This window comes from Wolbachia endosymbiont (group A) of Melieria omissa (assembly GCF_964031125.1).
Taxonomy (GTDB): Bacteria; Pseudomonadota; Alphaproteobacteria; order Rickettsiales; family Anaplasmataceae; genus Wolbachia; species Wolbachia pipientis.
Genome location: NZ_OZ035007.1, coordinates 749,727 through 807,397 on the forward strand (window position 1 = coordinate 749,727; position 57,671 = coordinate 807,397).

At 34.9% G+C, this 57,671-nt stretch carries 47 protein-coding genes, 1 tRNA gene, 1 other RNA gene and 9 pseudogenes (1 of these 58 only partly in view); 29 read left to right on the plus strand and 29 right to left on the minus strand.

Going from position 1 to position 57,671, the window contains the following annotated elements; translation table 11 throughout:
* The 3 genes from ACQH2Q_RS03415 to ACQH2Q_RS03425 form a co-directional block, all read left to right on the plus strand.
* On the plus strand, positions 1 to 289 hold the 3' end of the coding sequence (locus tag ACQH2Q_RS03415) for a ribonuclease D (RefSeq protein WP_264339586.1). Its footprint begins 890 nt before the window's first position; 289 of the gene's 1,179 nt are visible here — the last part of the coding sequence; the start codon falls outside the window, past its left edge; it ends in the stop codon at positions 287 to 289.
* A 295-nt stretch (positions 290 to 584) separates the two neighbouring features.
* Positions 585 to 1,172, plus strand: coding sequence for a dephospho-CoA kinase (gene coaE / locus ACQH2Q_RS03420; protein WP_264329792.1), 588 nt, complete (start codon positions 585 to 587; stop codon positions 1,170 to 1,172).
* A gap of 349 nt (positions 1,173 to 1,521) precedes the next feature.
* On the plus strand, positions 1,522 to 2,925 hold the full coding sequence (locus tag ACQH2Q_RS03425; RefSeq protein WP_338481432.1) for an NAD(P)H-dependent flavin oxidoreductase: 1,404 nt from the start codon (positions 1,522 to 1,524) through the stop codon (positions 2,923 to 2,925).
* Positions 2,926 to 2,973: 48 nt separating this feature from the next.
* On the opposite strand, the pseudogene ACQH2Q_RS03430 reads toward ACQH2Q_RS03425, so the two are convergent.
* A pseudogene (locus ACQH2Q_RS03430) lies at positions 2,974 to 3,756 on the minus strand (IS3 family transposase); the annotation flags it as partial.
* A 63-nt stretch (positions 3,757 to 3,819) separates the two neighbouring features.
* Here ACQH2Q_RS03430 and ACQH2Q_RS03435 point away from each other — a divergent pair.
* A protein-coding gene (locus tag ACQH2Q_RS03435) for an IS630 family transposase (RefSeq protein WP_264705388.1) occupies positions 3,820 to 4,679 on the plus strand; the annotation gives its coding sequence in 2 pieces (ribosomal slippage) (positions 3,820 to 4,144 and positions 4,144 to 4,679; 861 coding nt in all).
* 30 nt (positions 4,680 to 4,709) lie between these two features.
* On the opposite strand, the gene ACQH2Q_RS03440 is transcribed toward ACQH2Q_RS03435, so the two are convergent.
* The 3 genes from ACQH2Q_RS03440 to ACQH2Q_RS03450 all read right to left on the minus strand — a co-directional run bounded on the left by ACQH2Q_RS03440 (position 4,710) and on the right by ACQH2Q_RS03450 (position 7,328).
* A complete protein-coding gene (locus ACQH2Q_RS03440; RefSeq protein WP_007548709.1) occupies positions 4,710 to 5,003 on the minus strand; it encodes a transposase in 294 nt (97 codons plus the stop codon).
* A 170-nt stretch (positions 5,004 to 5,173) separates the two neighbouring features.
* Positions 5,174 to 6,346 (minus strand): porin, encoded by a 1,173-nt coding sequence (locus ACQH2Q_RS03445; protein ID WP_425383617.1) that lies wholly within the window; start codon positions 6,344 to 6,346, stop codon positions 5,174 to 5,176.
* A 262-nt stretch (positions 6,347 to 6,608) separates the two neighbouring features.
* Positions 6,609 to 7,328, minus strand: a complete 720-nt coding sequence (locus tag ACQH2Q_RS03450) for a hypothetical protein (RefSeq protein WP_264339304.1) — start codon at positions 7,326 to 7,328, stop codon at positions 6,609 to 6,611.
* A 233-nt stretch (positions 7,329 to 7,561) separates the two neighbouring features.
* Between ACQH2Q_RS03450 and ACQH2Q_RS03455 the strand changes: the two genes are divergently transcribed.
* Positions 7,562 to 8,347, plus strand: coding sequence for an enoyl-ACP reductase FabI (locus tag ACQH2Q_RS03455; protein WP_182309896.1), 786 nt, complete (start codon positions 7,562 to 7,564; stop codon positions 8,345 to 8,347).
* 16 nt (positions 8,348 to 8,363) lie between these two features.
* Here ACQH2Q_RS03455 and secD read toward each other — a convergent pair whose 3' ends face one another.
* From secD to rsmA, 4 genes and pseudogenes are all read right to left on the minus strand, one after another.
* Positions 8,364 to 9,869, minus strand: a complete 1,506-nt coding sequence (gene secD / locus ACQH2Q_RS03460; RefSeq protein WP_264373868.1) for a protein translocase subunit SecD — start codon at positions 9,867 to 9,869, stop codon at positions 8,364 to 8,366.
* Between the two features lie 164 nt (positions 9,870 to 10,033).
* A pseudogene (locus ACQH2Q_RS03465) lies at positions 10,034 to 11,014 on the minus strand (IS3 family transposase).
* Positions 11,015 to 11,077: 63 nt separating this feature from the next.
* Entirely contained in the window at positions 11,078 to 12,571 is a 1,494-nt protein-coding gene (guaB, locus tag ACQH2Q_RS03470; protein WP_425383364.1) for an IMP dehydrogenase, read from the minus strand.
* Positions 12,572 to 12,687: 116 nt separating this feature from the next.
* Complete coding sequence (gene rsmA / locus ACQH2Q_RS03475; protein ID WP_264339302.1) at positions 12,688 to 13,500, minus strand: 16S rRNA (adenine(1518)-N(6)/adenine(1519)-N(6))-dimethyltransferase RsmA; 813 nt, start codon at positions 13,498 to 13,500, stop codon at positions 12,688 to 12,690.
* A 78-nt stretch (positions 13,501 to 13,578) separates the two neighbouring features.
* Between rsmA and ACQH2Q_RS03480 the strand changes: the two genes are divergently transcribed.
* Both ACQH2Q_RS03480 and ACQH2Q_RS03485 read left to right on the plus strand, forming a co-directional pair.
* A tRNA-Thr gene (locus tag ACQH2Q_RS03480) sits at positions 13,579 to 13,651 on the plus strand.
* Between the two features lie 24 nt (positions 13,652 to 13,675).
* On the plus strand, positions 13,676 to 14,404 hold the full coding sequence (locus ACQH2Q_RS03485) for a triosephosphate isomerase (protein ID WP_182309892.1): 729 nt from the start codon (positions 13,676 to 13,678) through the stop codon (positions 14,402 to 14,404).
* A 74-nt stretch (positions 14,405 to 14,478) separates the two neighbouring features.
* Here ACQH2Q_RS03485 and dprA read toward each other — a convergent pair whose 3' ends face one another.
* Positions 14,479 to 15,567, minus strand: coding sequence for a DNA-processing protein DprA (gene dprA, locus ACQH2Q_RS03490; protein ID WP_264339300.1), 1,089 nt, complete (start codon positions 15,565 to 15,567; stop codon positions 14,479 to 14,481).
* A 61-nt stretch (positions 15,568 to 15,628) separates the two neighbouring features.
* On the opposite strand from dprA, the gene ACQH2Q_RS03495 reads away from it, so the two are divergent.
* The 8 genes and pseudogenes from ACQH2Q_RS03495 to ACQH2Q_RS03530 all read left to right on the plus strand — a co-directional run bounded on the left by ACQH2Q_RS03495 (position 15,629) and on the right by ACQH2Q_RS03530 (position 23,377).
* Complete coding sequence (locus ACQH2Q_RS03495; RefSeq protein ID WP_010082601.1) at positions 15,629 to 16,003, plus strand: ferredoxin family protein; 375 nt, start codon at positions 15,629 to 15,631, stop codon at positions 16,001 to 16,003.
* 364 nt (positions 16,004 to 16,367) lie between these two features.
* Positions 16,368 to 17,308 (plus strand): annotated as a pseudogene (locus ACQH2Q_RS03500) (IS5 family transposase).
* A 270-nt stretch (positions 17,309 to 17,578) separates the two neighbouring features.
* Positions 17,579 to 18,524, plus strand: a pseudogene (locus ACQH2Q_RS03505) (D-alanine--D-alanine ligase).
* On the plus strand, positions 18,505 to 19,263 hold the full coding sequence (locus ACQH2Q_RS03510) for a cell division protein FtsQ/DivIB (protein ID WP_264339297.1): 759 nt from the start codon (positions 18,505 to 18,507) through the stop codon (positions 19,261 to 19,263). The pseudogene ACQH2Q_RS03505 and the gene ACQH2Q_RS03510 overlap by 20 nt, the downstream one beginning before the upstream one ends.
* An 833-nt stretch (positions 19,264 to 20,096) precedes the next feature.
* The gene (locus ACQH2Q_RS03515) at positions 20,097 to 21,203 is read left to right on the plus strand and encodes a D-alanyl-D-alanine carboxypeptidase family protein (RefSeq protein WP_010082605.1); all 1,107 of its coding nucleotides are present in this window, start codon (positions 20,097 to 20,099) and stop codon (positions 21,201 to 21,203) included.
* 99 nt (positions 21,204 to 21,302) lie between these two features.
* Positions 21,303 to 21,617 (plus strand): DMT family transporter, encoded by a 315-nt coding sequence (locus ACQH2Q_RS03520; protein ID WP_425383365.1) that lies wholly within the window; start codon positions 21,303 to 21,305, stop codon positions 21,615 to 21,617.
* 15 nt (positions 21,618 to 21,632) lie between these two features.
* Positions 21,633 to 21,977, plus strand: coding sequence for a DMT family transporter (locus ACQH2Q_RS03525; protein WP_006279756.1), 345 nt, complete (start codon positions 21,633 to 21,635; stop codon positions 21,975 to 21,977).
* Positions 21,978 to 22,243: 266 nt separating this feature from the next.
* Positions 22,244 to 23,377 (plus strand): annotated as a pseudogene (locus ACQH2Q_RS03530) (transposase).
* A 141-nt stretch (positions 23,378 to 23,518) separates the two neighbouring features.
* Here ACQH2Q_RS03530 and putA read toward each other — a convergent pair.
* The 3 genes from putA to secB all read right to left on the minus strand — a co-directional run bounded on the left by putA (position 23,519) and on the right by secB (position 29,906).
* Positions 23,519 to 26,659, minus strand: a complete 3,141-nt coding sequence (gene putA / locus ACQH2Q_RS03535) for a bifunctional proline dehydrogenase/L-glutamate gamma-semialdehyde dehydrogenase PutA (protein WP_425383366.1) — start codon at positions 26,657 to 26,659, stop codon at positions 23,519 to 23,521.
* 134 nt (positions 26,660 to 26,793) lie between these two features.
* Positions 26,794 to 29,388, minus strand: coding sequence for an aconitate hydratase AcnA (gene acnA / locus ACQH2Q_RS03540; protein WP_338482065.1), 2,595 nt, complete (start codon positions 29,386 to 29,388; stop codon positions 26,794 to 26,796).
* 14 nt (positions 29,389 to 29,402) lie between these two features.
* The gene (gene secB, locus ACQH2Q_RS03545; protein WP_006279761.1) at positions 29,403 to 29,906 is read right to left on the minus strand and encodes a protein-export chaperone SecB; all 504 of its coding nucleotides are present in this window, start codon (positions 29,904 to 29,906) and stop codon (positions 29,403 to 29,405) included.
* Positions 29,907 to 30,070: 164 nt separating this feature from the next.
* Here secB and ACQH2Q_RS03550 point away from each other — a divergent pair, with 164 nt between their 5' ends.
* The 6 genes from ACQH2Q_RS03550 (at position 30,071) to ACQH2Q_RS03575 (ending at position 36,299) form a co-directional block, all read left to right on the plus strand.
* On the plus strand, positions 30,071 to 30,721 hold the full coding sequence (locus ACQH2Q_RS03550) for a Tim44/TimA family putative adaptor protein (protein ID WP_425383367.1): 651 nt from the start codon (positions 30,071 to 30,073) through the stop codon (positions 30,719 to 30,721).
* Between the two features lie 24 nt (positions 30,722 to 30,745).
* A complete protein-coding gene (gene dnaQ / locus ACQH2Q_RS03555) occupies positions 30,746 to 31,441 on the plus strand; it encodes a DNA polymerase III subunit epsilon (protein WP_006280142.1) in 696 nt (231 codons plus the stop codon).
* A 44-nt stretch (positions 31,442 to 31,485) separates the two neighbouring features.
* Positions 31,486 to 32,094: an SCO family protein gene (locus ACQH2Q_RS03560; RefSeq protein WP_155968286.1), complete on the plus strand. Its 609-nt coding sequence runs from the start codon at positions 31,486 to 31,488 to the stop codon at positions 32,092 to 32,094.
* A gap of 808 nt (positions 32,095 to 32,902) precedes the next feature.
* Positions 32,903 to 35,290: a DNA topoisomerase (ATP-hydrolyzing) subunit B gene (gene gyrB / locus ACQH2Q_RS03565; RefSeq protein ID WP_265024254.1), complete on the plus strand. Its 2,388-nt coding sequence runs from the start codon at positions 32,903 to 32,905 to the stop codon at positions 35,288 to 35,290.
* A 93-nt stretch (positions 35,291 to 35,383) separates the two neighbouring features.
* Positions 35,384 to 35,641: a hypothetical protein gene (locus ACQH2Q_RS03570; RefSeq protein WP_010962372.1), complete on the plus strand. Its 258-nt coding sequence runs from the start codon at positions 35,384 to 35,386 to the stop codon at positions 35,639 to 35,641.
* Positions 35,642 to 35,996: 355 nt separating this feature from the next.
* Entirely contained in the window at positions 35,997 to 36,299 is a 303-nt protein-coding gene (locus ACQH2Q_RS03575; protein ID WP_151807816.1) for a transposase, read from the plus strand.
* Positions 36,300 to 36,329: 30 nt separating this feature from the next.
* Here ACQH2Q_RS03575 and ACQH2Q_RS03580 read toward each other — a convergent pair.
* Positions 36,330 to 37,189 (minus strand): IS630 family transposase gene (locus tag ACQH2Q_RS03580; RefSeq protein ID WP_264705388.1). Its coding sequence is split into 2 segments (ribosomal slippage): positions 36,330 to 36,865 and positions 36,865 to 37,189, totalling 861 coding nucleotides; the frame shifts between segments, so codons are not numbered across the junction.
* Between the two features lie 63 nt (positions 37,190 to 37,252).
* On the opposite strand from ACQH2Q_RS03580, the pseudogene ACQH2Q_RS03585 reads away from it, so the two are divergent.
* Together ACQH2Q_RS03585 and ACQH2Q_RS03590 are read left to right on the plus strand one after the other, a co-directional pair.
* Positions 37,253 to 38,029, plus strand: a pseudogene (locus tag ACQH2Q_RS03585) (IS3 family transposase); the annotation flags it as partial.
* 430 nt (positions 38,030 to 38,459) lie between these two features.
* Positions 38,460 to 39,785: an IS4 family transposase gene (locus ACQH2Q_RS03590; protein ID WP_264339118.1), complete on the plus strand. Its 1,326-nt coding sequence runs from the start codon at positions 38,460 to 38,462 to the stop codon at positions 39,783 to 39,785.
* 101 nt (positions 39,786 to 39,886) lie between these two features.
* On the opposite strand, the gene ispG is transcribed toward ACQH2Q_RS03590, so the two are convergent.
* The 5 genes from ispG to ACQH2Q_RS03615 all read right to left on the minus strand — a co-directional run bounded on the left by ispG (position 39,887) and on the right by ACQH2Q_RS03615 (position 45,095).
* Positions 39,887 to 41,167 carry a flavodoxin-dependent (E)-4-hydroxy-3-methylbut-2-enyl-diphosphate synthase gene (ispG, locus tag ACQH2Q_RS03595; protein ID WP_264339243.1) on the minus strand — a complete coding sequence of 427 codons (1,281 nt, stop codon included), beginning with the start codon at positions 41,165 to 41,167 and terminating at the stop codon, positions 39,887 to 39,889.
* 25 nt (positions 41,168 to 41,192) lie between these two features.
* Positions 41,193 to 41,813 carry a TRP75-related protein gene (locus tag ACQH2Q_RS03600; RefSeq protein WP_070356736.1) on the minus strand — a complete coding sequence of 207 codons (621 nt, stop codon included), beginning with the start codon at positions 41,811 to 41,813 and terminating at the stop codon, positions 41,193 to 41,195.
* 197 nt (positions 41,814 to 42,010) lie between these two features.
* Positions 42,011 to 42,547: a hypothetical protein gene (locus tag ACQH2Q_RS03605; protein ID WP_155968266.1), complete on the minus strand. Its 537-nt coding sequence runs from the start codon at positions 42,545 to 42,547 to the stop codon at positions 42,011 to 42,013.
* Between the two features lie 154 nt (positions 42,548 to 42,701).
* Positions 42,702 to 44,816, minus strand: a complete 2,115-nt coding sequence (locus ACQH2Q_RS03610; RefSeq protein WP_182309617.1) for an FtsK/SpoIIIE family DNA translocase — start codon at positions 44,814 to 44,816, stop codon at positions 42,702 to 42,704.
* Positions 44,817 to 45,095, minus strand: a complete 279-nt coding sequence (locus ACQH2Q_RS03615; protein WP_006279515.1) for a YggT family protein — start codon at positions 45,093 to 45,095, stop codon at positions 44,817 to 44,819.
* Positions 45,096 to 45,375: 280 nt separating this feature from the next.
* On the opposite strand from ACQH2Q_RS03615, the pseudogene ACQH2Q_RS03620 reads away from it, so the two are divergent.
* From ACQH2Q_RS03620 to ACQH2Q_RS03630, 3 genes and pseudogenes are all read left to right on the plus strand, one after another.
* Positions 45,376 to 46,070 (plus strand): annotated as a pseudogene (locus ACQH2Q_RS03620) (IS630 family transposase); the annotation flags it as partial.
* A gap of 60 nt (positions 46,071 to 46,130) precedes the next feature.
* Positions 46,131 to 47,456: an IS4 family transposase gene (locus tag ACQH2Q_RS03625; protein WP_264339118.1), complete on the plus strand. Its 1,326-nt coding sequence runs from the start codon at positions 46,131 to 46,133 to the stop codon at positions 47,454 to 47,456.
* A 14-nt stretch (positions 47,457 to 47,470) separates the two neighbouring features.
* Positions 47,471 to 47,698 (plus strand): annotated as a pseudogene (locus tag ACQH2Q_RS03630) (transposase); the annotation flags it as partial.
* Between the two features lie 25 nt (positions 47,699 to 47,723).
* Here ACQH2Q_RS03630 and ACQH2Q_RS03635 read toward each other — a convergent pair.
* From ACQH2Q_RS03635 to ACQH2Q_RS03685, 11 genes are all read right to left on the minus strand, one after another.
* Entirely contained in the window at positions 47,724 to 47,957 is a 234-nt protein-coding gene (locus tag ACQH2Q_RS03635; protein WP_182309615.1) for a type II toxin-antitoxin system RelE family toxin, read from the minus strand.
* On the minus strand, positions 47,948 to 48,169 hold the full coding sequence (locus ACQH2Q_RS03640) for a hypothetical protein (protein WP_006279415.1): 222 nt from the start codon (positions 48,167 to 48,169) through the stop codon (positions 47,948 to 47,950). Before ACQH2Q_RS03640 ends, ACQH2Q_RS03635 begins: the two co-directional genes overlap by 10 nt.
* Before the next feature lie 83 nt (positions 48,170 to 48,252).
* Positions 48,253 to 48,564: a type II toxin-antitoxin system RelE family toxin gene (locus tag ACQH2Q_RS03645; RefSeq protein ID WP_253303024.1), complete on the minus strand. Its 312-nt coding sequence runs from the start codon at positions 48,562 to 48,564 to the stop codon at positions 48,253 to 48,255.
* Positions 48,545 to 48,766: a hypothetical protein gene (locus ACQH2Q_RS03650; RefSeq protein WP_095742622.1), complete on the minus strand. Its 222-nt coding sequence runs from the start codon at positions 48,764 to 48,766 to the stop codon at positions 48,545 to 48,547. Before ACQH2Q_RS03650 ends, ACQH2Q_RS03645 begins: the two co-directional genes overlap by 20 nt.
* A gap of 102 nt (positions 48,767 to 48,868) precedes the next feature.
* Positions 48,869 to 49,162, minus strand: a complete 294-nt coding sequence (locus ACQH2Q_RS03655) for a type II toxin-antitoxin system RelE family toxin (RefSeq protein WP_306700832.1) — start codon at positions 49,160 to 49,162, stop codon at positions 48,869 to 48,871.
* Positions 49,143 to 49,373, minus strand: a complete 231-nt coding sequence (locus tag ACQH2Q_RS03660) for a hypothetical protein (protein WP_264339247.1) — start codon at positions 49,371 to 49,373, stop codon at positions 49,143 to 49,145. Before ACQH2Q_RS03660 ends, ACQH2Q_RS03655 begins: the two co-directional genes overlap by 20 nt.
* 188 nt (positions 49,374 to 49,561) lie before the next feature.
* Entirely contained in the window at positions 49,562 to 49,999 is a 438-nt protein-coding gene (locus ACQH2Q_RS03665; protein ID WP_006279412.1) for a ClpXP protease specificity-enhancing factor SspB, read from the minus strand.
* Positions 50,000 to 50,022: 23 nt separating this feature from the next.
* Positions 50,023 to 50,352, minus strand: a transfer-messenger RNA (tmRNA) gene (gene ssrA / locus ACQH2Q_RS03670).
* A gap of 124 nt (positions 50,353 to 50,476) precedes the next feature.
* Positions 50,477 to 51,067 (minus strand): CvpA family protein, encoded by a 591-nt coding sequence (locus tag ACQH2Q_RS03675; protein WP_015588828.1) that lies wholly within the window; start codon positions 51,065 to 51,067, stop codon positions 50,477 to 50,479.
* 57 nt (positions 51,068 to 51,124) lie between these two features.
* Positions 51,125 to 51,721: a riboflavin synthase gene (locus ACQH2Q_RS03680; protein WP_425383368.1), complete on the minus strand. Its 597-nt coding sequence runs from the start codon at positions 51,719 to 51,721 to the stop codon at positions 51,125 to 51,127.
* A gap of 67 nt (positions 51,722 to 51,788) precedes the next feature.
* On the minus strand, positions 51,789 to 53,489 hold the full coding sequence (locus ACQH2Q_RS03685; protein ID WP_425383369.1) for a hypothetical protein: 1,701 nt from the start codon (positions 53,487 to 53,489) through the stop codon (positions 51,789 to 51,791).
* A gap of 146 nt (positions 53,490 to 53,635) precedes the next feature.
* On the opposite strand from ACQH2Q_RS03685, the gene pheS reads away from it, so the two are divergent.
* The 3 genes and pseudogenes from pheS to ACQH2Q_RS03700 all read left to right on the plus strand — a co-directional run bounded on the left by pheS (position 53,636) and on the right by ACQH2Q_RS03700 (position 57,654).
* On the plus strand, positions 53,636 to 54,679 hold the full coding sequence (gene pheS / locus ACQH2Q_RS03690; protein WP_265024249.1) for a phenylalanine--tRNA ligase subunit alpha: 1,044 nt from the start codon (positions 53,636 to 53,638) through the stop codon (positions 54,677 to 54,679).
* On the plus strand, positions 54,680 to 55,972 hold the full coding sequence (gene glmU / locus ACQH2Q_RS03695; protein ID WP_425383370.1) for a bifunctional UDP-N-acetylglucosamine diphosphorylase/glucosamine-1-phosphate N-acetyltransferase GlmU: 1,293 nt from the start codon (positions 54,680 to 54,682) through the stop codon (positions 55,970 to 55,972).
* Between the two features lie 741 nt (positions 55,973 to 56,713).
* Positions 56,714 to 57,654 (plus strand): annotated as a pseudogene (locus ACQH2Q_RS03700) (IS5 family transposase).
* Positions 57,655 to 57,671 lie beyond the last annotated feature (17 nt).

A 57,671-nucleotide genomic window follows, 5' to 3' on the forward strand; every position in this document is an offset into this window, starting at 1 on the left:
CTTATCGAGTAATTATGACAAATCTGTACTTGATATACTCTCAATTATTTTAGATAGTAAATGTAAAGAAAGTAACATATCAAGGAAATTAGTTTCTTCAAAAGATGAGTTAACCGGGTCAATATCTGGACAGACAGATAAATTATTCAAGGGATGGAGATATGATTTTTTTGGCAGGTCAGTTGAATCATTTTTGAACACAAGCTCAAAATTTGAGATTTCAGCAGTGAAATCCGCAAATAATATAACCAAAATTCAGAGTAATTTAGTGGAGAATAACTGTTGCTAAAGTAACTTAGATTTATCGACAATCGTCATCCCGCTACGTGTTAGTGGCTAAGAGATACCGCGGCGGTATGACGGTTAAGTAGGGTGTCATCCCAGTGCCTTGACTACTTCGATCCAGGAAAATTGATTGTGCACTATACAACATAAAAGCTGGATTCCAGACTGGAATGACACCACCTACAAATTGCAATGTTCGTATAGTTATGTGCTTGACACTGGGATCTAGAAAATCTAGTTAATATATATAGAGAAACCTTAGCTATAGTTTCGAAAGAAGTCTAATGTGTTTTTGTTATATGATTATAGGTCTAACAGGCGGAATTGGGGTAGGAAAGAGCTTTGTAACTAATTGCTTTCAAGAGTTTGGTGCTGCTGTATTTGATGCTGATTCTGTTGTACACCAACTTTATAAAGTGGATAAAAGCATAATAAGTTATGCAGAGAAAAATTTTCCTGGAGTGGTAGTAAATGGTGAAATAGATAGAACAGTACTGTCTAAATATTTCTTAGCCTACGATGAAAATTGGAAACAATTTCAATCTTTGGTTCACTCTGCTGTGCTGCGTGAATTAGAATTTTTTATTGCCAAGGAAAAAAAGATCGATAGAAAACTTTTAGTTTTAGATGTGCCACTTCTATTAGAAACAAAATTTTATTTATATTGCGACCTTATTGTTTTTGTTCATGCAGATAGCGTTGTGCAAGCTCAAAGACTTAACGAACGCAACATAGATAAAGAAAAGCTTAATCTAATCTCCGATGTTCAGTTATCTATTGAGGAGAAAAGGAAGATGAGTGACTTTATTATCGATACCAGTGTAAGCAAAGAGTATGTTTTTTCTCAAGTAAAAGATATAGTGGATTCATTAAACCTAAACACGTAGCTCTACGTCATACCGCCGCGGTATCTCTAGATCCCGCTAACAAGCAGCGGGATGACGGTTGTCAGGATCCCAGCAGCCTCCCTCCCCTGTCATCCAAGTAGCCCCCTATGGTGTCATCCCAGTGCCCAGACACTGGGATCCAGGAAAATTGATTGTGCACTATAGCAACATTTTTGATCAAAAACTGGATTCCAGTGTCAAGCACTGGAATGACACCCTTCCGATGGGAACTGCTCTCAAACTACAACAGCGTGAGTAGCTATAGAAGCTTTAATGATACAAGAAAAAATAAACAGCTATCATTTTTTTAGTAATTAAGTAAAATAGAGTGAAAGATTGCGAGGAAGTTTTGAAAAATAAGATAAAAAAGATAGTAATTTCAGGAAAGGAAGTGTGGCCAATCATCGAGGGCGGCAAAGGCATTGCAGTTAGTGATGGAAGATCAAGCGGAGCATTTGCTGCAGCAGATGCTGTGGGTACATTTTCTGGTGCAAATGCTAAGCTTATTGATGATAATGGCGAGTTAGTGCCACTAATTTATAAAGGCAAAACAAGAAATGAAAAGCATAGTGAATTGATTGAGTATAGTATTGAAGCTGGAATTAGTCAGGCAAGAATAGCAAATGAAATATCAAAAGGTCATGGAAGAATACACATGAATGTACTTTGGGAGATGGGAGCAGCAGAACGCGTGCTTCATGGCATATTGGAAAGAGCAAAAGGCTTAGTTCATGGTATTACCTGCGGTGCTGGTATGCCTTATAGGCTTGGGGAAATTGCAGCTAAATATCAGGTTTATTATTACCCTATTATCTCATCAGTGCGTGCTTTTAAAGCATTATGGAAACGTACTTACCAAAAAATATCTTCCTATTTGCTTGGTGGAGTAGTGTATGAAGATCCATGGCTTGCTGGAGGGCACAATGGACTGAGTAACAGTGAAGACCCAGAGCTACCACAGGCTCCATTTGAAAGAGTTGCAGAGCTTAGATCTTTCATGAACGAGATCGGTCTTTCAGAAACACCAATTGTTATGGCAGGAGGAGTGTGGCATTTGAAAGATTGGGAACATTGGTTTGACAATCTGCAAATTGGACCAATAGCTTTTCAGTTTGGCACTCGTCCACTTTTGACGAAAGAAAGCCCAATTTCTGCAGAGTGGAAAAAGAAGCTACTCACTTTAGAAGAAGGTGATGTATTTTTAAATAAATTCAGTCCAACAGGGTTTTATTCATCTGCGGTGAGGAATAATTTTATACGTGAGTTACAGGAACGAAAATTACATCAAGTAAATTTTTCAGAAAATGCCAGCGAAGAATCCAATAGTGAATTTGCAATGGGTAGCAGAGGTAGGAAGATCTACCTTACTGCAAAAGACAAAGAACTGGCAAATACATGGACTAAAGCAGGGTACACAGAAGCAATGAAAACCCCAGATTCAACTGTTATTTTTGTGACGCCAGATAAATTTAAACAAATAAGAGAAGATCAAATCAATTGTATGGGATGTTTGAGCCATTGTTTGTTTAGCAATTGGAAAGATCATGGTGACCATTCAACAGGACGAAAGCCAGATCCGCGTAGTTTTTGCATACAAAAAACACTGCAAAACGTTATACACGATGGTGATATTGAGAACGAACTCATGTTTTCCGGGCACAATGTGTACAAATTTAAGCAAGATCCATTTTATGAGAATGGCTACGTACCGGCAGTAAAAGAACTGGTGGAAAGGATATTGACTGGGTATTGAGTCAGTGACCTTACCCAGAAAAAGTGGAGAGAAAGTTTGGAATGTTTTTTACAAAAAGAATGATGCATCAAATTGTTCTGGAATGCAATAGTTAATAGTGACGTTGTTTGTTATAAAAAATTTCTATGTATTCAAATATTGCAGTTCTAGTTTGTTGAGCAGAGTGTTGTGAAGTATCAATAAGTATTTCTCTTTTCAATGAGCTAAAGAAGCTTTCTGCAACAGAATTGTCGTAACAACAGCCTTTATTACTCATCTATATTCTTTACAGCTAAGAGATATTGATACCCTTGCGCAGTATATTGTGAACCTTGGTCACTGTGCAGCAGTAGATTTTTAACAGGTTTACGCCTATTAATGGCCATTAATAAAGAGTTCATAACCAATTGTTTATTTATTGCACTACTCATTAACTACCATACGTGAGAATTATTGCTGCCAAATATAGCCATCCCTCCTTGGTTTTGATGTAAGTAATCCCATACTTTATTTGGTTGATCAACAATAAAGTTTTGATCTAATATATTGGGAGCTACAGCTCTATTATCTGTTTGTTGTTTTTTAATTTTAAACTTTCTTCTCAGTATAGCCCTGATGTCATTTTTCTGCATAATACTTTGCACCGTTTTCAAATTGCAACTTTTACCCAAAGCCTTCAATTCAGCATGAATTTTAGGAGCTCCATATCTACATTTAGAAACTTGATATATTTTTTGAATAGCTTCGAGTAGCTCTTTATTTGCTGATTCTCTACTGCTTATTTTTCTTGTGGTCCACTTATAGTAGCCACTAGCAGAAAATCCTACATAATTCCTGTACTTTATAGCAGTTATAGCTCTTTCCATAAAAGTCCGGATGTGATAGGATAAGGGTAGATGATGATAAGGAGGTTGAATGCCAGCAGCATATAGTTATGATTTAAGAAAAAAAGCAATGGAAGCGCTAGACGAAGGAGAAAGCAGAGAAACAGTGGCAGCAAGATTTAAGATTGGAAGAACTACTTTATGGGAGTGGCAGCAAAGAAGAAAAGAAACAGGAGACTTTCAATCAAAAAAACTTGGAAATGGGGGTTACAATCACAAAATTACCGACTGGGATACCTTTGCCAAATTTGCCAGAGAACACGGAGGAAAGACTCTATCGGAAATGGCTAAACTTTGGAACAACGTTAGTATCCAAACGATCTATCGAGCCCTTAAAAAAATTGGATTTACGCGCAAAAAAAGACATATGGATACAAGGAAAGAAACGAAGAAAAACGTGCTGAATTTTTGAAAATTATAGCGACAAAAGAACCTAAAAACTTAGTGTATATAGATGAGTCTGGCATTGATAACACCGAAGACTACCCCTACGGATATTGCCAGAAAGGACAGCGGTTTTATGCCTTAAAATCTGGAAAGAAAACTCAACGAATCAGTATGGTTGCAGCCTTAAGTGGAAGAAAGATAGTTGTTCCGTTAACCTTTGAAGGCCACTGTAATATGGATGTTTTTAATGGATGGTTTGAGCAATTTTTGACACCGATCTTGGAACCTGGACAGACTGTCATTCTTGACAATGCTACTTTTCATAAGTCTGATAAGATTATCGAGCTTGCTAAAGGGGTTGGTGCAGAAATTTTGTATCTGCCGCCTTATTCTCCAGATTTCAACAAAATTGAGCATCATTGGTTTGCTATAAAAAACAGAGCCAGGAAAAACATTCCTCTATTCGAATCCTTTCGTCGTGCTGTTGATTCTGCCTTCCTATGACCTGTTCGGACTATTATGAGAAATGCTATACTATATAAAAAAATATTTTACTCTTTTTGACTGGCCAGGGCTTTTTTTTAAATGTCTCTTTCCCTTGTTACTCTTGCTTTGTAAATCAAACCTCTCTTTGTCATAAGGTGCTACATCTGGAAATGCATTTGCCGCTGACTTTTTTTCGTTATATTTCTTCATCCATTTTCCTAATACACTATCCCTTATTCCTAGATCTCTTGCTACTTTTGCAACTGGTTGACCTACCTTTCTTTGTTCATTTGCCAGTTTAACAGCTTCCAATTTGAATTCTGCTGTATATTCTCTTACCATTTCTAATCCTCCAAAATTTTATTTTACCCAAAAAAACTCTTTTCTTTCTCTCCACTTTTTCTGGGTAAGGTCAGTTTACTGGCCTCTCCATGAGTGAGATTGAAAAATTAAGTGGAAATCTGTGAACGGTTACCTTGGATGACAGAAAAGAGTGTTGGAAGGAGGCAATATTAAAAATTTAATTTCAGTCCAGCCAAGAACACATAACCAGAGTTGTTATTTTCTATTTTAGGCTCTTTTGTACTAAACTTTACAATATCGAAATAGTATGAAGTACCTAAAAAAAGAGAATTTTCAAGACTTAAAGCATATGATGTTAACTCGTTTGTACCTTCGCCTGCAATATCCCTACCACTACTAAAATATGTTAAGCTCGATTTGTAAGAATCAGAACGGTAAGCGATACCTGCATTCATATAATACGTATTATTTGTTTCAGGATTACGCTTCTCACCAGATTTACCACCATTACCATACGAAAAAATGCAATCAAGATCGAACAATTTTAGCTTCAAACCAAAATTCCAGTGTAGTAATTGATTGCGGCATTCATAATTTTTAGAAGTCCCATCTGAGCAATCAGTTAAATTTTCTCTTGCAAATTCACCAGTTAAGGCAGTAGTAAAACCTATATCATCTGACAAGCTGTTTTTATAGGAAAGGCCAGCAGCAATTAAATTGCTGTACTGTAAGTTATTTTTTCCTGGAACATAACTGAATCCGAGTTGAAAGTTATAGATTTCAGGGGAGATGTAGTTAATTGATGATTGTTTTAACCCTAGTTCGAGTTCATTATAATCGCTATAAATATTGGGCTTGACCCAGAACACCTTGTCTTGATCATATCCAGGGTCACCATCCTTTTTATGATCACCGCGCAAATTTGCATAGTTTGTCCAATGACCATTTACTCCTCCAGCAGCTGCATAAATTTTTGAAGTGTTAATTAACATGCTCTGACCAACTAAACTTCTTTTACCATATTCAATTGATCCAAGTTCCTGGTTTTTTATGATAAAATACCATTCCTCCATGTCTAACTTTTCTATGTCTAACGCTTTTAGGTTTGCAATACCAGAAACCCCTGCCTTAACATTAACCCCCATTTGAGTATTTGGATAAACTTGCTGTAAATAAAGAAAGCGCAAGTATGAATAACTTGAAGTTTTATCCTTAGGCTTAGCATTGAAAGAATCTCTGTTGAAGGCGTAGCCGAATCTCAAATCTATTTTTCCGTCTAGTTCTGCATAAAATATTTCCTTATCCAAAATTGTTTTAGAGCTAGCACTATTCTGCAAAAACAATGATGAAAGCAGTGCTACCAGGTAGTACTTTAACTTCATAAATAAACTTAAATCTTTATAAAAATTTAAGTTTAAACTCAATATAAATAAAAAACAACTTTTCAGAAGGCACCGCTGGTAGATTTTGCTGCCTGTTTTTGAGCTATATTCCCATAAATTATTGATACACTTGGTAATTTTTGCATTAATAACTGCTTATTAATGGCAGAATGTATACGATTAATTATTTTATAGCTCTTTTTACAATAATCCGAACAGACCGTAATATGCTACTGGCCTGCTATAGCCATAAACACATATCTTATCGCATTCGGACTATTATAAGAAAGGCTATAGATGTACTTTTTACATCGCAGTTAATCAAAACAAAAAGCACTTTATTCTCATCAATATACCCTAGAAAATCATCACTACGGCAATTTTTATAAAAATGTTCTATGATAACTTTCAGTGCATCATTTGTCTCGCTACAGCTACTATTTAAGCCAATTATTCCTATAGCTGCATTAATTTGATGTTGAAAGGCGAAATTCAATATAACGTATAACTCTAGAATAGTGGACTCATTGCCCGGTATATCGAATAAGTCATGGTTTTTATATTTCTTACCCATTAGATATTCATCTCTAAAGATTCCTAATTTATGGGACAAACTGATATCACGTATTAACAGCTCATAATTTATTTTATTACTGGCAAATTGTGCAGTGCGGAAAACTTTTACTTTTGTCCTGATATCTTCTCCTTTAGCATCAGTTAAGGAAAAATCTATCACTTTAGGTAATATATCAAGTAAATCGTGCCCATTTTCGGTATACTCTAAATAATTCTTCATGTCGTCAGCTGCTCTTGCACTTAAAATATTGATTAACGGCTTATTAAGTAAATTCCCTTCCTCGTATTTTAACAAATTCCTTGCGGCTTGATTGAGCCCTAAAATTAACACGTTTTTTTTCTTATTATCCTGACAAACAGATACCACAGCATCATCTTTTCTTCTTGCAGTTATGAAATCATCCATACTTTCATTCTATACAGCGTATTTATAAGTATAATAAGATTATATTAAGATTTACTTACTTATTGATATGCTTAATTAGGTATAGACAAAATGTCATACGGGATGGCTTTGTTGTAGAAGAATCAAGATTACTGTTTATAGACTTCAAGTTACTGCAAAAAATATTTTAAAACATAGTGATATCTTGACTTTACCTAGTTAATATTCCAAATTATAAAAAAACAGATAGTTCTATGACGACAAGTCTATTACAAGGCAAAAAGGGATTAATAACCGGAATAATAAATAAGAGATCAATAGCATACGGTATAGCAAAAACTCTCTCAGAGCACGGAGCAGAACTTGCAATCACCTACCAGAATGAAATAATAAAAGAAAAACTATCACCAATAGCAGATGAACTAAATGTGGAGCTAATATTACACTGCGACGTTTCAAATGAAAAAATCATAGATAACGCTTTCGAAATAATAGAGAAAAAATGGGGTACTCTTGACTTTTTGGTGCATGCAATAGCATTCTCCGATAAAAATGAGTTAGATGGTAAATATGTCAATACTTCACTGGATAACTTCCTCAATGCAATGCATATATCGTGCTATTCTTTCACTGCTTTAGCACAAAGAGCTGAAAAAATGATGTCAGGTGGTGGTAGTTTGCTTACTTTATCTTATTATGGCGCTGAAAAAGTTATGCCAAATTATAACGTTATGGGTTTATGTAAAGCAGCACTTGAAGCAAGTGTAAAATATATAGCATGTGATCTCGGGCCACAAAATATCAGAGTAAATGCAATTTCCGCTGGTCCAATCAGAACTTTAGCATCTTCTGGAATAAGCGATTTTCACTTCATATCAGAATGGAATAGAAATAATTCTCCGCTCAGACGCAATGTTACAATAGAGGATGTTGGCAAGGCAGCGCTATACTTATTAAGCGATTTAAGTAGTGGCACTACTGGAGAAATTTTGCACGTCGATTCAGGATATAACGTTGTGGGAATGAAGGTGGTTGACTGAGATCTAAATCCTTAATTCAAAGCGCTAGTTCCTTCGGGTTCATACACAACTCTATCAGGAGTTTTGTGACTGTGATTGCAGAAAACATCGAACATAAAATTCCTATTGATAAAGTGACAGAAAAGCCTCTAATTGCTCCGCTGCCAATAATGAACATTATTCCTGCAGCAATTAATGTAGTGATATTTGAATCCAGTATTGTCTTTATAGCGTTTTTAAACCCTTCTTCAATAGCACGTTCCACTCTCTTGCCAGATTTTATTTCCTCACGAATTCGCTCAAATATTAAAACATTTGCATCCACCGCCATACCGACAGTGAGTGCAATACCGGCAATTCCAGGTAAAGTTAGAGTTGCTTCAAGCAGAGTGAGAATTGATAATATAAGAACTACATTAGAAAAAAGTGCAACAGAGGCCAATACACCTAATTTGCCGTAAGTGATGATTATAAATAAAGCCACGGCTATAATAGAGATTGTTGCTGCCATTTCCCCTGCCTTTATTGATTCTTCTCCAAGACTTGGGCCAATGTTTTTTTCTTCAATTATTTTAAGTGGTGCTGGCAGTGCTCCAGATTTTAAAAGTATTGCAAGTTCGCTTGCTTGTTTTTCAGTGAAATTACCGCTAATTTCTCCCTCTCCATTTAAAATTGGCTCACGTATTGTAGGTACTGTTAAGACTGTGTTATCCAGAACAATTGCAAAAGGTTTTCCCACATTTTCTTTAGTGATTTTTGCGAATCTTTTACTCGCTATGCTGTCAAATTTAAAATGCACTGTTGGTTTACCTAAGTGACCAAATCTAACTGATGCGTTAACCAGCGAATCACCACCTATTTCAGTTTTGCGGAATATTGGATAAGAATTACCTAAAGAATCCTTGAGCATGACAGTGGTTTCATGGTCTATATCCTGCACCTTGGCTATGTTAGTGTTTGCCAAATGAAAAGCTAGCTTAGCAGTTTTGCCAAGCAGAGATTTTATCTGCTTGGTATCTTCTACTCCAGGCACCTGCACTAATATTTTATTCTGCCCTTGTTTTTGAACGCTGACTTCCTTTGTGCCAAGTTTGTCCAAACGGCGCTGGACATTGTTTATTGATTCTGCAGCTACTTCACTGATCAAAGAATTTTTATAATGGGGTTTATACGAAATGAGAATTGAAGAATCTTTTCTATTTAGCTCTAAATTTGGATTTATCGCATTAATCAACACAGATGCTTTTTTATAATCATCAATATTATTTAAAGTTATAACGCTATTTTGTACGTTAGATTCAATATTTTTTGTTAGCAATGTCTCTTTTATTTCGTTAGCTAGCATGCTTAGCTTTTCCTTAAAATAGAAGTCTAAGTCTATGTTTAAAAGCAAAGATGCCCCTCCTTTCAGGTCAAGGCCTAAGTTTATTCTTTTTTTCGAAATAAAAAGCTTATTATCAAAGAAATTTGGCAGTGTTATGTATAAAGCAAATAAACAGATGCATAATACTGAAAAAGATTTGACTATAAGTCTGTTATACATAAGTTGTAGGTTTAAAATTGTAATAATTGATTGTAAGTTAAAAATAGATTTTTGTAAAATTCTCTATTTGACCTTACCCAGAAAAAGTAGAGAGAAAGTTAAGACGTTTTTATCATGAGAATAAATTGTGCAGGAATGCAATAGTTAATAGTAGAATGTCTACGTTATTTGTTATAAAAGATTTCTATGTATTCAAATATGGCAGTTCTGGTTTGTTGAGCGAGAAGTATCAATAAGCAGCTCCCTTTTAAGTGAACTTTTCTGCAACAGAGTTATCGTAACAACAGCCCTTATGGCTCATGCTGGAAATGATGTTTTTTGTATTCAATAGAAATTGGTAATTTTGAGAGGTATACTGTGACCCTTGATCGCTATGTAACAGCAGATTTTTATCGGGTTTGCGTTTATCAACGGCCATCAATAAAGAATCTATAACTAATTATCATGTTACTCATTAACCACCATGCGTGAATATAGGTCAATTATTGCCGCCAACAACCTTCTTTAGTTTTTATGTAGGTAATCCCAAACTTTATTTGGCTGATCAGTAGTAAAATTTTGATCCAATGTGTTCGGAGCCACAACTCGGTTGCTTATTTGCTGTTTTTTATTTTTGAACCTTCGTCTAAGCTTGGCTTTAATGCCATTTTCTTGCATAACACTTTGTACTGTTTTAATTTTTGCCTAAAGCTTTTAATTCAGCGTGAATTTTAGGGGCTCCATATCTGCATTTAGAAGCTTGATGTATTTTTTGAATATCTGCTAGAAGCCCTTCTTTTGCTAATTCTTTACTGCTTTTTTCCTTAGCAACCAATACCACCAGTACAAAACCCTACATAGTTCCTGTGTTTTATAGCAATTTCTATATAAAAGAATACTTTACTCTTTTTCTTTGCCCAGGGCTTTTTTTAAAATGTCTCTTTCTCTTGTTAGTTCTTTTTTTAGATCAAATCTTTCTTTGTCATAAGGAGCCTTTGCCTGGAAATGCGTATGCTCCAGACATTTTTCCATCATATTTTCTTACTTAACATACTGCCATCTATACCTAGATCTTTTGCTATTTTTGTACTTGCTTGACCTGTTTCTTTAACCAGCTTAACAGCTTCTAATTTGAATTCTGCTGTATATTCTCTTCTATTTGTCATATTTTGAAAAAACGTTTTATTTTACTCCAAAAACGTTTTAACTTTCTCTCTACTTTTTCTGGACTACTCCGAATCGGTTGACAAATTGGACGTTTGATAAGCATAATTTGGAGCTTCTTGTGTAATGACTATATCATGAGCGTGACTCTCTCTTAATCCTGATGCAGTAATAGTAACAAATTTACAATTTTTTTTCATCTCTTCTATATTCCTATTACCAGTATACCCCATTGCAGCTTGCAATCCGCCAATCAATTGATGGATTACTCCTGAAGCTGGACCTTTGAATGGAACTCTTCCTTCCACTCCTTGTGGAACTAATTTGAGTTTTGAATCTTTATCTTGAAAATAACGGCTAGCTGAACCTCGTTTCATTGCACTAATAGATCCCATTCCTCGATAGCCTTTATATGCTCTGCCCTTATACATAATAATCTCACCTGGGCTTTCGTCAGTGCCAGCAAAAATCGAACCAATCATCACAGAGTCAGCACCAGCTGCAATAGCTTTTGCAACATCTCCTGAGTATTTTACCCCACCATCAGCAATTAGTCTGACGTTTCTTGCTCTACACGCCTCTGCAACATTCTTGATTGCAGAGAATTGTGGCACACCAACACCTGTAACTATTCTGGTTGTACAGATTGATCCTGGTCCTATTCCAACCTTCACTGCATCAACACCCGCATCAATCAACGCTTCAGCAGCCTCCTTTGTTGCAATGTTTCCGCCAATTAATTGCGTATTAGGATACATCTTTTTTATTTCCCTAATGGTATTGATAACGTTTTCGGAATGACCGTGAGCAGTATCCACAACAACTACATCAACTTCTTCTCCGATCAAAGCTTCACATCTTTCTATACCATCTTTTTTACCAGTGCCAATTGCAGCGGCAACTCTTAGCCGCCCTTTACTGTCTTTACATGAATTTGGGTATCTATTGTATTTTTCAATGTCTTTAACCGTAATTAAACCTATACAACAAGAATTTTCATCTACGACCAAAAGCTTTTCTATTCTATTTTCATGCAACAATTTCATTGCTGAGGCACTATTCACTCCCTGCTCCCGCACTGTCACTAACTTATCTTTTGTCATCACTTCGGAAACTTTTACATTCATGTTCTGGTCTTCAATAAATCTCAGATCTCGGTTAGTTAAAATTCCAACTAACTTGCGTTGATCGACTACAGGAATGCCAGAATAATTGTGCTCTCTCATTAATGAAATTGCTTCCGCAACTGTTTTATCCGGTGAAATCGTAATTGGGTTATACACGATCCAACTTTCATATTTTTTCACCCTTCTTACTTCTAAAACTTGTTCATCTATTGATAAATTCTTATGTATGCAACCTATCCCTCCATGTTGGGCAATAGCTATTGCAAAGTCCGATTCAGTAACAGTATCCATTGCAGAGGATATGAGAGGGATATTTAGTTCTATACTATTTGTTAAATAAGTTTTTGTATCTGCATCGCAAGGCAATATATTAGAATAGGCTGGCAAAAGAAGTATATCGTCAAACGAATAACAAGCTTCCATTTTTTTCATAGGCTTTATTTAAAGCTTATACGCCAATTAATTAAATTGCAATAGGCAAAATTAGCTAGGAGCCTTTAATTGTATAGCTCTAACTGTTTTTAGGAGATAGAAAAGCTATATGGTTGCTAATACATTTTATTGCAAAATAAGCATTCTACATTATTTGCCAGCAAACAAAACTGCTCAATAGTTAAGTTTTCTGGACGCTGGTTTCCGCTCAATTTAGCGTTTTCAAGGACAGTTTCAGCGTGGTTCGTTATATTTTGCAAGCTATTTCTCAGCATCTTTCTTCTTTGAGCAAAAACAGCACGTGTTAATTTTATTAAGGTTTCCAAGTTTACTACAAACTTTGGGGTAGGCAAAGGATTTACTGTAATTACTGAAGAATGTATTTTTGGTCTTGGAAAAAACTCTTTAGGTTCAATATCAAATTCCTTTTTTATATCACATAGTAACTGGCTTAGCACTGATAAGGAACCATAATCTTTAGAATTGGGTCTTGCCGTAATGCGATCTGCTACCTCTTTTTGAAACATTAATGTCAAGTTCGTAAAAAATTTTATATTATTTAACCACTTTAAAAATAACACTACCGAGATATTGTAAGGCAAGTTAGCAATAACTTTAACTGGGCGCTCTATCAGCTCTTCTTCTGTAACATGCAGTGCATCCGCTTCTATAATTCTATACTTTCCTTGATGCTCATTTAGCAGTTGGTCATGGTGTTTTACTAAATCTCTATCTTTTTCTATAGAAAGTAGAGACTTTGGATTATGCACCAATATTTCTCTTGTTAATGCACCATATCCAGGACCAATTTCAATGACATTAAAATTTTCCAGACTACCAGCTAAAGCGACGATTTTTTTTGTTATCTCACTCGATAAAATAAAATTTTGCCCTAGACTCTTTTTTGGCTTCAGTAAAAATTTTTTCATATTATTTTCATTATACAGTATTTTAAAAATTAGTTGACGAAAATTCATTGATAATTGTATATTATTAATGTGTTTAACGCCGGCTTAGCTCAATTGGTAGAGCAACTGACTTGTAATCAGTAGGTTGTCAGTTCAAGTCCGACAGCCGGCACTCTCACTCATATAAGTAAAGTTGATGTCCTTTTTAATAGTAGCAAATTGGAAAATGAATGGAATGCGTTCTTCATTTGTTGACTTTATAGGCAAACTTAACGACAAGAGCAACGAAATTACCTCTAAATTAGTAATTTGCCCTCCTTTTACGTCATTTCCAAGCAGTATAGAGTTGAACAATAATATTAATATAGGAGCACAGAATTGCCATCAGAAAAAGTCCGGTTCTTACACAGGTGAAATTAGCGCAGAAATGTTAAAAGAACTAGGGTGTACTTACGTAATACTGGGGCATTCTGAAAGGGCTAATGAAAAAGATAGTGAAATAAAACTTAAGTCCAAAACATCAATAGAATTAGGCTTACACCCAATTATCTGTGTAGGTGAAAATTCAGAAGATTATAAAAGTGGAAAAACAAATGAGGTAATAGAATATCAATGTAAAAACCGTTTGCCAACACATGGTAAATATACCGTAGCATATGAGCCAATATGGGCAATAGGTACAGGTCATATGCCAAATAATGATGCAATTACTGAGGTGATAGAGGTAATAAAATTGTGTACTGGTAAAAAACACATTATATATGGTGGTTCAGTTAGTTCAGAAAATATAGAAAATTTGTTAAATATTTCAAATTTATCAGGAGTTTTAATTGGCAGTGCAAGCTTAGATTTCGATCACTTTTATAAAATTATACAACAAGTTGAAAAAAAGTTTTCTCTTATCAATTCTAAAATCAGCAACTAAGAATCCTATGATAAATGTCATCATTCCAGTGTCAAGCATATATCTGTACGAACATCTAGTATAGCTAAAGTAATCTAGAAAATTAACGATATTTTATTCCCCGGTGAACGCTCTATTTTGTTTTCCAACTCTAGTTCCAAAAGAGCCATTAGAGCTATGTTGGTAGAAAGTCCGCTTGCTAATATAAGTTCATCTATATCAACAGGTACAGAGTTAATATGATCAACTATAACAGATTTTGCCTGTTGTAATTTTTCTTGTTTTTGGTTAACAAAATGGTGCTCAACATCAAATAGGTTTTTTTGCTGCGGAGGTAAACTAAACCTAATACTCTCTATTATGTCATCAGCGGATTCGATAAGCTTAGCACCGTTTTTAATTAAATAATTACTACCACTACAGCGTGAATCTAAAGGGAAACCAGAAACTGCAAACACCTCTCTCCCTTGATTTAAAGCAAAATCTGCTGTTATTAGAGAGCCAGAACGTTTCGATGCTTCAATCACTGCAACACCCAGCGATAGACCAGATATAATTCGATTCCTCTGAGGAAAATATTGAGGCTTTGGTTTAGTAGCAAATGGAAGCTCAGTAATTACTAACCCACCGTTCCCAGTGATTTTTTTGTATAGATCAAAATTCTCTTTTGGATACACCACATCAATTCCGCTTGCTGTAACAGCAATAGTGGGATGATTTTTGTATATTACACTGTTTGCTGCAGTATCGATTCCTTTTGCAAGTCCAGAAACAATAACAAAACCAGCTTCGCTTAAATCAAGTGCCAACTTATTGGCAAAATTTCTTCCATTCATTGAAGAGTTACGCCCACCGATTATTGCAATTATCTCACGGCTTAATAATGATATATCACCAAGCGCAGTTATTACAGGAGGACAACTAGAGATATTTCTTAAAAGATCAGGGTAATCTGGGTCACATGCGGGTATAATTTTAGCTCCAATTCTTTCTGCATTATTGATTTCTTCTCGTGCATCTTGAATGCCATACACCTTATTATTAGCCACCCTATTGAGATATTTCAACACCTCATCTAGCGATCCATGTGTTCTTAGTATACTAAAAAACTTTATTGGTCCTATAGTTCTAGCCAAGCTTAACCATACTTCTAATTCTTTGTTGTTCAATTTATTTATCTTCATAAAAGACTTGAATTTCTTATCAATTTAGTGTACCCAAGATAATACAAATATACAGTGTTTTATGACGCATTTTGTTACAGACAAATGCATAAAATGTAAATATACAGACTGCGTGGAAGTATGTCCCGTTGACTGCTTCTATGAAGGCAAAAACATGCTCGTGATTAACCCAGATGAATGTATTGATTGCGGAGTGTGCATACCTGAGTGTCCAGTAGATGCAATTGTAACTGATGATTCCATAAAAGATATTTTAGAACTAGATGAAGAGTTGCTGAGCAGCGAACAAAAAACTTTCAAGTTATTTTACGATATAAATGTAGAATACTCACAAAAGTGGCCAAATATCACAGCTAAAAAGCAACCCCTCTATACTGCAGAAGAGTATAAGGAAAAAAAGGATAAAACAGCTTATTTTGACGAAAATTTAGAGTAATATTAACAAAGAAAAAGATCAGACTCCTTGCATAATCATATGAAAAACTAGCAACTCACTCTTTTTTGTCATTCCAACGCGTGACGCACAATCGTACGAACATTGCAATTTGCAGGTGGCAGATGGTGTCATGCAAGTAGCTCTCCTTTGTCATCCGAGCCCCTATGATGTCATTCCAGTGCTCTGACTACTTGGATCCAGAAAAAAAGATGATGTCATCCAAGTAGCTGACACTGGTTCCTTTATGACGGTGTCATCCCAGTGCTTGACACTGGGATGGCTTTGTTGCATAGCAACTGAAAAAATCTGGTGGCTACTGACAAAATTCATTATAAAATAGCCATTTAACCTTGAAAGAAAAAATATGCCACAAAAAATGAGGGTCAGTAACCATAGCGAATATAACAAATTTCTAGAAAAAAGAGGAAATATTTTTCATTATATCAACGAAGCCATAGAAAAGTGGTACGAGAATGGTCCAAAAATACCAGGTGGCAACAATATTTATAGCGATAAAGTTGTAATTTTGGTGCACATAATAACTTGTTTATTTAGAATAGGCCTGAGGCAAACAGTTGGGTTTATAGCAGGATACCTTGAGCAAATTGGGAAAAATTTGCAAGTTATCAGCTATTCACAATCATCAAGAAGGTTTAAGAAACTCAATATTAAGATCAATGATTGCAGAAAATAATATGGAAGATATCGAAATTGCTATAGACAGTACAGGAATTAGTATATACAACAACACTCCTGGTCATAGCAAAGAAAATAGCGAAGATAGAAAGTATCGCAGCTATGAACAGACAAGAAAATTGCATGTAATGTTGAATACAAACAGCAAAAAAGCCATAGCTGTAAAATACAGTAACGGCTGATCACTATGGAGCTTGTGATTTGCTAAAAGAAGTCGATTTTCAGTATGTCATAAAAGTACTATATGCAGATAGGGCATATGACAGAGAAAAGCTCTATAAGCTGTGTAATCAATATGGTATAAAAACGAAAATTCCTCCGAAAAACAACGCAGCAGAGCATCCAAAGTTAGACTATATGGCTGAGAGAAATGCTGCAATTAGACTAATAAAATCATGCAGCAAAGATGGAATGAAGAGGTGGAAAAGGCAAACAAACTACGGAAAAAGATCTTATATAGAAAGTTTTTTCTCGCGACTGAAACAAACATTCGGGTTTAGTTTTAGGAATAAATCTGAGACAAATAGAGAGAAGGAACTACTTGTTAAATGCTATTTGCTCAATAAGTTCACTGATATTGGTATGGCTAAATTTGAGATAGCTTCATAAATTTATTGTGCGTTACCTACTATCCGAAGAGCGATGCAACAAAGCCCACTGGGATCCAGGAATTTTATTAAGTATAAAAGTAGCCGTTTTATGTTAAAATACAACGTTTTGATGATTATGAAAAAGCTGGATTTCAGACTGGAATGACACCACCTGCAAATTGCAATGTCTGTACAGTTGTGCATAGGATAGAGCTATAGAATTTTTCAAAGCGTTTTTTCTATTGAAGATAAGAGCATCTTTTATATATGCTATATAGTAAAACATAGAATGCCCATGATTCCAACTATAGCAATTTTAAGTGGTGGGTTTTCTTGTGAGAGAGAAGTATCGCTTATGAGTGGAAAAGCAGTAAAAAAGGCGCTTGATAGCCTTTCATATAATGCAATAGAAATAGATGTTGACAGCAACATTGCTGAAAAGCTTAAAAAAATTAATCCCCACCTTGCTTTTATCGCTCTGCATGGACCTTATGGTGAAGATGGCTGCATTCAAGGTTTACTGGAGATTTTAGGTATAAAATATACACACTCAGGAGTTATGGCTTCTGCTGTTGCTATGAATAAAGTGATGTCAAAGCATATATTTCGATCCCTTAGTATCGACACTCCAAAAGGTTATGTAATTAGCCGAGAAGATGTACTAAAAAATAATATTAAAATCGATTATCCGTACGTCTTAAAACCAATTAACGAAGGTTCAAGTATTGGAGTGCACATAATTTTCTCGCACGAGGATTACTTAGAACTGAAAGATAACAGTTCTACTATAATGGAAAAGATGATTATAGAAGAATACATTCCAGGTGTAGAGTTACATACTGCTGTATTGCTAAATGAAGCAATTGGCACTATAGAAATACGACCAAAAAATAAATTCTATGATTATGAAGCAAAGTATACAGATGGATTTGCAGAACATATATTTCCTGCTGAAATTCCTGACAATATATATAAAATGACCTTGGAACATGCACTGAAAATTCATCAATTTTTAGGATGCAAAACTATTTCCCGCTCAGATTTCCGTTATAATCCCAAAAATAACACTTTAAAAATGCTTGAGATTAATACACATCCTGGCTTTACTGAGTTATCATTAGTGCCAGAAATTGCAAAATTGGCAAAAGGAATCAATTTTAATGAATTAGTTAAAATTATTATTGAAGCAGCACAAAAATATTAGGGATTTAAGTCATGTTGAGCAATGTTACTAGAAGCCAAAGGAGTTTTTTGCGCAAGTGTGCCTTGGTTATTATCACAGCACTTTTTCTTACACTAATACTCTACAGCTCACTTGATAAAATAATAAATCGATTTAATTACTACTTTACTTGGTATAATGACTGCCTATCCAGTTTATTACTCAGTAGTGGATTTTCAATCGACGAAGTAGTTGTGAGCGGCAATAAATTTACAAACAAAAAGGATATTCTAAGTTTGACAGATAGAACGCAACCTATCCTGTATATATCACTTTCAAAACTTGCCGGTAACATACAATCCGTAAGCAGATGGATAAAATACGTAAGAGTTCACAGAATTTTACCTAATACCCTACACATTAATATAGATGAACATAAACCGTTTGCTCTCTGGAAAGACAATAACAAGACCTCGGTAATTGATTTCGAAGGCAAAGTGATCGTAGATGACTATCCAGTAGATGATCTTGTTGTAATTACAGGACAAAACTCGTTATCAAACCTAGAATTTGTTAAAGATGTGTTAGAGAGTAAAACTCAATTAAGTGACCACATTTCCTCTTTTGCTTATATAGGGAATAGAAGATGGAATATCATATTTGATAACGGTTCCACAGTGAAACTGCCTGAAGATAATCCTTATAGTGCATGGGACTATTTAAACCACTTGCAAAATACAACTGATTTTACTTTCAGCGATTGGAGTATCATTGATATGCGTATTACTGATAAAATTTTTGTGAAGAGGTGATCTGCTGTAATCCAAGTAGCCCCTTTTCCTGTCATCCCAGTGCCCAGACACTGGAATCCCGCCGCGAACCGTCATACCGCGATTCATTCGCGGTATCTCTTAACATAGATCCCTTATTTAACCGCCATACCTTAACATAGATCCCGCTAACAAGTAGCGGGATGACGAGGTTATCGTCATGTCACCGCGAACCGTCATACCGTCACGAACCGTCATACCGCGATTCATTCGCGGTATCTCAGCCGCTAACAAGAGATCCCGCTAACACGTAGCGGGATGACGATTGTCGTTTAGCCACAAATATTTAAGAAATTTACCAAACGAAAAAAAAGGCAAAAGAAGCCCCGTGGTTGGCTAATTACTTACATTATACTTTCAAGTATGGCGTTTTTTTATTCTAAACACTTAATAACCGCGATTTAGCTACTTTTTAATGCAACTAACCTTTAGTCATAAATGTTTAAGAAATTTACTAAACAGAAAAAAAGGCAAAAGAAACCCTAGGGTAGCTAGTTATTCACTATCCATTTTTTAAGTTGGCGTTTTTTTATGTTTTAAATGCTTTATAAGCGCATTTTAGCTTATATTAGGTAAAAACCTAGAAATTTTATAAAGACATAAGGTGCACATAGTGCAAAAAATTAAACATGAGACGCCAGATACGTGAGTTTTTTTGTCATTTAATCTGTACAGAGAAGATAAATAAATAGCTTCAGTTTCATGATAAGGGGGCTGGCGAGGTTTGTCAAGGAATTTTTATGCAAGAGATCTATTGAAATGCCCCTGTAAAATTATACTATTAATTAGTACACTATAAATTTAAAATTATAGATATGTTAAGCAGATTGGTAATTTTGCTATTAGTTTTTATACTTCCTTTTTCTTCATACTCATACCAGTTTAGAACCAAAGCAAAGCAAGCAGTAGTCTTAGATTTAGCTTCAGACTCATTCATTTTTGACCATAATTCTGATGAAAAAATGGCCCCATCTTCAATGAGCAAGCTAATGACTTTATATATAGCCTTCGATTATCTAAAAGCTGGAATAATACACATGGAGGATAAATTTCGAGTAAGTAGAAAAGCGTGGGAAAGGAGAGGCTCTTCTATGTTTTTGAAAGAAGGTCAATCCGTTACGGTGAGGGAATTACTTGAAGGAATTACAATAGTCTCAGGCAATGATGCCTGCATAACACTAGCCGAGGGCATTGCAGGATCAGAAGAGAATTTTGTGGCTGAAATGAATGAAGTTGCACAAAATTTGAATCTGAATGACAGTCATTTTGTCAACTCAAGCGGGTGGCCAGATGAAGATCATTTTATGAACGCAAAAGACTTGGTAATGCTGGCAAAAAGGATTTTCACCGATTTTCCTGAATATTATGATTTATTTTCCGAACAATATTTGACATATAATGAAATTGTACAAAAGAATAAAAATCTTCTACTTTTTCACGATATTGGGGTTGATGGCTTAAAAACCGGTTATACAAATGCTGGTGGTTACGGCATTGTAGCATCTGCAAAACGAAATGATAGGAGAATTTTTGCTGTCGTAAATGGTTTAAACACTGAGAAAGAGCGAATAGAAGAAGCAAAAAGATTGATACAATATTCCTTAAATCATTTTAACACTAAGAAAATATTCGTTAAAGACAGCGTAGTTGAGGAAGTAAATGTTCTCTATGGAAAAGATAGAAAAGTGCCTATTACAGTTGCAAACGATGTTACCATAACTTACAACCGCAAATTGCATGACCAAATTAAGGTGCGTATTGAATATAAAGATATGATACCTGCACCCATTAAAAAAGGTCAAGAAGTGGGCAAAGTTTTTGTAGAAATACCAGGTATTGAGCAACAAACTACACCACTTTATGCAGCAAATGACGTGCAGGAATTGAATTTCGTAGAAAAGTTTTTTAGGATGTTGTTTTAAGTTTGATATTAAAGCAATTCCGAAAGAGAGATCTATTGCACTTTAGTGTAGTTTTAACTAACAATTTCTGTTACAATACAAGATTGAAATGTTACGAAAATGTGCTGGGTATATTTGTTGCTGTCTAGTATCCTAGAGATACTGTGGGCTGTAACACTAAAGTTTAGTAACGGTTTTACTAAAGTTGTGCCTTCGATTGCAACATTGGTAATTATGATCATTAGCATTTATTTTTTATCTCTTGCAGCATGCTTTCTACCTATTAGAGTATGCTATGCAGTTTCCTCTGGAATATGCACAATTGGAATAACTATAATTGGTGCAACCACTTTCACAGAGAATATTAATTTATCTCAAGTTTTATGTATCGTTTTAATTGTAATAGGAACCATAGGGCTAAAGCTCTCTATTTAAACCTAAAGTTTATGCATGAATTGGATATATTTACTCTTATCGTCACTAATTGAAGTGTTCTGGGTCATAACACTTAAGCATAGTTATGGATTTACTCATCTCGTACCATCAATAATTAGCATACTCTCCATGGCTCTTAGTACATATTTACTTTCGCTCGCTACACGTTCTATACCTATCGGAGTATGCTATGCAATTTGGACTGGAGTGGGCGCTATAGGAGCTTCGATACTTGGAGTTTACCTATTTGATGAACCAGTTAATTTATTCGAAGTAATATGCTTTATTTTAGTTACATTCGGGATTATAGGATTAAAATTGTTTGATACTGCAAAACAAACTGTTGATAAAATGGAATAAAAGATCCCACTGGGATGAAAGAAGCAGATACTCCATATTGTCATGCAAATTGGAATCCAGACTTTTTTCTATATAGCATGGTGAAGACGGGAAACCGTAACCGTTCACACAATGGCGTCAACTTAAGGAAAAATGTCAGAGATTGTGTATAAAATTTCTCTCCAAATTTTTTATCATTAAATTATCCAAAGAGTGCAAGGGACAGCACTTTTGTTTCTGTTTTATTTCAACAAAGAAGTCTAAAATGTGTCCTTTTTAGGTGAAATATGCAAAAAGGAAAAAACCTTATTCTACAAATTAAAAATATAATATACTCGAAAACTTTTCAGAAAATCCATTGTGTTGAGTTTTACACGAACAAGCTTTTTCGACAGTATTTTCTATGATTTTAAAGTTAGTTAAAAAAAGTTTGGGAATAGAATGTGAACTTATGGAGCCATTGACATGTACCCTCAAAGCAAGCTTTTTCTAAAGCAAGGTATAAGATTTGCCATACAGGCTCAAGAATTTAAGCATCCAAACAGCCTATCAGGATGAACCTGAGTTGGAGAGGCTATAGACTTATTGCAGCAGATGGTTCTGGTATGAGATTACCCAGCTCTGGGGAAATTGTATCCGAGTTTGAACCAAATGGAACAACAGGCACCATTGGCAATTTGTTTGTTGATTTGTGTACTTCATTGATTTGCAGTGCTCGTCTTGCAGCTTGGAATATAGGTGAACAAACGTTGGCGGCAGAGCAATTACCCGAAGTTATCACTCAAATGCGTTTATTAAATCAAGAGAAATTATTATTTATCTATGATCGTCTTCAGTAAAATTCATTCAGCAGCATTATGATTTGGAAGTAGATTTTATTTTTTGCTTGCAAAAAAGAAATTATAGTAAGCTATGGGAACGCTGGCGAATTAGATTTTGATTTTATATTAGAAAATGAAAAGCTAAAAAATAAAATGAAAGGACAGAAAGTAAGAGTTATAGTGCTGACATTAGCCAACTGAGAAACAGAGTTTTTGACCGAGACTTTGGAGCAAAGCTTATGTGTTAAGGTGGCACATAGAGGAGTGCTATAAACGACTCAAAGTAGGAGCAGAGTTAGAGAATTTTTCTGGAGAGGCTGTATTACAAGAATTTTGGGCAAACTTGGTCATGTGCAATATATTATCGCTTCATATATGTGATGCACAAGGGCCTTGGAACCCAGATCAAATTACTGAGTATCGTTTAAATTTTTCAGTTTTATTTGGTGTAATGAGGCAGAAACTCTATCAGGTACTTATTGCGCCAAAAAACTTTCAAGCCCTTTTTAAGTATACGCGCTAAAGTTAAAATCCGACCGGGACAGCAGCAATAAAGTAGATAAGCCTAAACGCCATCATGTCTTTAGGAGAGTTTGCTAATGAAAGTTCTTAAGTTGACGCCATTGGCTGAACGGATACGATTTATTTCAGTGCATGAGCTGGTCCTTTTCGGATTTTAGCGCTGTGTACATAACTGCACGAACGTCTAGTTTAGGGGTAAGAAAAATTAGGGCCCGCAAATTAATCCAAACACATAAGTGTAGTGTTACCACCAAATGCTGTAGTGTTAACACTTACAACTTTTTCTGTAGAAAAGCGCTGTAAATAATGAGGACCACCAGCTTTTGGCCCAGTGCCAGATAGTCCTCTACCACCAAATGGTTGTATCCCAACTGCTGCACCTATCTGGTTACGGTTGATGTAGACATTTCCAACTGATATTTTTTTACTTATAGTGTCAATTTGACTTTGTATACGACTCTGCAAAGAAAACGTAAGCCCATATCCAGTACTATTTATATCACTTATAACTTCATTTAATTGTGACTTGTTAAAACGTATGATATGTAAAATAGGACCAAATACTTCTTGCTTTAATTGCGAAATTTTTTGTATCTCATAAATATATGGAGGAAAGAAATAACCATTATGAGAATTTGTATCCATGGGTACTTTAAATAACAGATTTGAATCTTTATCCTCTGACATTTTTTGCGTATGTTGAGTGAGCATATCGATAGATGCTTTATCAATTATTGGACCAATATCAGTACTAAGTTGTATTGGGTCACCAATCTTGAGTTCTTGCGCTGCACCGCATATCATTTTTATCTGCTTCTCTGCTATGTCCTCTTGAATAAACAGCACTCTAAGCGCAGAACAGCGTTGGCCAGCGCTGCGAAACGCAGAAAGCAAAACATCCGTAGTCACTTGCTCTAAGAGAGCAGAGCTATCAACTATCATAGCATTGAGCCCTCCTGTTTCAGCAATAAGTGGTACGATAGGACCATCCCTATTTGCAAGCATTTTATTGATTATTTGAGCAGTTTGTGTTGAGCCAGTAAAAGCTACTCCGGCAATTCTATTGTCTGGAACTAATATTTTGCCTAAATATCCACCATCCCCAGGAATGAGGTGTAACACATTCTTTGGTATCCCAGCTTCATGTAGTATCTTAACAGCTTCGTAGGCAATAATCGGCGTTTGCTCTGCCGGTTTTGCCAGCACTGCATTACCTGCTGCAAGTGCAGCTGAGACCTGCCCAATGAAGATAGCGAGCGGAAAATTCCACGGTGATATGCATAAGAAAACTCCTCTGCCTTCAAAAAAGATGAAGTTATCTTCACCTGTTGGGCCCGGCAATTTTTTCCAGTCGCTCAGTTCATTTTTTGCTATCATTGCATAATAACGCAGAAAGTCGATTGCCTCTCTTACTTCTGCTATTGCATCGGATAAAATTTTTCCTGCTTCCACAATCAGAATGTAAATTAACTCTTTCATCCTTTCCTCAAGCAAATCTGCAGCTTTTTCAAGGCATTTAGCGCGCTCTTCTGCTGAAACATTCTGCCACTTAGCAAAAGCACTATGTGCTATTTCAAGAGCGTTTAAAGCTTGATCGCTTGTTGCACTTGACACTTCTCCAATTACATTTTCCAAATGTGCAGGATTCACTACTTCGATAAATTCAGCATTATCAAATAGTGCTTTTCCATCAATTATTGGTCCAACTTGCCACTTTTTTTCACTAAAACCCTTTATATCATCTGCAAATTGTGAGACTATCACAGAATCACTAATATCCATCCCCAAGGAATTTTTTCTTTCTGGTCCCAAAATATCTTGTGGTAATGGAATGCCTGGATGAGGTTCATAATTAAAATTTATAGCTTTTTCCAGTGGATCTGAAATTAACTCATCGATTTTAACGTTAGGATCACTTATTTGATTAACAAACGAACTATTAGCTCCATTTTCAAGAAGGCGTCTTATAAGATAAGGCAACAAGTCACTATGTTCCCCAACGGGTGCGTAGACACGACAGCTAACATTTGTTACAAGCTCTGACATTGCATAATCATATAAGTCTTTTGCCATTCCATGTAAGCGTTGAAATTCAAATCCAGGGTGGTTTTTATCAGCAAGTTCCATGATAGAAGCAAAAGTATAGACGTTATGAGTTCCAAAGCATGGGTAAAAGCTGTTTGGTTTACTCAAAAGTTTCTGTGCGCACACGGGGTAAGATACGTCAGTATAGCTTTTTCTTGTAAATACTGAGTAATCATTTAATCCCAATTCTTGCGTACACTTGATTTCTGAATCCCAATATGCACCTTTTACAAGCCTCACCATAATTTTGTGCTTTGATCGAATAGCAACATCCTCTACAAAGTCAAGAACAGATAAAGCACGTTTTTGATATGCTTGTACAGCCAAGCCGAGCCCTTCCCACTCAGAAAGTGATTCATCAAGCCGTAATTGTTCAAACAAGATTAAGGAAATTTCAAGCCTTTCTGTTTCTTCTGCGTCTATGCATAGTGAAATGTTGTATTTTTTTGCCTCGCGGCAGAGCTCTAAAACCTTAGTGAATATCTCACCAGCAATTCGGCCAAATTGACTAAATTCATAACGTGGGTGTAAAGCAGAAAGTTTGATTGAAATTCCATGGGATTTAAAACAATCATTTATTTCAGTGGATTCACCTATAGCTTTTATTGAGTGCATGTATGAATTAAAATACTCTTCTGCATCCTCAGTTCTGTGAGCAGCTTCGCCAAGCATATCAAAAGAGTATAAAAACTTACTATTGTCATCTAGTTTTGCGTACCTTAAAGCTTCTTCTATGGTTTCTCCAACAACAAAATGATTACCAAGCATAGACATTGCTTGTTTTACTGCTTTGCGAATGATCGGTTCTCCTAAATTCTTAAGTAACTTAGAAATTGCGTAATAGAACTTCGAATCGCCTTCATTATCTCTCAATATACTGCTCCCTATCATTAAACTCCATGTAGAAGCATTAACAAACAATGAAGAGGAATGTCCTAAGTGCTTACTCCATTCTTGATTGGCAATTTTATCTTTGATTAGCTCGTCTATTGTATAATCATCTGGTATTCTAAGTAGTGACTCAGCAAGACACATAAGCGCTATTCCTTCATCATTGGAAAGCGAGTATTGCTGCATAAAGGAATCTACAATACTTAATTTATTGTGTTTGATTTTTTCAATAACTTGTTTTGCAATATTATAAATTCTATTTTTTGAATCAGCCGAAAGCTCTGCTTTTTCTACAAGATAACGTATATAACTCTTTTCATCAGTACGATAAAATCCTTGTAAACGTTTTCTGAGTTCATTAGGTTCTTGTATAGAGCTTATCATATATAATTATCTCCAAAAAATACTCCGACACCATATGTATGGTGAAATTATATCATAACTTTGCGCAGAGCAAATTGCTATTTACAAAGGGATCAGGGCTGGCTAAAAGAAGTCCATGCAATAACTTCACTAAATCAAAAAGATTGTGCAAGTATGTAGCTCAACACTCCACCACACATCAAGTATTTAGTCTCAGTTGCGGTTTGTACACAGCATTTGAGTTGAATTGATTGCCTTGAATTATCCTTTCTTTTGATGATACATTCTAGATTTCCACCTGGCACTATTTCACCTTTTATGCTTATTACCTTACTACCATCAAATATCTTTCTGGTTATTCCATTTTGAAATACAAGTGGAAGAACACCCATACCAACTAAGTTGGACCTATGTATACGCTCAAAGCTTTCTGCAATGACAACTTTAACCCCCAACAATAAAGTACCCTTTGCTGCCCAATCCCTACTTGAACCTGTGCCATATTCTTTTCCTGCAACAATGATTAGAGGTACATTATTTTCCTTGTAACGCATTGCTGCATCAAAAATTGACATAATTTCTTGAGAAGGAATATATTTTGTATATCCACCTTCGGTGCTAACCATTTCATTTTTTATTCTAATGTTAGCAAAAGTGCCACGCATCATTACATTGTGATTACCACGGCGAGACCCATATGAATTGAAATCCTGTGGTTCAATTCCAAGCCCTTTTAAATATAGACCGGCAGGACTACTCGAGGCAATATTTCCCGCAGGGGAAATATGATCAGTAGTTATGCTATCGCCAAACATTGCCAATATTTGTGCACCCTTTATATCGATTTTATTATTTTTAGGTGATAAGTTATCAAAATAAGGCGGATTTTGTATGTAAGTGCTGTTTGCATCCCAATTATAGATTTCACTTTTTTCACACTTTATCTTTCGCCAATGTTCATCACCAGAAAAAACATCCTTATACTTTTGTATGAACATCTCACGTGTTACCACACTTTTAACACAATCTTCGATTTCATTGTTTGTTGGCCATATATCTTTGAGATAGACATCATTTCCATTCTTATCTTTGCATATTGAATCTTTTGTCAGATCAATTTGCACAGTACCAGCAAGTGCATATGCAACAACAAGTGGCGGAGATGCCAAGTAATTAGCTTTGACTAACGGATGAATTCTTCCTTCAAAGTTACGATTGCCAGATAAAACTGCAGCAACGGTTAAGTTTTTGTTTTTAATGCCATCTTCTATATCTTTATTAAGTGGACCAGAATTCCCAATGCAAGTTGTGCAACCATATCCAACTAGATTAAAACCCAAAGCATTTAGATCTACCTGCAATCCAGACTTTTCTAAATATTCTGTTACAACTTGTGACCCTGGAGCAAGAGAAGTTTTAACCCAAGGCTTTGATTTTAATCCAAGTTTAATTGCATTACGAGCTACAAGACCTGCAGCAATCATCACACTTGGATTAGAAGTATTAGTGCAGCTTGTTATTGCTGCAATAACTACACTTCCATCTTGGAGTTTATCGCTTTCCTTTGACTCATTAACTAAAAATGATTTAGAAAAAGACTCTGCCACTTGTGAAAGAAAAACCTTATCTTGTGGTCTTTTGGGACCAGCCATTACTGGCTCCACGCTTGATAAATCAAGCTCTAGTGTGTCAAAAAATGCTAACTCGTCACTACTACGCCACAGTCCTTGCTCTTTCGCATAAGCCTCAACTAGCTTAATCAGCTTTTCTGGCCTTCCGGTTAAGCTTAAATAATCTAGCGTTTTTTGATCAATTGGAAAAAATCCACAAGTTGCGCCATACTCCGGGGCCATGTTTGCTATAGTGGCTCTATCTGCCAAAGATAAATAATCTAAACCATCACCATAAAATTCTACAAACTTACCAACAACGCCTTTTGTTCTTAGGATATTGGTAACCGTCAGCACTAAATCGGTCGCAGTTACTCCTTCCGACAATCTGCCAATTAATTTAAATCCAACTACTTCTGGAATCACCATACTAATTGGTTGACCAAGCATCACAGACTCAGCTTCTATGCCTCCAACACCCCAACCAAGAACTGATAATCCGTTAACCATTGTAGTATGGCTGTCAGTACCAACTAAAGTATCAGGATATATGACTCCATCATTATTACACACAACTTGCGCTAAATATTCAAGATTCACTTGGTGGCAAATCCCTGTGCCAGGCGGCACTACTCTAAAATTTGTGAAGGACGATTCTCCCCACTTTAAAAATTGATATCTCTCCAAATTTCTTTTTACTTCTAGCTCAACATTCTTACTGAATGCAGAAACACTTCCATAACTATCTACTTGAACAGAATGGTCAATCACAAGATCAACCGGTACAGACGGATTTATATTGCTTGGGTTTCCTCCATTTTTCTTAACATAGTCCCGCATTGAAGCTAGATCAACAACAGCAGGAACCCCTGTAAAATCTTGCATCAACACCCTTGCTGGTTTATAGCTAATTTCGTGATTAGTGTGTTTATTAACGCAGTCTGCTAGTACTCTTATGTCATCTAGCTTTACGTTTACTCCATCTTCATTGCGCAATAAATTTTCAAGCAGAACCTTAAGTGAGCAAGGCAATTTAGTCACATCTATTCCTAAAAATTCACTAGCACTACTTAGGCTAAAATAGTTGTATGACTTCCCGTCAATGTTTAAAGTCGTTTTTGCATTTAAAGAATTGTTCATCCTATCACACTATATTAGTTAAAATTGGAATTACTACCGTTACTTTTTTGTTGTTGACCTTGCTGCTCATACATAGTTTCAAAATCTATAGGATCTAGCATCAGTGGGGGAAATCCACCACTACTTGTAACTCTTGCAATTATTTCTCTTGCAAAAGGGAAAAGAAAAGTAGGTCCGCCAATAAACAAAGCTTGTCTTACTTCTTCCTCACTCAACTCTTTTAAATTTTCTATTGAAAAAATGCCACAATATTTCGTTTCACAAATGAAAGCTACGCCATCTTTTATGCCTTCATCTTTTACCGTTGCTTTGACTTCTATATGCAAAGTAATTTCATGGAAAGATTTTTCTTCATTCACTTCTTCTTTGTTTTTCGTCCCTTCTAATTTTGCTGAATTGATATTAACCATTACGTTAATATCTGGAGCTTTACTAGAAGAAAGGAATGGCGAATTCGGATTCTCAAATGATAGATCTTTAACATATTGACCGTGAATTCTCATTTTTTGTTGTGGCATTTCTTACGTCTCCTTTAATTAAGTTGAGATATTTAATACTTTCTTATATAATATATTCATTTACAAACGAATAGCAAACCTGATTATAAGTTGATATGAAAAACATATTTTCATTAATAATTAATAATGTTCGGATACTTTATATGCCAAGGAGTTGAGTTACTATGATAGAGCTTATAATATATGCTTTATTAGCGGCGTTCGTTTTTTCACGTTTGTATAATTCTTTAGGAAGGTCAGCCAACCTCAACCTAAAAAAGCTAACTAGTGTATTGGATGTAAGCCGAAGTAGAGAAGACGTAGTAGAAAACATTGAGGGTTACATTGATAGCAATGATGAAAATTCAATAAAAGTTACTTATGAACAAATATTAAAAAAAAATAAAGATTTTTCTATTTCCCACTTTATAGAAGGTTCAAGCATAGCTTTTGAATTAATAATAAAGTATTTCAATCAAGGAAATTTCTCTCAGTTAAAACCACTTCTCGATAAAGACTTATATGATAATTTTGCAGAGAAGATTAAACATCGTAAAGAGGTGCACGAGTCTATCATTGTTTCTATCGTTTCACAAAAGATTTTAGAAATAAAGCTAGTAAAAAATGTAGTGTTTATTGCAGTATATTTCCTTTCAGAGCAAATTAACTTCGTTAAGAACAATGAAGGAGATATCATATCAGGTAGTACATCCACTATTAATAAAGTTGAGGATGTATGGCAATTCAAAAAAAATGTTAATTCATCAGACCCAAGCTGGTTGCTTGTTTCTATTCACTATAAAAAGACAAGTAACGATAAGACAAATGACAAGTAAGATTAGTTTTATTTAGAGTTAACCATGGAAAGCAAGCTACGCGAACTAGTACTTGACACTGAAACGACAGGTCTTGACACTGAATCTGGTCATCGAATTATTGAAATAGGGTGTGTGGAATTAATTAATCGTATTCCAACAGGTAAAGTATTCCATCGGTACCTTAACCCAGAAAGAGATATACCTTATCACTCGTTTAAGATTCACGGTATTAGTGAAGAATTTTTAGAAGATAAACCATTATTTTCAGATGTTGCACTTGAATTTCTTGACTTTATATCTAATGATATTTTGGTAATTCACAACGCTGAATTCGATGTTAAGTTCCTTAACATGGAGCTAAGCAAGCTGAATGCTGGGTTAATTTCCTCAGATAGAGTGCTAGATACATTACCTCTTGCGAGGAAAAAATTCGCAGGATCACCTGCTTCTTTGAATGCATTATGTAAGCGTTTTGATATATCGCTAGAGAATAGAGAATTGCACGGAGCACTAGTTGATGCTCAATTGCTTGCAAAGGTATATGTTGAACTTACAGGAGGGTTACAAACCTTTCTGTTTGATAATGAATGCAATCAGGACAGTAACTCTACATTCGTTCAGCATAAAGTGCGTAATCTAACTCCCAGAGAACATTCACCAAATAGTGAAGAAATTGATGAACATAAGAAACTGTTAGACAAAATTAACAATACACTTTGGAATAAATATATTGAATAGATCAACCAATAAAGATACAATTTAATTTTACTGAGAGCACCCTAATGGTAAGGTTTATAAGATTGTTATCTAATATGCTAGTAGCATTAGCAGTTGTTTTTTTAGGTTATTGTTATTTCACTAAAAAAGGCATATTTGCCCCAGCAGCGATTCACAACGCAGAAGTTAAGATAGGCGGAGATTTTTCTTTAATTAATCAGGACGGACAGATCTTGCGCAGTAGTGATTTTAAAGATAAATACATGATGATTTTCTTTGGGTTTTCCTCATGCAAAAGAATTTGCCCTATGAACCTTGGAATAATTTCAGAAACACTTGCAAAGTTAGATGAGAAAACTAACAACAAGCTACAAACATTCTTCATCACAGTCGATCCTGAGCGCGATAGCACGGAAAGACTTAAAGAATTTCAGCAGCAATTTGACCACAGAATACAAATGTTAACTGGTGAAAGAGAAAAAATAGACGAAGTAATTGCAAAGTATAAAGTATATGCTAGCAAAGTTGGTGGAGAAGAAGAAATCAACCATTCTTCAATAATGTACCTTATTGGCCCTGGAGGAAAATATGTTACACACTTTGCAGCTGATTTAAATTCAGACGAAAGTCAATCTGATAAGATTTTGGCTGAGATAAGAAAATACGTAAACTGAATTATAGATTTTTCTGTTAATTAGTCGAGCATGCAACTGCATGAGCATTATGATTTGAGAGCAATCTCCATGGGAAGACACACACAACTGTACGAACGTTGTAGTTTGGGAGCAATTCCCACCAGTGGGGTGTCATCCCAGTGCCCAGACACTGGGATCCAGCTTCTATGCAACTTAATTAAAAACGTTTGTTTTAGCGTAAGACAACTACCTTTAGCTCATCAGCTCAGTTATAAGCAAAATTTCTGGATTCCAGTGGGCTTTGTTGCATCGCTACTTATGAAAGGCTAACTATAGTTAGGATTATAAGTAACCTATTGAAAATCTTGTTTTTTTGCAATCAATCTGATCAAATTTAAGAATAGTAATTTATTATTTACATTAATAAATTTAATTCTATTGAAAATAGCTAAAGCATTGAAATTCTTGAATTTTAGCCGGATTAGTGAGTGGTAGTGAAATTTCTTTTACTCAAATTTAGGTATTCACTGACCGTTCTTGTTATAAATACCAGAATAATAAGCTACTGATATTCTCCATCTTTTTTATCTTTAATCCATCATAGCTAGCAATGCAACAAAGCCATTCCAGTGTCAAGCACTGGAATGACATCATCTGTTGTGCAATTTACCTTCAAAAATGAATGTTCGTACAGTTATGGAAGACACATTGGAATGACACTATTTGCTGTCTTCAAAAATAAACATTCGTAAAGTTGTGCTTTTAATATGGGTTATCAGTTTAAAAATGTTGCTAATCAGCATATATGAATGTAATATTAATTAACATTCATAAACGAAGCAATACCATGGAAAATAGTTATAATGCCGATGCAATAAAAATCTTAAGGGGTCTTGATGCTGTAAGGAAACGTCCAGGTATGTACATTGGTGACACTGACGATGGATCTGGCTTGCACCACATGGTATATGAGGTTGTTGATAACGCAATAGATGAATCTTTAGCTGGATATTGTGATAAAATTGAAGTTAGCATAAATAAAGATGGTTCAGTATCAGTAACCGACAATGGTCGTGGCATTCCAACTGACATTCATGAAGAAGAAGGAATATCAGCAGCAGAGGTAATAATGACTCAACTCCATGCTGGTGGTAAATTTGACAGTAATACCTATAAAGTTTCTGGGGGATTACATGGTGTTGGAATCTCAGTTGTGAATGCATTATCAAGCTGGTTGGAATTAACTATTTGGCGCAATAAGAAAGAACACTTTATGCGTTTTGAAGATGGTGAGTCTATTGAACCTTTAAAGGTAGTCAACGAAAATACAAACAAAAGAGGAACTAAAGTCACGTTCATGCCATCAACAGAGACTTTTAATGGCATTAATTTCAGTTACTCAACGCTTGAAAGTCGTATAAGAGAATTAGCATTTTTAAATTCAAATATCGACATTACTTTACGTGATCTGCGCAATGAACCATATACAGAATCTCATTTCAATCAGAGCAATCAATCTAAAGACAATTTTGGTACAGCAAATTTTGTGCAGTATTTAGATAAGAATAAGACACATGTAACTAAAATTGCCAGTATGAAAGGAGATGCAGACGATCTTGGCATCAGCTTGGAAATATCGATGGAATGGAATGATTCCTACTATGAGAATATGTTGTGTTTCACTAATAATATACGGCAACGAGATGGTGGTACGCATTTGGCAGGATTTAGATCTGCACTAACTAGATGTATCAATACCTATGCAACTAATGAAGGGTTTTTAAAGAAAGCAAAAGTAAATTTAACTGGAGAGGACGTTAGAGAAGGTTTAACTTGTGTTTTATCTCTCAAGATGCCTGATCCTAAATTTTCTTCACAAACAAAAGATAAACTAGTTAGTTCTGAAGCACGTGCAGTTGTAGAAAGTATAGTTTCTGATAAATTGAGCACAATCCTTGAAACTGATCCCAAATTGGCAGCAAGCATAGTAGAAAGAGCAATTAGGTCAGCAAAAGGAAGAGAAGCCGCAAGAAAAGCACGAGAGTTAGTTAAAAGCAAAAACAATATTGATATTGCAACTCTGCCAGGAAAGCTTGCTGATTGCCAGGAAAAAGCCCCTGAGTTATCGGAATTATTTATAGTAGAGGGTAATTCAGCAGGTGGTACTGCAAAGCAGGGGCGTAATCGTAAAACACAAGCAGTGCTTGCCTTAAGAGGAAAAATTCTAAACGTAGAACGTGTAAGTTTAGATCGTATTTTTTCATCTGCAGAAATAGGCTCTTTAATCACTGCAATTGGTGCTGGAATAGGGAGTGAACACTTCGATATTGAAAAAGCTAGATATCATAAAATTATCATCATGACAGATGCAGATGTTGATGGTTCACATATAAGAACTTTGATTCTAACTTTCTTTTTTAGACATATGCGTGAAGTTATTGAAAAAGGTTACTTATACATAGCACAGCCACCCCTCTATAAAGTTACAAAGAATGCCAAAGACACTTATATTAAAGATGACGAAACTTTTGAAGAGTATATAATAAACTCAGCAGTTAAAAGACTAACACTAAGTGGTACAGCTACAGAATTTAACGACTTGCGCCTTATTTTGAATAAATGCGTTAGCACTTCTAATATTAGCAAAAATTATGATAGAGAAATACCACAAAATCTCCTAGAGTCATTGCTAATTTTAAGCAAAAAGAATGCTCTATCATCGGCTGATGAGATATTAAAGTATTTGAAGTTAATGTACAGCGAATACACTTGGGAAGTGGAAATAAAAGATGAAGAAAAAGAAATTCATATCTCTAAATTGTTTCAAGGATTGGCAGACAAATATATATTTGCACTTAGTATGCTTGAAGGCAAAGATATGCAAAACATATTAAGTTTGCTTGATGGTATAAGTAATTTATTTAATGGTGATTCATTTTTAAAGTCACAAGAAACTGAAATAAGAATCACTTCTCCAAGTACGCTTGCAAAAATAATAATGGACTATGGTAAAAAAGGTTTAACTCTGCAGAGATTTAAAGGTCTTGGTGAAATGAATGCTGATCAGCTATGGGATACTACGTTAAATCCTGAGGCTAGAACTTTATTAAAGGTTGAAATAAAAGATTGTGAAGAAGCTGATTCCATATTTTCAATATTAATGGGTGATATAGTTGAACCACGCCGTGATTTTATTAATAGCAATGCACTTAATGTGCATGATGTTGATATTTGAACTTTTAGCAAAATGTACGAACGTTACGGGTTTAAGCAAAGACTGTGTCATTCAAGTAGCTGACACTGGTTCCTTTATAACGGTGTCATTCCAGTGCTTGACACTGGAATCCAGGTTGCTCACAAGCAAACTAGCATAGAAAGTGGTTACAACGTTTTCGATGAGATTGCAGAAAGGCTGGATTCCAGTGTCAAGCACTGGAATGAAAGCAGTCCTACGTCATGCCGCGATTCATTCGCGGTATCTCTAGATCCCGCTAACAAGCAGCGGGATGACGGTTGTCAGGGTGTCATCCCACTACCTTCTCCTGTCATCCCAGTGCCTCCCTCCCCTGTCATCCAAGTAGCTTGACACTTGTATCTTTATGATGTGAGGCATTAGAGCTAAAATACCTCACAGGGAGGGTGAAGCTGATGCGACGCTAATGCCATTAAGGCCGAATCCCAGATTTTGCTTCCCTCCCATAGAGTTATAGCTCTTCTCATAATAATCCCAATAAGGTAAGAATGGATTTATGGTAGAGGGGTTTGTATGCCAGCAGCGTATAGTTACGACTTAAGGAAAAAAGCAATGGAAGCAATGGAAGCAATGGAAGCATTGGATGAAGGAGAAAGTAGAGCAACTGTTGCCAAGTGACCTTACCCAGAAAAAGTGGAGAGAAAGAAAGGAGTTTTTTCGGGTAAAATAAAATTTTGGAGGATTAGAAATGGTAAGAGAATATACGGCAGAATTCAAATTGGAAGCTGTTAAGCTGGCAAATGAACAAAGAAAGGTAGGTCAACCAGTTGCAAAAGTAGCAAGAGATCTAGGAATAAGGGATAGTGTATTAGGAAAATGGATGAAGAAATATAACGAAAAAAAGTCAGCGGCAAATGCATTTCCAGGTAGAGGTAACATGGCTCCTTACGACAAAGAGAGGTTTGATTTACAAAGCAAGAGTAACAAGGGAAAGAGACATTTAAAAAAAAGCCCTGGCCAGTCAAAAAGAGTAAAATATTTTTTTATATAGTATAGCATTTCTCATAATAGTCCGAACAGGTCATAGGAAGGCAGAATCAACAGCACGACGAAAGGATTCGAATAGAGGAATGTTTTTCCTGGCTCTGTTTTTTATAGCAAACCAATGATGCTCAATTTTGTTGAAATCTGGAGAATAAGGCGGCAGATACAAAATTTCTGCACCAACCCCTTTAGCAAGCTCGATAATCTTATCAGACTTATGAAAAGTAGCATTGTCAAGAATGACAGTCTGTCCAGGTTCCAAGATCGGTGTCAAAAATTGCTCAAACCATCCATTAAAAACATCCATATTACAGTGGCCTTCAAAGGTTAACGGAACAACTATCTTTCTTCCACTTAAGGCTGCAACCATACTGATTCGTTGAGTTTTCTTTCCAGATTTTAAGGCATAAAACCGCTGTCCTTTCTGGCAATATCCGTAGGGGTAGTCTTCGGTGTTATCAATGCCAGACTCATCTATATACACTAAGTTTTTAGGTTCTTTTGTCGCTATAATTTTCAAAAATTCAGCACGTTTTTCTTCGTTTCTTTCCTTGTATCCATATGTCTTTTTTTGCGCGTAAATCCAATTTTTTTAAGGGCTCGATAGATCGTTTGGATACTAACGTTGTTCCAAAGTTTAGCCATTTCCGATAGAGTCTTTCCTCCGTGTTCTCTGGCAAATTTGGCAAAGGTATCCCAGTCGGTAATTTTGTGATTGTAACCCCCATTTCCAAGTTTTTTTGATTGAAAGTCTCCTGTTTCTTTTCTTCTTTGCTGCCACTCCCATAAAGTAGTTCTTCCAATCTTAAATCTTGCTGCCACTGTTTCTCTGCTTTCTCCTTCGTCTAGCGCTTCCATTGCTTTTTTTCTTAAATCATAACTATATGCTGCTGGCATTCAACCTCCTTATCATCATCTACCCTTATCCTATCACATCCGGACTTTTATGGAAAGAGCTATAACTGCTATAAAGTACAGGAATTATGTAGGATTTTCTGCTAGTGGCTACTATAAGTGGACCACAAGAAAAATAAGCAGTAGAGAATCAGCAAATAAAGAGCTACTCGCAGCTATTCAAAAAATATATCAAGTTTCTAAATGTAGATATGGAGCTCCTAAAATTCATGCTGAATTGAAGGCTTTGGGTAAAAGTTGCAACTTAAAAACAGTGCAAAGTATTATGCAGAAAAATGGTATTCAGGCTATATTGAGAAGAAAATTTAAAATTAAGAAACAACAAACGGACAGTAGCTCCCAATATATTAGACCAAAACTTTATTGTCGATCAACCAAATAAAGTATGGGATTACTTATATAAAAACCAAAGAAGGATGGCTATATTTGGCAACAATAATCGATCTATATTCACGCATGGTAGTTAATGAGCAGTTCAATAAATAAACAATTGGTTATGGACTCTTTATTAATGGCCGTTAACAAGCGTAAACCTGCCAAAAATCTACTATTACATAGTGATCAAGGTTCACAATATACTTCGCAAGGTTATCAATATCTCTTATCCATAAAAAACATAGATGAGTTATAAAGGTTGTTGTTACGACAATTCTGTTGTGGAAAGCTTCTTCAGTTCTCTAAAAAGGGAGTTACCAATAGACACCTCTCGGCACTCTAAACAGCATATCAAAACTGCTATATTTGAATATATAGAAATTTTTTATAACAAACAACGTCACTATTAACTATTGCATTCCTGAGCATTTTGATTCATCCATACGCGTCAAGTTAAGGAAAAGTGGTATAAGGAAGAAAGGAAACGAAAAAACTATTTTATATATTAAGTAATAAAGTTATTAATTTATAGATTCTTCTGAAAAAATTATCTTCTTCTAGATAAGAACTCCCTAAAAAAATAAATGTAACAAATAAAATGCCCATCTCAAATGTTGCTATATTTCACGATATTTCCTTAACTTGACGCGTATGTTTGATTCATCATTCTCTTTGTGAAAAACATTCCAAACTTTCTCTCCACTTTTTCTGGGTAAGGTCAGTCAAACCTCCATTTTTTTTATATCAATTTATTACTTTTTTTTCGGTTTGACACACTTTTTTGAACCATACGCGTCAAGTTAAGGAAATAAAGGTATGAAAGAGATAGAATAATAAGGTATAAGTTCTCCCAGATATACTTTTAGTGAGAGAACCAATGAATAAAATAACTTGCTTATCAAAAAAGCTCAAAGAATTTTTTAATGAAAAAGCAGAGAAAATCTCAATTACAACAAGGTTTATAAAAAGAAAGAGAAAGCTAAAAGGTTCATCATTCGTAAAAGCCATGGTCTTGGGTAATATAGGAGTTGATAATTGTAGCGTAGAAACAATGTGTCAATTACTAAACGAGGACTCGATAGATATAACAAAACAAGGTTTGGATTTTAGATTTACTGAAGAAGCAGTGGAATTTATGAAAAGGATGTATAATGAATCTGTGATTCTCTTTAAAAATATCTTGCAAGTTGATTGCAAAATCTTACAGCAATTTAATAGTGTTAAATTATTGGACAGTAGCTATATTACTCTACCTAACAGTATGGAAGAGATGTATAAAGGTTATGGTACTAGCTACAGTGGCTATGAAAGCAATACTAAGTCTGGAATAAAGTTACAATTAGTTTTCGACTACATGAATCAGATAATAGACCAACTTAATTTAACGGAGGGGGTAAGATCAGACCAGGGATATAGGAAACATTTAAGTAATATATTAAGCAATGATTTGCTAATATCTGATCTCGGTTATTTTGTGCCAAGTTCTTTTAAACAAATCAATGAAATAGGAGCTTATTTCATAAGTCGTTATAAATCCGATACCAACATATATGATGTAGAAACAAATCAAAAAATGGAGTTATTAGAATGTTTAGAGGATAAGTTATTTTTAGAAAACGAGGTATTGTTAGGAAAAGAAGCAAAAATTAGAGTAAGAATTATATGTCAGAAACTAACTGAAGAACAGTCTATGGCCAGAAGAAGGAAAGCTAATAGATTAGCAAGATCGCAGGGATATACATCCTCTAAAAGAAATCAAAAATTGTTGAACTGGTCAATATTTATAACTAATGTTCCAGAAAATAAAATTAGTGCTGAGCAAGTATTAACGATTTACAGAGTAAGGTGGCAAATTGAGTTATTATTTAAATTGTATAAAAGCCATATCAGGCTTGATAAGCTAAAAGGAAAGCCATGCAGAGTATTATGTGAACTATATGCTAAATTGTGCGCAATTCTTATATTTCACGGCATAGTTGGTTGCACAGAAGTGAAAAAGAATACAGAACTTAGCTTAACAAAGGCATTTATTGAGCTAAAAAGGCGGGTTAGAGAGTTATTTTTAGTATTAACCAAAATTAATAGTTTAAAAGCATTTCTTAAAAAACTCACTATAACTTGGTCGCGATTTTCATTAAAAGACAAACGTAGAAGGGCTAGAGTATCCACTTTAACCTCTCTAAATTTGCTCACAATCTCTTAACTTGACGCGTATGCTTTTTTGAACATTCCCAACGAAAAAAGAAAAACAAGGTTTAATTTTCTTTTTTATTTGCGATTTATCTATTAATTAACCGTGAAAGGTTACGTGTAATGCTTCTTCACATAATTATCAATAATTGCCTTAAATTCTTCAGAGACATTATCACCTTGTAAAGTTTTGAAATATTTGCCGTTTTTGTAGACTGCTGAAACAGGTTTTTCTCCATATCCAGGTAAGCTGATTCCCAAATTTGCGTGTTTGCTTTCTCCAGGACCATTTACTATGCATCCCATAACAGCAATGTTCATATGCTCTACACCTGGATTTTTTTTCTTCCACATCGGCATATGAGTTTTTATATAGCCATTCACCTCTTCAGTTAATATACGAAAACGATCGCTACTCGTGCGCCCACAACCAGGACATGAATTAACCTGAGGGTTAAAGTGTCGCAAGCCTATAGACTGCAATATTTCCTGACACACCACCACTTCATTAGTACGCGATTCACCAGGACGTTGAGTCAAAGAAGCCCGTATTGTATCTCCAATGCCATTTTGCAATAAATAAGTAAGCCCTGCTGCGGTATTTACCACACCTTTATTGCCCATACCAGCCTCAGTTAAACCCAAATGCAGCGCATAATTGGAAGATTTTGCAAGTGCCATATAAACTAAAATTAAATCTTGTACTTTGCTAACTTTACATGAAATGATTATTTTGTTTGAATTTAGACCAATTTCTTCAGCTTTTTTTGCACTATCAAGAGCAGACATTACAAGTGCTTTGCGCAGTATAACGTCAGAAGGCCTTGAATTACTAAGCGAAGAGTTTTCATCCATCAATTTTTGCAAAAGGTATTTATCAAGACTACCCCAATTTACCCCAATTCTAACCGGAAGATCGTGCATTATTGCATACTCTATAACCCTTTCAAACTTCTCATCACGTTTGTTGCCAAAACCTATATTGCCTGGGTTTATCCTAATTTTACCCAGCATTTTGATGTTGTCTGGATAATCTTGAACTAATTTATCTAGCTCATACTGACCACAGCCTACCAATATTTTACCGTCAAAACCTTCTTTATTTATCTCTTCTACTATATAAGGTATGGCTCTTGCTACCTCCTCTGAGTTCAAGGCAATTCGCACCAATTCTGAACCTGTACGCGCTAGTTCTGTTATTTCTTTTGCATAATGTTTTGCGCTACTTTTTATATTATCAGAATCTATATGCACACCAAGCGCCATAGATTGTACAACTACAGGATTATTTCCGCCTATCTTTACTTTTCCAACTTCTACAACATGAGTTTTGTGCCTGGAAATCTGCGATAATTCATATGTATTATCATTCAATATCAGGTCTTTATCTAGCATATTATTAATGGCCAATATTGTGATACTATTTTACTGTGTCAGCTACACTGCCAAATGAACTTGAACCATTCAAACTATAAGCATCTACGTTATCCAAATTAGCAATAGAATCATGTGAGCACGTTCTTCTTGATGGAGTTTCTTTTATAGTGACATTTATAGGAGAAACTTTCTTTTCTCGTGTTGAAGTAACTTTCTTCTCTTCTTGTTGTTCACTTTCATGCTGCTTATTTTCATACTGGAAAACTGACTCTTGATCTATAAATACAGCACCCCTTAAACGTGCGATATTAATACCATGCTGATTTATCATAGTGCTCTCTTCATCGTCGACTATGCAAGCTTCCATGTCATTTGGCTCATTATCAAGACTAGCAATTTTTTTCTCTTTTAATTTTTTGATTAGATCTTCTTTATTTATAGCTCGATCTTGTAATTTTTTTTTCTTGAGCAATTCCCTACGCTTCTCATACAGTTTATATGACTCAGCAAAATCCTCATCTGTATGAAAGTTTGCACCACCAGGGTTACCAGGAGGTATGTATCTCTTACTGAGCTTAGATTTAGCTTCAGCACTATGCACAGTAAAAAAGCTAGAAACCAAAAACATTAATATAAATAAAATTTTAGAAAAAACCCTAAGCATATGGTGCTATAGTAAATATCGTGTTTTAAAAGATAGCAATTAACAAACTTTAAGTAAACCAGAATCTTTACTAACTTTACAATACAAATATTTTTCTAAAAAGTGATATGTTTGCTATCAAAAAAACCTACGCAGACTAAGAGAAGAGTAAGGTGTTACAAGTTGCGTAACACCTTTTCAAGAAAAGTGTTATGCAGCTATATGTTTGCAACTTTTAAGTTATTCTGTAGTTTTTCAGTACCATCGGTAGTATCTACATTACTAAGTTTTGCGTCTGGCGTATCTTTAGATAAGTCGTTTTTCTTCTCTTTATCAAGCTTAACTCCCTGATAGATACAGAATGCAACAAAACTAGTTATTGCTATTGCGGCAACAGCACTGACTATGATACAAATTGCCATTATTTTTTGTTGATCTGCTACTGCCTCTGCAAGTGTTTCCACTTTTTCTTGCAGGCCGTTTAAGTGCTCTTGCATAGCTTGAAACTGCTTAGTACCAATCTTGTCTTCTAATGCACTAAAAACTTTTTCAAACTGCTCAACATCTATCTTTTGAGCTTCTTGCCATTCTTTTAATGCACTAAATACCTCTTCAAACTGTTTAGCATCTATCTTTTGAGCTTCTTGCCATTCTTTTAATGCACCAAAAACTTTTTCAAACTGCTCAGCATCAATTTTTTGACTTTCTTGCAATTCTGTTACACCTAACCAATTGCACAAAATTCCTTTTACCATTTTAACCCCCTAGTTAATTAATATATTATAATTTTACATTCCCAATGTTTAAATTATTATTAAATTAACTGTCATTATGTATTGACCTTTTAATAATTTTGTTTGACTTGCTTTTTGAAAGTGCGGAAACTTAAATTAAGGTATTACAAGATTGTTATTCAACCAATATCTCTCTTTTCCCTGAGTAATTTGGAGCGCTGACAATACCTTCCTTTTCCATTCTTTCAACGATGTTTGCTGCTCTGTTATAGCCTATTCTAAGCTGCCTTTGAATGTAACTGGTTGAAACTTTTTGATCTCTTTGAATGATGGCCACTGCTTGGTTATAGAGGTCATTTTCTTCATCCTCCGTTTCATCGTGTGACTCTGTAGAAGAATTTTCATCTTCTTTAGTGATTTCCTCCATGTAGTTTGGCTCACCTTGCATTTTCAGATGATCAACTATATCTTGCACCTCATTATCACTTACAAATGGGCCGTGAACTCGAATGATCTTACCACCAGAGGCCATATAGAGCATGTCACCCATGCCGAGCAATTGTTCAGCCCCTTGTTCGCCAAGTATTGTACGGCTATCTATCTTAGAAGTAACAGCAAAACTGATTCTCGTTGGAAAGTTCGCCTTTATCACACCTGTGATCACATCCACAGATGGGCGTTGTGTTGCCATTATGATGTGTATTCCTGCAGCACGAGCCATCTGAGCTAAGCGTTGAATAGAGCACTCTATTTCTTTGCCGGCAACAAGCATCAAATCTGCCATTTCATCCACGATCACTACAATATACGGAAATGTTTCCATCTTGATTGGTATTTTTTCAAACAGAGGTTTGCCTGTTGTTGAGTTAAAGCCAATCTGCACAACGCGCTCCAATTCTATTCCACTATTCATCGCTTCTGTGATTTTTTGATTATAGTTTATAACATTGCGTACATTCAAATACGACATCATGCGATAGCGGTTTTCCATTTCTTTCACTATCCACTTAAGAGCGACTACAGCCTTTTTTGGCTCTGTTACTACTGGCGTTATTAGATGTGGTATTGCATCATATATTGAAAGCTCAAGCATTTTGGGGTCGATCATTATCATCTTGCATTCGTCAGGACTTAATCGATAAACGAGTGAAAGAATCATAGTGTTAATCGCAACTGATTTACCAGACCCTGTGGTTCCAGCAACGAGCAAGTGAGGCATTTTAGTTAGATCTGCAATAACTGGTTTTCCACTTATTTCTTTGCCAAGCGCAATTGGAAGATTTAAGTTTGCATTTTGGTATTCTGGTGATTCAAGCAAATCACGCAGCATTACAATTTCCCGTTCCTTGTTCGGCAACTCTATTCCCATAGCATTTTGCCCACGAATTATTGAAATACGTGCAGAGAGTGCACTCATCGAACGTGCAATGTCATCTGCAAGGCCAATTACTCTTGCAGATTTCGTACCAGCTTGTGGTTCAAGTTTGTATAAAGTCACAACCGGCCCATAGCATACACTGATAATTTTTCCTTGCACGCCAAAATCACTCAGGACTTGTTCCAGCAGAGATAAATTTTTATTGCTCTCCATTTCATTCAGCTGTTTTCTCTGCAAAGACTCCTCTGCTTTGGAAAGTAAATGAATGCTTGGAAATTCGAACTCACTGAAAATTTCTTTGGTGGCTTTTTTCTGTCTTTCTTTTGGTTGTTGTTTAGTAGTGATTTTAGTTTTATGTTTTTCTTCTACTACTAATGGTGCAACTGAATATTCAGCAGTTTTATGTGATCTGAAGAATGGAACATTTACAAATAAGCAAGCTATTTTTTTACATAAGAAGAATAGAGAGTAAATTGTTCTCTTCCAACCAACAGATCCTACAAGACCTATTAATGTTACTATCACAAATACATAAAACGGGCAGTTATTAACGAGTGCATTCCCTATTATTCCACTGTGTCTGTACCTTGCTGTGATGCCTAGCGAAAGTTGTGGTAATATAGCACATACCCCTAAATTGATTAATATTAAATAGAGAATTTTCAGCAGTATTTTTGCTGGCCTGAAGATCAACAAGTAAACTATGGTTGTAGCTATTGTAACACTAGTTAATCCAAGAAATTGAACCAATATATCAGCTAAATATGAACCTACTATTCCACCTAAATTTGTCACTTCCTCATTTGTAGCCGTGTTTAAGGAAGGATCTTTATAGTTATAGCTAAAAACTGATATATATATATATATTAAAAGGGATAGATATATTGCTGATTTTAGATATTTTTTTAACATCTACCTAAAGTAGTAAGCTACTGTATATTTTACAAAGTGAATTGTTATTAGCAATATCATTATAGATAAATCTAATCCGTTGAACGGTGGTATATATCTTCTAATAATCTTTAGTGGTGGATATGTCAATTGGTTCAAGATGTGCATTATGCTACTGACAGTTTCATTATATATGTTCACCATATTAAGTTTAACCAGCCAGTTTAGGACAACCCAACATATTAGAATGAAGCTATAAAGATCAAGTAACGTATTGAGTAGATATATGATTGGATGCATACATATCTATTACACGAAAGTTATATAAAAGACAAGTATTTAGCCTTTTCAAACTCAAAATGTTGTTTTTGCTGAACCAAAAAAAACTTCATTTTTTGAGCTGCGCAAAGCCACCTAAAGTAGAGAATGGACAAGGAAGGAGGGGTGTATAATATATATTAATGTTGATATTTATTTCTTATAAATATCATCTCTATGTCCTATCTCTGTGATAGTTATAGCTCTTTCCATAAAAGTCCGGATGTGATAGGATAAGGGTAGATGATGATAAGGAGGTTGAATGCCAGCAGCATATAGTTATGATTTAAGAAAAAAAGCAATGGAAGCGCTAGACGAAGGAGAAAGCAGAGAAACAGTGGCAGCAAGATTTAAGATTGGAAGAACTACTTTATGGGAGTGGCAGCAAAGAAGAAAAGAAACAGGAGACTTTCAATCAAAAAAACTTGGAAATGGGGGTTACAATCACAAAATTACCGACTGGGATACCTTTGCCAAATTTGCCAGAGAACACGGAGGAAAGACTCTATCGGAAATGGCTAAACTTTGGAACAACGTTAGTATCCAAACGATCTATCGAGCCCTTAAAAAAATTGGATTTACGCGCAAAAAAAGACATATGGATACAAGGAAAGAAACGAAGAAAAACGTGCTGAATTTTTGAAAATTATAGCGACAAAAGAACCTAAAAACTTAGTGTATATAGATGAGTCTGGCATTGATAACACCGAAGACTACCCCTACGGATATTGCCAGAAAGGACAGCGGTTTTATGCCTTAAAATCTGGAAAGAAAACTCAACGAATCAGTATGGTTGCAGCCTTAAGTGGAAGAAAGATAGTTGTTCCGTTAACCTTTGAAGGCCACTGTAATATGGATGTTTTTAATGGATGGTTTGAGCAATTTTTGACACCGATCTTGGAACCTGGACAGACTGTCATTCTTGACCATACGCGTCAAGTTAAGGAAATAAAGGTATGAAAGAGATAGAATAATAAGGTATAAGTTCTCCCAGATATACTTTTAGTGAGAGAACCAATGAATAAAATAACTTGCTTATCAAAAAAGCTCAAAGAATTTTTTAATGAAAAAGCAGAGAAAATCTCAATTACAACAAGGTTTATAAAAAGAAAGAGAAAGCTAAAAGGTTCATCATTCGTAAAAGCCATGGTCTTGGGTAATATAGGAGTTGATAATTGTAGCGTAGAAACAATGTGTCAATTACTAAACGAGGACTCGATAGATATAACAAAACAAGGTTTGGATTTTAGATTTACTGAAGAAGCAGTGGAATTTATGAAAAGGATGTATAATGAATCTGTGATTCTCTTTAAAAATATCTTGCAAGTTGATTGCAAAATCTTACAGCAATTTAATAGTGTTAAATTATTGGACAGTAGCTATATTACTCTACCTAACAGTATGGAAGAGATGTATAAAGGTTATGGTACTAGCTACAGTGGCTATGAAAGCAATACTAAGTCTGGAATAAAGTTACAATTAGTTTTCGACTACATGAATCAGATAATAGACCAACTTAATTTAACGGAGGGGGTAAGATCAGACCAGGGATATAGGAAACATTTAAGTAATATATTAAGCAATGATTTGCTAATATCTGATCTCGGTTATTTTGTGCCAAGTTCTTTTAAACAAATCAATGAAATAGGAGCTTATTTCATAAGTCGTTATAAATCCGATACCAACATATATGATGTAGAAACAAATCAAAAAATGGAGTTATTAGAATGTTTAGAGGATAAGTTATTTTTAGAAAACGAGGTATTGTTAGGAAAAGAAGCAAAAATTAGAGTAAGAATTATATGTCAGAAACTAACTGAAGAACAGTCTATGGCCAGAAGAAGGAAAGCTAATAGATTAGCAAGATCGCAGGGATATACATCCTCTAAAAGAAATCAAAAATTGTTGAACTGGTCAATATTTATAACTAATGTTCCAGAAAATAAAATTAGTGCTGAGCAAGTATTAACGATTTACAGAGTAAGGTGGCAAATTGAGTTATTATTTAAATTGTATAAAAGCCATATCAGGCTTGATAAGCTAAAAGGAAAGCCATGCAGAGTATTATGTGAACTATATGCTAAATTGTGCGCAATTCTTATATTTCACGGCATAGTTGGTTGCACAGAAGTGAAAAAGAATACAGAACTTAGCTTAACAAAGGCATTTATTGAGCTAAAAAGGCGGGTTAGAGAGTTATTTTTAGTATTAACCAAAATTAATAGTTTAAAAGCATTTCTTAAAAAACTCACTATAACTTGGTCGCGATTTTCATTAAAAGACAAACGTAGAAGGGCTAGAGTATCCACTTTAACCTCCCTAAATTTGCTCACAATCTCTTAACTTGACGCGTATGGATCTTGGAACCTGGACAGACTGTCATTCTTGACAATGCTACTTTTCATAAGTCTGATAAGATTATCGAGCTTGCTAAAGGGGTTGGTGCAGAAATTTTGTATCTGCCGCCTTATTCTCCAGATTTCAACAAAATTGAGCATCATTGGTTTGCTATAAAAAACAGAGCCAGGAAAAACATTCCTCTATTCGAATCCTTTCGTCGTGCTGTTGATTCTGCCTTCCTATGACCTGTTCGGACTATTATGAGAAATGCTATACTATATGATCTAATTGATTTACTCTGTAAATTACACGATAGTCACCAACTCTTAGCCTTCTACGTCCTTTTAAGTTATGATGTAGTGGTTCACCAAAATTTATTGGGTCAACTGTAAGACGTTCTTTTATAGCCTTTTGAACTTTTAGCCTTATTGTCTTTGGAAGGTTTGGTAAATCTTTTTCAACAACACTCTTTAGAGACTTAACCTTGTAACGCTCTAATCCCACTTAATATCTTCAAAATCAACTGTTTCTGCACCTTCAACATCACGCTCATCAGAAATTTTAGATACTAAAAAATCCTCCATTTCAAGCTCAACTGCTTCTCTAAATAGTTTTCCTGCTAATTCTTGAACGGGCTGTTTAGTAAATTCAGATAATTCAGCAAGATGCTTTAAAGTTTCTTCGCTAAGAGCTATGTTAATGCCTGAATTTGCCATATGTTTTACCAAAGTCCACTAATAATTATACAACATTTTTTTTAATTTTTCAATAAAGAAAGGAGTGGTGTATAAAAATATATTTAATGTTTCAGTAGGTCCAATATTGCCTGCTTGTAAATATTGTCCCTGTGTCCTATTGAAACAATAATTACTATACGTTTTACAATATTTACACGGTAGACAATACGATAATCATCAGCAACTTTTATTCTTCTATGTTCCTTTAATCTCTTGCGTAGCAACACACCGTTACCAATAGGATCAGTCTCAAGATACTCTTTTATTGCATCTTTAATACTTGGCTTTACATCTTCCGGCAAGGAAGGCAAATTTCTTTTAAGAACATGCTTTAGATATTTAATGGTGTATTGCTTATTTCCAGATGTCTTCACTATCCTCTACTTCTTCTGCATCATCAGAATTTAACTCCCTAATAATTTTGGAAAATGCAATATCTTCCGCTTCAAGTTCGATTGCTTCCTTGACTAGCTTTTCTGTTAATTTTTGAACAGACTGCTTGGTGGCTCTAGCTAGTTCAACAAGATGCTGCGAAGTTTCTGGGTTGAAAGTTACACTAACTTTTGAATTTACCATAAGCTTTACCAAAGTCTACTACTATAGCTATTTTACAACATTTTTTTTAATTTTTCAATAAAGAAAGGAAGGAGGGCTGTATAAAAATATATTTAATGTTTATCAAGTAGCCTTCTCATAAATGGTGTCTCTATGTCCTGCTGTAGCAACAAACACCTTATGTTTTGCAATATTTACAGTATAAATAATTCGATAATCACTAACCCTTATTCTTCTATATCCTTTTAGCCTGCCACGTAATGGTTTACCAAATTTAATTGGATCAGTTGTAAGCCGCTCGTTTATCGCTTTTGTAATCCTTGATCTTATTGTTTTTGGAAGATTTAGAAAATCTCTTTCAGTAAAGTTTTTTGAGTAGACAATATCGTATTTCAGTTTATGTCCTCTCCCTTTCAGATAGTACTGTGTTCCAGTCTACATCCTCACATTCCTTAATAGTTTTATATAACGCAATATCTTCTACTTCGCACTCGATTCCTTCGATGACTAACCTTTTTGCTAGTTCTTGAACGGATTCCTTGGTGATTTCAGCTAACTTAGTAAGGTTATGTGAAGTTTTTGGGTCAAAAGTTATACTAATTCCTGAATCTGTCATATGTTTTACCAAAGTCTACTAATAATTATACAACATTTTTCTGAATTTTTCAATAAAGGAAGTTGATGATATGTAAGAAAAATTTTGCCACCTGCGTTAATAAATAATTAAAGATTTAGCATATTTATCTACCCTCTATTCTATTACTTAAGTTAGACCACTTTTTTCTATTAATATTTTTTGTTTATAAAGATGAGCAGTTACTCATCACGCAGTTGATCTATGGATATAATACTACCGTTTGATAGTTTTTCAGTACATTTTTCACTTTTGTATTCTTTATCAGAGTCGATACTGATTTTGTCAAATATTAAAACATCTCCTGAAATTTTATCACGAAACTCACTAATAGCAAAAAACGGTATAGTAATTCGCTCTTGTTTTCCTTGAAAACTCAAACTGACGCTAAATTTATCCTCAGAAACTTTTAAATCATAGAATTGATGCTGTAATATAATAAGCATTTGAGTAGGGTATGACTTTTTCAAACGATCTGGCATGGTCACACCATTAAAATATGTGAAAAATAATATTTCTAAGTGAGGGATAAAACCATTACCTGATATAACATCTAAAGTCTTTTTGATAACTTGAAACTTAGCAGAATTAAGCAGTTTTTTGTAATCTGTTTGCTCCATATAACTTTCACATACGTAAATTTTGGGGGAACTTCTGTTACCCGGCGTTCCCTAAACCGTGCTTTAGTAATAAACCGGTTGTGCTAAATTAAGCAGCAACACGATATTCTTCAGCAGCAAAATTATCGTTTGCATTTAAATTATGAACTCTTAGCGGTGGTGTCTAACCGAGCAAAGCTACCATCTTTACTATGCATGTCGATCCTTAATCGCCCCCGTATAATTAAAAAACATGGTGGAGGCGCCGAGTACTGCCCTCGGGTCCAATACACCTATTACAAGGTAATTTTATTGCTATAGTACACAAAATGTACATAGCTATTATATAGCAACATTAAATAAATGTCAAGATATTATGACCTTAAGTTGATTTATTGCTAAAACAAAATTAATATTTCCAGTAAAAAATTCTGTGCTCTTAGCCTGACACATATGGCTTTTTGAATACTCCCAATGAAAATATTTATAAATAAATATTTACTCTTCTTTTTTATTGTTTTTAGGTTTTTCTTGATCAACCATTTCTCCACCGATCTCTTTTATTTTTAGTATCAACGACTCTGGTACATACATGTCAATTACTTCTTCTGCTGTCACAAATAAAGCCTGATAAGAGTGTGAATTTATTATCCAATTAGGCAATATGTCTTCTGCTTCTATTTTATACTCTCCCTCTTTTTTGTCATATACTGTGTAGCAATATAAGTGCACAGCAAAAAATAATACATAAGAGAGCAATATTCCTTTAAGCACTCCGAGAAAGATTCCAGTAACTCTATCGATAAACCCCAACCTTATGGGTAATAATATGTACATTAGCCAGTTATTTATTATCATGAATATAAGATTAAGTATAATAAATACAGAGATTGTAGAAAGTATGTTTAGTGTAACTTTAGAATCAAAATATTTACTATAATTTGGAGTGAAAAAATCATAGTGATTAGCTGTCAGAAAGACCGATAAAAATAGAAACATTAGTGCGCATAGCTCTTTTATAAAGCCTCTAGTTACCGAGATTATTACGCATAGAACAACAATGAAGATAATTAGGCTATCGAAAAGCATGTTTTATATCTATATGGTTTTCAAGATATAATAGTTGTAAATAACAAGGTTGTAAAATTAATTGTATTTATGCTGCATCAATTGATCTAAATGCCTAGCGATCATGTCAATTTCTAAATTCAAATAATCATTTACTTTGTTGTACTGAAAAGTTGTATTTTCCCATGTATAGGGAGTGATATTTACCGTAAATTCCTGATTAATAACTGAATTCACTGTGAGGGAAACCCCATCTAGTGTAACGGAGCTTTTTTTTGCAACAAATTTAATTAATTCTTGTGGGCACGATAGTTTGATTTCATGAGAATCTAAATTTTGATTAATTGTTAAAAATTTTACTATCCCATCAACATGACCCTGAACTAGGTGGCCATCGATCTTATCGCTTAATCTCATTGCTTGTTCGAGATTTATTTTTTTTCCTATTCTCCACGTATTTAAGTTAGCAACCTTCATAGTTTCTTGAGATGCTTGGACTGTAAATATATCGCTCATTATATCAACAACAGTTAAACACACACCAGAGCAAGCTATTGAATCTCCTTTATTTATAGAGGATAAATTTTGTGTCTTGATATGGAAAATTTGATCAGAGTTGGAGTGAGTGGTAGTATCAGTTATAGTCCCGATATCCGTGATAATTCCTTTAAACATATGGTGAAAATAAATAATTTTACCATGAAAGATCTCTTAGGACAACTTGTTTACATTTTGGGTAAGTTTAAATGCGAGAAGGAGATTTGTTCTGTTCAATAGATTCTATAGAATATTCAGAATATATAAAGCGAGCTAAATTCAAAATACACAGCGCGATTAATATTGGCAACCCTATGTTCAATGCTAACCCAATACTTTCCCTTTTTTCTGGTGGCACTAATCCTTTTAACATTGACACTTTTCCTAATGGAAAATGCCATAAGCAAAGTGTTGATGCAGATGCTACTATTATAAATAGACAAAAATAAGCCTTTTTTGAGGAAAATACAGTTTTTAACGGTGATTTGAGTGTAATGTTAGTAGGTGGTAGAGTTTTAGCTTCATTTGTTGCTGGTGAAAGATCTTTAATTGGTAAAGGGTTTGTAGATTTATGAGGAGTATTTTCATGTTGTGGAGAAGGTTGTTGTATATAAACACCTGAAACTAATTTAAGCAATTGCTCTTTTTTTCTATATACTTGTTTTTGTAAATATTCTTTACCTAAAAGTGAGTTACTAAGAGGTTGTGGCCTTTCGAGTATCTGTAATACTTCTGATATTTCGCCTGGCTCTAATATTGCATGTAATTGTTTATCTTGAAAGTAAACAATATTGAATACTGAGCTGAAAATATTGCAAAATGTTTCTGGATCTTGATTTTTGTATCCACTCATCACTTCAATAAATATTTTATCGAGTTTTTTCCCCCTGTGCTCAATTTGGTTATCTATCATAGCTACTCTAGCATCATTTTGTGCTTGTTTTATGGCTAATGGTTTTTCTTTCTCTGATAGTTCTTTGGTCTGCTTTTTTGACTTCTTTTTTCTGTTAGCCTTAAAATACTCTGTGTGCGAAGTAGTTTGACCGAAATCAGAAATAAGCATTGTGACGTCTTCTATTCTTCTTTCGTCGATTCCATCTTTTTGTGTTACCTTGTCCTGTTTTGTCTCTTGAAGTGTTGGATGGTAAGTCAAAGCCCTCTGGTTTCGTATGGACAGTTTTGGTGGCTGTTGAAAGAAGAATTGTATTGTATTAAAAAAATTGGATAGCCGAAAAGAAGATCCAAACCAAAAAAAATTGTCACGCATTGCAGCAACAACTATTGGAACCCGCATCACTTGCTTTTTACTACTTGTTAAATTATAGCCAAACAGGCCTGTAACTGGTACGATTTGTTTATTTTGTGCATTTTTTTGGTTAGTTTCACTCTGTTCTTTTTTGTCTTCATTTTCAGTTTTTTCTGCATGTTGTAGCTTTTCATTTAGAAATAACTCGATTTGGTACAAGTTGTCCAGGTTAATGTTTTCAACGTCTGTTTGTAGCGTTATCGTTGCGCCCTGCAGAAGGATTTGAGGCGGAGCACTATTTACGAATTCTTCTACAGTTTTATAACTGTTAGTTTTACAGTAGTTATTATATAGTTCACTGCTTTCTTTGGGCACTTTTATGTTGGCTGTAAATTTTTTTTCCCGGGAAAGGCAGATTTTGAAAAAATCAATTAAAGGGTTTATTCGAAATAATCTTATATTAAAGGTGTCTTTATCTGTTGCTGTTAGCTCAAATGAAAATTTTTGTATATTGCTTTCAATACTTCTCGAGCGAATAGCACTGATCTTAATTGTTTCGCTAGAAAATGCTTTACTTATGTTTCTGGATTTTTCCTTAAAGAGCTTAGGTAAATCCTCTATTTTATACTTATTCTTAGTTTCAGTGTTACTGTTGTGCATAGTTGATACAGCAAATTCATCAACGCAAAGGTAAATAAAAAAGATTAATTAGTCAATAAATTAATAATCAGAATAGGGCAATTTTTCGGATTGTTGATGATATTTAAAATTTCACTATAATGAAAGTTTAAGCCAGCGTTTTTAAGATGAATAAAGAGTTATTAGATGACATACTTTCACTTGAAGATAAAGCAGTTTCCGAAATTGAGAATGCTTCTTCTTTGCAAGATTTAGAAAAAGTTAGGCTATTATATTTGGGAAAAAAGGGTGTAGTTAGAGCGTATTTTGATAACTTAAAAAAGATAGAAAATGCAGAGAAAAAGCGTGATTTAGGTGCAGTGATTAACGCTTTACGTGATAAGATAGATCATCTTATCATGAATAGGGAAAATGTGCTAAAAACAGAAGAAGTTAACTTTAAATTGCAGAACGAGGCAGTTGATATCACGTTGCCCGTTAGACCAGAAAAAATGGGCAAGGTCCATCCACTCAGTAAGGTTATAAATGAAGTAAAGCTTATTTTTGCACATATGGGTTTTAAAGCAGTTGATGGCCCTGATATTGAAGATGAATTTCATGTATTTGATGCACTGAATACTCCAAGTCATCATCCTGCACGAGAGGAGCAAGATACCTTCTACTTAAAGAATAAAATAAACGATAAAAGAATGGTACTGCGCACTCACACTTCATCTGTACAGATTAGAACCATGGAAAAAACAAAAAAATTCCCAATTAAAATAGTAGCCGCAGGTAGAGTATACAGAAACGACTTTGATGCAACTCACACCCCTATGTTCCATCAAATAGAGGGGTTATATGTCGATGAGAATGTCAATATGGGCCAGTTAAAATTTACTATTCATCACTTCCTTAATAAGTTCTTTGGCGATAAAGGGCTGAAGATACGTTTTCGTAATAGTTTTTTCCCTTTTACCGAGCCTTCTGCGGAAGTGGACATAAGTTATAAAGGTAGTAAATGGATAGAAGTACTGGGATGCGGTATGACGCATCCAAATGTATTTCAAAATGTTGGAATAGACCATACTAAATACAACGGTTTTGCGTTTGGCATTGGTATAGAAAGGCTTGCAATGCTAAAATATCAAATTAGCGACTTGAGGAGCTTTTATGACAACAAAATCAGCTGGCTTGATCATTACGGTTTTCATTTTTCATCTTTAAGATAAGTGATAAGTAAAACTCATACGTTCGTTATACTTGCTGCAGGGCATGGCAGGCGGATGAATTCAGATTTGCCTAAGGTCCTACACAAAATAGGCAGTTTTTCCATGCTCCAGCATGTCATTTACAATGCAAAACAGTTAAATCCTGAAAATATTGCTGTTGTAGTTGATCAGCCTTTAATTGAAAGACTAAAGTGTTTTAAGGATATACAGTTAATTACACAAGAATTAACACTTGGCACGGGAGATGCGGTCAAAACTGCGATGAGAAACCTAAGAGAATTGCCAGATTCAAGCATAGTTGTTGTGCAGTATGGGGATACTCCGCTCATAAAAAGCAGCACAATAACTAAAATGATTAGTTATTTAGAAGGCAAGGCTCTAGTTTGCCTAGGTTTTAGGACAAGCAATAAAGAATACGGTAGGTTAATTATTGAGAATGGTTCCTTAAGAGAAATCGTAGAAGCAAAGAGTGATAAAAATAATCATGAAGAATTTCTTGCAAATGCTGGAATAATGGTTGCATGTGCAAAGAATTTACGTGAATTGGTGGAGAAAATAGAGTGCAATAGCTCAACTCATGAATATTACTTGACCGATATAGTTTCCATTGCAGTGAAGAGTAATTTAAATGTCGGTTACGTTATTACCGGTGGAGAAGAAGCAACGGGAATAAATAACAGAAATGACCTTATAAAAGCTGAGTTTTACTTTCAAGAAAATAAAAGAAAAATTTTTACCGACTCCGGAGTAACGCTTGTTGCACCAGAGACTGTTTTCTTTTCTCTTGATACGCAAATTGCCAGAGATTCAGTTATTTACCCATATGTTTTTTTCGGTACTGGAGTGAAAATAGAGTCTGGTGCGAAAATACTGCCATTTTCGCATTTAGAAAACTGCTTAATTAAAAGTAATGCTGAGGTCGGTCCATTTACCAGAATACGCGGAAACACAACAATTGGTAATAAGGCAAAAATAGGAAATTTTGTGGAAGTGAAAACAAGTGAAGTTGATCAAAACACTAGAATAAAACACTTAAGTTATATAGGAAATGCTAAAGTAGGGCAGGAGAGTAATATAGGAGCAGGCACTATTGTTTGTAATTATGATGGGAAAAATAAACATGAAACGAATATAGGGAGCAATTGCTTTGTTGGCGCCAATAGCTCACTAATTGCGCCGCTTAATATTCATGATGAATCTGTAATTGCAGCAGGTAGTGTTATAGTTGAGGATGTACCAGAAAAAAGCCTTGCAATAGCAAGAGAAAAGCAAGTAACTAAGAGAATAAAGTAGTCTAATTTAATTATGTTGTTGTGTCATTTTTAATATTAGACTTCTTGCATAACCATATAACAAACTTTTATTGGGAATAGAAACAAAAAAACTTCCTTGACAAACTCCGCCAGCCCCCTTATCATAACAGTGAAGCTATTGTATTTGCTTTCGCCAATCTGCAGATTAAAAGGTAAGGATTGCTTAATGTATCGGCGTCTTATGTTTAATTTTTTGCAGTATATAGATACTGTATGTCTTTACAAAACTTCATCTACATCTAGATTTTTATCTAAATAAGCTGAACGCGCTTATAAAGCGTTACAAGACATCAAAAAATGCCAATACTCGACAGAGATAGTAAAAGACTAGCTAACTCGGGGGTTCTTTGTCTTTTTTTCTACTTAGTAAATTTCTTAAACATTTGCAGCGTAGGTTAGTTGCAATTAAAAGCAGCTAAATTGCAGTGTTTAAGACTTAAAAAACGCCAATACTGAAAATAGACAATGACTAGGGTTTCTTTTGCCTTTTTTTTCATTTGGTAAATTCCTTAATGTTTATGGCTAAACGACAATCGTCATCCCGCTGCTTGTTAGCGGGATCTATTGCTGAGATACCGCGAATGAATCGCGGTATGACGTAGGACTGCTGTCATCCCAGTGCGTGACACTGGAATGGCTTTGTTGCATAGCAACTGAAAAAATCTGGTGGCTACTGACAAAATTCATTATAAAATAGCCATTTAACCTTGAAAGAAAAAATATGCCACAAAAAATGAGGGTCAGTAACCATAGCGAATATAACAAATTTCTAGAAAAAAGAGGAAATATTTTTCATTATATCAACGAAGCCATAGAAAAGTGGTACGAGAATGGTCCAAAAATACCAGGTGGCAACAATATTTATAGCGATAAAGTTGTAATTTTGGTGCACATAATAACTTGTTTATTTAGAATAGGCCTGAGGCAAACAGTTGGGTTTATAGCAGGATACCTTGAGCAAATTGGGAAAAATTTGCAAGTTATCAGCTATTCACAATCATCAAGAAGGTTTAAGAAACTCAATATTAAGATCAATGGTTGCAGAAAATAATATGGAAGATATCGAAATTGCTATAGACAGTACAGGAATTAGTATATACAACAACACTCCTGGTCATAGCAAAGAAAATAGCGAAGATAGAAAGTATCGCAGCTATGAACAGACAAGAAAATTGCATGTAATGTTGAATACAAACAGCAAAAAAGCCATAGCTGTAAAATACAGTAACGGCTGATCACTATGGAGCTTGTGATTTGCTAAAAGAAGTCGATTTTCAGTATGTCATAAAAGTACTATATGCAGATAGGGCATATGACAGAGAAAAGCTCTATAAGCTGTGTAATCAATATGGTATAAAAACGAAAATTCCTCCGAAAAACAACGCAGCAGAGCATCCAAAGTTAGACTATATGGCTGAGAGAAATGCTGCAATTAGACTAATAAAATCATGCAGCGAAGATGGAATGAAGAGGTGGAAAAGGCAAACAAACTACGGAAAAAGATCTTATATAGAAAGTTTTTTCTCGCGACTGAAACAAACATTCGGGTTTAGTTTTAGGAATAAATCTGAGACAAATAGAGAGAAGGAACTACTTGTTAAATGCTATTTGCTCAATAAGTTCACTGATATTGGTATGGCTAAATTTGAGATAGCTTCATAAATTTATTGTGCGTTACC

Bases quoted from the DNA above. Each gene is read 5' to 3' on its own strand.
- coaE (WP_264329792.1), top strand. From the start codon at position 585: ATGATTATAGGTCTAACAGGCGGAATTGGGGTAGGAAAGAGCTTTGTA.
- ACQH2Q_RS03440 (WP_007548709.1), bottom strand. From the start codon at position 5,003: ATGGTAAGAGAATATACAGCAGAATTCAAATTGGAAGCTGTTAAACTG.
- ACQH2Q_RS03445 (WP_425383617.1), bottom strand. From the start codon at position 6,346: ATGAAGTTAAAGTACTACCTGGTAGCACTGCTTTCATCATTGTTTTTG.
- ACQH2Q_RS03450 (WP_264339304.1), bottom strand. From the start codon at position 7,328: ATGGATGATTTCATAACTGCAAGAAGAAAAGATGATGCTGTGGTATCT.
- ACQH2Q_RS03455 (WP_182309896.1), top strand. From the start codon at position 7,562: ATGACGACAAGTCTATTACAAGGCAAAAAGGGATTAATAACCGGAATA.
- secD (WP_264373868.1), bottom strand. From the start codon at position 9,869: ATGTATAACAGACTTATAGTCAAATCTTTTTCAGTATTATGCATCTGT.
- guaB (WP_425383364.1), bottom strand. From the start codon at position 12,571: ATGAAAAAAATGGAAGCTTGTTATTCGTTTGACGATATACTTCTTTTG.
- rsmA (WP_264339302.1), bottom strand. From the start codon at position 13,500: ATGAAAAAATTTTTACTGAAGCCAAAAAAGAGTCTAGGGCAAAATTTT.
- ACQH2Q_RS03485 (WP_182309892.1), top strand. From the start codon at position 13,676: ATGTCCTTTTTAATAGTAGCAAATTGGAAAATGAATGGAATGCGTTCT.
- dprA (WP_264339300.1), bottom strand. From the start codon at position 15,567: ATGAAGATAAATAAATTGAACAACAAAGAATTAGAAGTATGGTTAAGC.
- ACQH2Q_RS03495 (WP_010082601.1), top strand. From the start codon at position 15,629: ATGACGCATTTTGTTACAGACAAATGCATAAAATGTAAATATACAGAC.
- ACQH2Q_RS03510 (WP_264339297.1), top strand. From the start codon at position 18,505: ATGTTGAGCAATGTTACTAGAAGCCAAAGGAGTTTTTTGCGCAAGTGT.
- ACQH2Q_RS03515 (WP_010082605.1), top strand. From the start codon at position 20,097: ATGTTAAGCAGATTGGTAATTTTGCTATTAGTTTTTATACTTCCTTTT.
- ACQH2Q_RS03520 (WP_425383365.1), top strand. From the start codon at position 21,303: ATGTGCTGGGTATATTTGTTGCTGTCTAGTATCCTAGAGATACTGTGG.
- ACQH2Q_RS03525 (WP_006279756.1), top strand. From the start codon at position 21,633: ATGAATTGGATATATTTACTCTTATCGTCACTAATTGAAGTGTTCTGG.
- putA (WP_425383366.1), bottom strand. From the start codon at position 26,659: ATGATAAGCTCTATACAAGAACCTAATGAACTCAGAAAACGTTTACAA.
- acnA (WP_338482065.1), bottom strand. From the start codon at position 29,388: ATGAACAATTCTTTAAATGCAAAAACGACTTTAAACATTGACGGGAAG.
- secB (WP_006279761.1), bottom strand. From the start codon at position 29,906: ATGCCACAACAAAAAATGAGAATTCACGGTCAATATGTTAAAGATCTA.
- ACQH2Q_RS03550 (WP_425383367.1), top strand. From the start codon at position 30,071: ATGATAGAGCTTATAATATATGCTTTATTAGCGGCGTTCGTTTTTTCA.
- dnaQ (WP_006280142.1), top strand. From the start codon at position 30,746: ATGGAAAGCAAGCTACGCGAACTAGTACTTGACACTGAAACGACAGGT.
- ACQH2Q_RS03560 (WP_155968286.1), top strand. From the start codon at position 31,486: ATGGTAAGGTTTATAAGATTGTTATCTAATATGCTAGTAGCATTAGCA.
- gyrB (WP_265024254.1), top strand. From the start codon at position 32,903: ATGGAAAATAGTTATAATGCCGATGCAATAAAAATCTTAAGGGGTCTT.
- ACQH2Q_RS03575 (WP_151807816.1), top strand. From the start codon at position 35,997: ATGGTAAGAGAATATACGGCAGAATTCAAATTGGAAGCTGTTAAGCTG.
- ACQH2Q_RS03590 (WP_264339118.1), top strand. From the start codon at position 38,460: ATGAATAAAATAACTTGCTTATCAAAAAAGCTCAAAGAATTTTTTAAT.
- ispG (WP_264339243.1), bottom strand. From the start codon at position 41,167: ATGCTAGATAAAGACCTGATATTGAATGATAATACATATGAATTATCG.
- ACQH2Q_RS03600 (WP_070356736.1), bottom strand. From the start codon at position 41,813: ATGCTTAGGGTTTTTTCTAAAATTTTATTTATATTAATGTTTTTGGTT.
- ACQH2Q_RS03605 (WP_155968266.1), bottom strand. From the start codon at position 42,547: ATGGTAAAAGGAATTTTGTGCAATTGGTTAGGTGTAACAGAATTGCAA.
- ACQH2Q_RS03610 (WP_182309617.1), bottom strand. From the start codon at position 44,816: ATGTTAAAAAAATATCTAAAATCAGCAATATATCTATCCCTTTTAATA.
- ACQH2Q_RS03615 (WP_006279515.1), bottom strand. From the start codon at position 45,095: ATGCATCCAATCATATATCTACTCAATACGTTACTTGATCTTTATAGC.
- ACQH2Q_RS03625 (WP_264339118.1), top strand. From the start codon at position 46,131: ATGAATAAAATAACTTGCTTATCAAAAAAGCTCAAAGAATTTTTTAAT.
- ACQH2Q_RS03640 (WP_006279415.1), bottom strand. From the start codon at position 48,169: ATGGCAAATTCAGGCATTAACATAGCTCTTAGCGAAGAAACTTTAAAG.
- ACQH2Q_RS03650 (WP_095742622.1), bottom strand. From the start codon at position 48,766: ATGGTAAATTCAAAAGTTAGTGTAACTTTCAACCCAGAAACTTCGCAG.
- ACQH2Q_RS03665 (WP_006279412.1), bottom strand. From the start codon at position 49,999: ATGGAGCAAACAGATTACAAAAAACTGCTTAATTCTGCTAAGTTTCAA.
- ACQH2Q_RS03675 (WP_015588828.1), bottom strand. From the start codon at position 51,067: ATGCTTTTCGATAGCCTAATTATCTTCATTGTTGTTCTATGCGTAATA.
- ACQH2Q_RS03680 (WP_425383368.1), bottom strand. From the start codon at position 51,721: ATGTTTAAAGGAATTATCACGGATATCGGGACTATAACTGATACTACC.
- ACQH2Q_RS03685 (WP_425383369.1), bottom strand. From the start codon at position 53,489: ATGCACAACAGTAACACTGAAACTAAGAATAAGTATAAAATAGAGGAT.
- pheS (WP_265024249.1), top strand. From the start codon at position 53,636: ATGAATAAAGAGTTATTAGATGACATACTTTCACTTGAAGATAAAGCA.